At 39.7% G+C, this 57,671-nt stretch carries 58 protein-coding genes and 2 pseudogenes (2 of these 60 cut by a window edge); 51 read left to right on the top strand and 9 right to left on the bottom strand.

Translation table 11 applies throughout. From position 1 onward, the window contains the following. A protein-coding gene (locus tag PH210_RS14210; RefSeq protein ID WP_289986338.1) for an acyl-CoA thioesterase crosses the window boundary here: on the bottom strand, nt 1–340 show its 5' portion. Its footprint begins 179 nt before the window's first position; the window shows 340 of its 519 coding nt (coding positions 1–340); its start codon is at nt 338–340; its stop codon lies off the left edge, out of view. Nucleotides 341–555: 215 nt separating this feature from the next. Continuing rightward, nucleotides 556–1,452 carry a cidABC operon transcriptional activator CidR gene (gene cidR / locus PH210_RS14205; RefSeq protein WP_289986337.1) on the bottom strand — a complete coding sequence of 299 codons (897 nt, stop codon included), beginning with the start codon at nt 1,450–1,452 and terminating at the stop codon, nt 556–558. Nucleotides 1,453–1,631: 179 nt separating this feature from the next. Between cidR and PH210_RS14200 the strand changes: the two genes are divergently transcribed. The 9 genes from PH210_RS14200 (at nt 1,632) to PH210_RS14160 (ending at nt 9,531) form a co-directional block, all read left to right on the top strand. After that, nucleotides 1,632–2,318, top strand: coding sequence for a helix-turn-helix transcriptional regulator (locus PH210_RS14200; RefSeq protein WP_289986336.1), 687 nt, complete (start codon nt 1,632–1,634; stop codon nt 2,316–2,318). A gap of 93 nt (nt 2,319–2,411) precedes the next feature. Beyond that, a complete protein-coding gene (gene folE / locus PH210_RS14195) occupies nt 2,412–2,981 on the top strand; it encodes a GTP cyclohydrolase I FolE (RefSeq protein ID WP_289986438.1) in 570 nt (189 codons plus the stop codon). Between the two features lie 13 nt (nt 2,982–2,994). Further along, nucleotides 2,995–3,201: a CDGSH iron-sulfur domain-containing protein gene (locus tag PH210_RS14190; RefSeq protein WP_289986335.1), complete on the top strand. Its 207-nt coding sequence runs from the start codon at nt 2,995–2,997 to the stop codon at nt 3,199–3,201. Between the two features lie 410 nt (nt 3,202–3,611). Then, nucleotides 3,612–4,991 carry a 23S rRNA (uracil(1939)-C(5))-methyltransferase RlmD gene (gene rlmD / locus PH210_RS14185; protein ID WP_289986334.1) on the top strand — a complete coding sequence of 460 codons (1,380 nt, stop codon included), beginning with the start codon at nt 3,612–3,614 and terminating at the stop codon, nt 4,989–4,991. A gap of 397 nt (nt 4,992–5,388) precedes the next feature. Beyond that, nucleotides 5,389–5,853 carry an FMN-binding protein gene (locus PH210_RS14180; RefSeq protein ID WP_289986333.1) on the top strand — a complete coding sequence of 155 codons (465 nt, stop codon included), beginning with the start codon at nt 5,389–5,391 and terminating at the stop codon, nt 5,851–5,853. 156 nt (nt 5,854–6,009) lie between these two features. Continuing rightward, nucleotides 6,010–6,726: an FAD:protein FMN transferase gene (locus PH210_RS14175; RefSeq protein WP_289986331.1), complete on the top strand. Its 717-nt coding sequence runs from the start codon at nt 6,010–6,012 to the stop codon at nt 6,724–6,726. Beyond that, on the top strand, nt 6,727–7,557 hold the full coding sequence (locus PH210_RS14170; protein WP_289986330.1) for an RnfABCDGE type electron transport complex subunit D: 831 nt from the start codon (nt 6,727–6,729) through the stop codon (nt 7,555–7,557). A gap of 40 nt (nt 7,558–7,597) precedes the next feature. Beyond that, nucleotides 7,598–8,269: a response regulator transcription factor gene (locus tag PH210_RS14165; protein ID WP_289986328.1), complete on the top strand. Its 672-nt coding sequence runs from the start codon at nt 7,598–7,600 to the stop codon at nt 8,267–8,269. 8 nt (nt 8,270–8,277) lie between these two features. Then, on the top strand, nt 8,278–9,531 hold the full coding sequence (locus PH210_RS14160) for a sensor histidine kinase (RefSeq protein ID WP_289986326.1): 1,254 nt from the start codon (nt 8,278–8,280) through the stop codon (nt 9,529–9,531). A gap of 403 nt (nt 9,532–9,934) precedes the next feature. On the opposite strand, the gene PH210_RS14155 is transcribed toward PH210_RS14160, so the two are convergent. Next, on the bottom strand, nt 9,935–10,711 hold the full coding sequence (locus tag PH210_RS14155; protein ID WP_289986324.1) for a HipA family kinase: 777 nt from the start codon (nt 10,709–10,711) through the stop codon (nt 9,935–9,937). A gap of 273 nt (nt 10,712–10,984) precedes the next feature. On the opposite strand from PH210_RS14155, the pseudogene PH210_RS29925 reads away from it, so the two are divergent. From PH210_RS29925 to PH210_RS14125, 6 genes and pseudogenes are all read left to right on the top strand, one after another. Further along, nucleotides 10,985–11,239, top strand: a pseudogene (locus PH210_RS29925) (ATP-binding cassette domain-containing protein); the annotation flags it as partial. A 1-nt stretch (nt 11,240) separates the two neighbouring features. After that, nucleotides 11,241–11,552, top strand: a pseudogene (locus tag PH210_RS14145) (hypothetical protein); the annotation flags it as partial. A 110-nt stretch (nt 11,553–11,662) separates the two neighbouring features. Further along, the gene (locus PH210_RS14140) at nt 11,663–13,732 is read left to right on the top strand and encodes a sigma-70 family RNA polymerase sigma factor (protein ID WP_289986321.1); all 2,070 of its coding nucleotides are present in this window, start codon (nt 11,663–11,665) and stop codon (nt 13,730–13,732) included. Nucleotides 13,733–13,899: 167 nt separating this feature from the next. Next, on the top strand, nt 13,900–14,295 hold the full coding sequence (locus PH210_RS14135) for a VOC family protein (RefSeq protein ID WP_289986320.1): 396 nt from the start codon (nt 13,900–13,902) through the stop codon (nt 14,293–14,295). Nucleotides 14,296–14,406: 111 nt separating this feature from the next. After that, nucleotides 14,407–14,904 carry a YehS family protein gene (locus PH210_RS14130; RefSeq protein ID WP_289986318.1) on the top strand — a complete coding sequence of 166 codons (498 nt, stop codon included), beginning with the start codon at nt 14,407–14,409 and terminating at the stop codon, nt 14,902–14,904. Between the two features lie 12 nt (nt 14,905–14,916). After that, nucleotides 14,917–15,624 carry a M48 family metallopeptidase gene (locus PH210_RS14125; protein WP_289986316.1) on the top strand — a complete coding sequence of 236 codons (708 nt, stop codon included), beginning with the start codon at nt 14,917–14,919 and terminating at the stop codon, nt 15,622–15,624. A gap of 26 nt (nt 15,625–15,650) precedes the next feature. Here PH210_RS14125 and PH210_RS14120 read toward each other — a convergent pair whose 3' ends face one another. Beyond that, on the bottom strand, nt 15,651–16,151 hold the full coding sequence (locus PH210_RS14120; protein ID WP_289986313.1) for a hypothetical protein: 501 nt from the start codon (nt 16,149–16,151) through the stop codon (nt 15,651–15,653). Between the two features lie 94 nt (nt 16,152–16,245). Between PH210_RS14120 and PH210_RS14115 the strand changes: the two genes are divergently transcribed. The 10 genes from PH210_RS14115 (at nt 16,246) to PH210_RS14070 (ending at nt 26,169) form a co-directional block, all read left to right on the top strand. Beyond that, complete coding sequence (locus PH210_RS14115; protein WP_289986311.1) at nt 16,246–16,827, top strand: vWA domain-containing protein; 582 nt, start codon at nt 16,246–16,248, stop codon at nt 16,825–16,827. Between the two features lie 279 nt (nt 16,828–17,106). Beyond that, nucleotides 17,107–17,883: a transporter substrate-binding domain-containing protein gene (locus PH210_RS14110; RefSeq protein WP_289986308.1), complete on the top strand. Its 777-nt coding sequence runs from the start codon at nt 17,107–17,109 to the stop codon at nt 17,881–17,883. Between the two features lie 62 nt (nt 17,884–17,945). Further along, nucleotides 17,946–18,590 carry an amino acid ABC transporter permease gene (locus PH210_RS14105; protein ID WP_289986307.1) on the top strand — a complete coding sequence of 215 codons (645 nt, stop codon included), beginning with the start codon at nt 17,946–17,948 and terminating at the stop codon, nt 18,588–18,590. Then, nucleotides 18,587–19,315, top strand: coding sequence for an amino acid ABC transporter ATP-binding protein (locus tag PH210_RS14100; protein ID WP_289986302.1), 729 nt, complete (start codon nt 18,587–18,589; stop codon nt 19,313–19,315). The genes PH210_RS14105 and PH210_RS14100 overlap by 4 nt, the downstream gene beginning before the upstream one ends. 112 nt (nt 19,316–19,427) lie before the next feature. Further along, a complete protein-coding gene (locus PH210_RS14095) occupies nt 19,428–20,873 on the top strand; it encodes an HD-GYP domain-containing protein (protein ID WP_289986301.1) in 1,446 nt (481 codons plus the stop codon). A 143-nt stretch (nt 20,874–21,016) separates the two neighbouring features. Next, entirely contained in the window at nt 21,017–22,228 is a 1,212-nt protein-coding gene (locus PH210_RS14090) for an MFS transporter (RefSeq protein ID WP_289986300.1), read from the top strand. Nucleotides 22,229–22,278: 50 nt separating this feature from the next. Next, complete coding sequence (locus PH210_RS14085; RefSeq protein ID WP_289986299.1) at nt 22,279–22,884, top strand: class I SAM-dependent methyltransferase; 606 nt, start codon at nt 22,279–22,281, stop codon at nt 22,882–22,884. 32 nt (nt 22,885–22,916) lie between these two features. Then, entirely contained in the window at nt 22,917–23,471 is a 555-nt protein-coding gene (locus tag PH210_RS14080) for a histidine phosphatase family protein (RefSeq protein ID WP_289986298.1), read from the top strand. Then, a complete protein-coding gene (locus PH210_RS14075) occupies nt 23,450–24,475 on the top strand; it encodes a DUF418 domain-containing protein (RefSeq protein WP_483312115.1) in 1,026 nt (341 codons plus the stop codon). The genes PH210_RS14080 and PH210_RS14075 overlap by 22 nt, the downstream gene beginning before the upstream one ends. Before the next feature lie 233 nt (nt 24,476–24,708). Beyond that, nucleotides 24,709–26,169, top strand: a complete 1,461-nt coding sequence (locus PH210_RS14070) for a PAS domain-containing sensor histidine kinase (protein WP_289986294.1) — start codon at nt 24,709–24,711, stop codon at nt 26,167–26,169. 55 nt (nt 26,170–26,224) lie between these two features. Here the strand turns inward: PH210_RS14070 and PH210_RS14065 are convergent, their stop codons facing one another. Both PH210_RS14065 and PH210_RS14060 read right to left on the bottom strand, forming a co-directional pair. Continuing rightward, nucleotides 26,225–26,761: a ribonuclease H-like YkuK family protein gene (locus tag PH210_RS14065; protein WP_289986291.1), complete on the bottom strand. Its 537-nt coding sequence runs from the start codon at nt 26,759–26,761 to the stop codon at nt 26,225–26,227. Nucleotides 26,762–26,864: 103 nt separating this feature from the next. Beyond that, nucleotides 26,865–27,368: a DinB family protein gene (locus PH210_RS14060; RefSeq protein ID WP_289986288.1), complete on the bottom strand. Its 504-nt coding sequence runs from the start codon at nt 27,366–27,368 to the stop codon at nt 26,865–26,867. A 309-nt stretch (nt 27,369–27,677) separates the two neighbouring features. Between PH210_RS14060 and PH210_RS14055 the strand changes: the two genes are divergently transcribed. Then, the gene (locus PH210_RS14055; RefSeq protein WP_289986285.1) at nt 27,678–30,068 is read left to right on the top strand and encodes a M14 family zinc carboxypeptidase; all 2,391 of its coding nucleotides are present in this window, start codon (nt 27,678–27,680) and stop codon (nt 30,066–30,068) included. Nucleotides 30,069–30,173: 105 nt separating this feature from the next. Here PH210_RS14055 and PH210_RS14050 read toward each other — a convergent pair whose 3' ends face one another. Next, the gene (locus tag PH210_RS14050) at nt 30,174–30,506 is read right to left on the bottom strand and encodes a chitobiase/beta-hexosaminidase C-terminal domain-containing protein (RefSeq protein ID WP_289986281.1); all 333 of its coding nucleotides are present in this window, start codon (nt 30,504–30,506) and stop codon (nt 30,174–30,176) included. A gap of 205 nt (nt 30,507–30,711) precedes the next feature. Here PH210_RS14050 and PH210_RS29965 point away from each other — a divergent pair, with 205 nt between their 5' ends. The 5 genes from PH210_RS29965 (at nt 30,712) to PH210_RS14030 (ending at nt 33,331) form a co-directional block, all read left to right on the top strand. Continuing rightward, nucleotides 30,712–30,882 (top strand): hypothetical protein, encoded by a 171-nt coding sequence (locus tag PH210_RS29965; RefSeq protein ID WP_502306726.1) that lies wholly within the window; start codon nt 30,712–30,714, stop codon nt 30,880–30,882. Between the two features lie 180 nt (nt 30,883–31,062). Continuing rightward, complete coding sequence (locus tag PH210_RS14045) at nt 31,063–31,989, top strand: phosphotransferase family protein (RefSeq protein WP_289986278.1); 927 nt, start codon at nt 31,063–31,065, stop codon at nt 31,987–31,989. Between the two features lie 352 nt (nt 31,990–32,341). Continuing rightward, the gene (locus tag PH210_RS14040) at nt 32,342–32,551 is read left to right on the top strand and encodes a hypothetical protein (protein ID WP_289986277.1); all 210 of its coding nucleotides are present in this window, start codon (nt 32,342–32,344) and stop codon (nt 32,549–32,551) included. 3 nt (nt 32,552–32,554) lie between these two features. Next, complete coding sequence (locus PH210_RS14035; RefSeq protein WP_289986276.1) at nt 32,555–32,707, top strand: hypothetical protein; 153 nt, start codon at nt 32,555–32,557, stop codon at nt 32,705–32,707. Between the two features lie 153 nt (nt 32,708–32,860). Then, complete coding sequence (locus PH210_RS14030; RefSeq protein WP_289986275.1) at nt 32,861–33,331, top strand: nucleoside deaminase; 471 nt, start codon at nt 32,861–32,863, stop codon at nt 33,329–33,331. A gap of 69 nt (nt 33,332–33,400) precedes the next feature. Here PH210_RS14030 and PH210_RS14025 read toward each other — a convergent pair whose 3' ends face one another. Then, entirely contained in the window at nt 33,401–34,618 is a 1,218-nt protein-coding gene (locus PH210_RS14025) for an MFS transporter (RefSeq protein ID WP_289986274.1), read from the bottom strand. A gap of 350 nt (nt 34,619–34,968) precedes the next feature. On the opposite strand from PH210_RS14025, the gene PH210_RS14020 reads away from it, so the two are divergent. Continuing rightward, nucleotides 34,969–36,318, top strand: a complete 1,350-nt coding sequence (locus PH210_RS14020) for an alkaline phosphatase (RefSeq protein ID WP_483312116.1) — start codon at nt 34,969–34,971, stop codon at nt 36,316–36,318. Nucleotides 36,319–36,404: 86 nt separating this feature from the next. Beyond that, entirely contained in the window at nt 36,405–37,070 is a 666-nt protein-coding gene (locus tag PH210_RS14015; protein WP_289986271.1) for a DUF4352 domain-containing protein, read from the top strand. Nucleotides 37,071–37,080: 10 nt separating this feature from the next. Here PH210_RS14015 and PH210_RS14010 read toward each other — a convergent pair whose 3' ends face one another. Continuing rightward, complete coding sequence (locus PH210_RS14010; RefSeq protein ID WP_289986270.1) at nt 37,081–37,824, bottom strand: IclR family transcriptional regulator; 744 nt, start codon at nt 37,822–37,824, stop codon at nt 37,081–37,083. A gap of 148 nt (nt 37,825–37,972) precedes the next feature. On the opposite strand from PH210_RS14010, the gene PH210_RS14005 reads away from it, so the two are divergent. The 18 genes from PH210_RS14005 to PH210_RS13920 all read left to right on the top strand — a co-directional run. Then, entirely contained in the window at nt 37,973–38,839 is an 867-nt protein-coding gene (locus PH210_RS14005; RefSeq protein ID WP_289986268.1) for a dimethylarginine dimethylaminohydrolase family protein, read from the top strand. A gap of 18 nt (nt 38,840–38,857) precedes the next feature. Continuing rightward, nucleotides 38,858–39,619: a dimethylarginine dimethylaminohydrolase family protein gene (locus PH210_RS14000; RefSeq protein WP_289986267.1), complete on the top strand. Its 762-nt coding sequence runs from the start codon at nt 38,858–38,860 to the stop codon at nt 39,617–39,619. A 42-nt stretch (nt 39,620–39,661) separates the two neighbouring features. Then, nucleotides 39,662–41,062 (top strand): amino acid permease, encoded by a 1,401-nt coding sequence (locus PH210_RS13995; RefSeq protein WP_289986266.1) that lies wholly within the window; start codon nt 39,662–39,664, stop codon nt 41,060–41,062. A 37-nt stretch (nt 41,063–41,099) separates the two neighbouring features. Next, the gene (locus PH210_RS13990) at nt 41,100–42,719 is read left to right on the top strand and encodes a M20/M25/M40 family metallo-hydrolase (protein WP_289986265.1); all 1,620 of its coding nucleotides are present in this window, start codon (nt 41,100–41,102) and stop codon (nt 42,717–42,719) included. Nucleotides 42,720–43,461: 742 nt separating this feature from the next. Beyond that, nucleotides 43,462–44,844 (top strand): L-cystine transporter, encoded by a 1,383-nt coding sequence (locus PH210_RS13985; RefSeq protein WP_289986264.1) that lies wholly within the window; start codon nt 43,462–43,464, stop codon nt 44,842–44,844. A 197-nt stretch (nt 44,845–45,041) separates the two neighbouring features. Further along, on the top strand, nt 45,042–45,668 hold the full coding sequence (locus PH210_RS13980; RefSeq protein ID WP_289986263.1) for a histidine phosphatase family protein: 627 nt from the start codon (nt 45,042–45,044) through the stop codon (nt 45,666–45,668). A gap of 77 nt (nt 45,669–45,745) precedes the next feature. After that, nucleotides 45,746–47,038: an AAA family ATPase gene (locus PH210_RS13975; RefSeq protein WP_289986262.1), complete on the top strand. Its 1,293-nt coding sequence runs from the start codon at nt 45,746–45,748 to the stop codon at nt 47,036–47,038. 266 nt (nt 47,039–47,304) lie between these two features. Then, the gene (locus tag PH210_RS13970) at nt 47,305–48,537 is read left to right on the top strand and encodes a Zn-dependent hydrolase (RefSeq protein ID WP_289986261.1); all 1,233 of its coding nucleotides are present in this window, start codon (nt 47,305–47,307) and stop codon (nt 48,535–48,537) included. A 161-nt stretch (nt 48,538–48,698) separates the two neighbouring features. After that, nucleotides 48,699–49,478, top strand: a complete 780-nt coding sequence (locus PH210_RS13965) for an IclR family transcriptional regulator (protein ID WP_289986259.1) — start codon at nt 48,699–48,701, stop codon at nt 49,476–49,478. A gap of 47 nt (nt 49,479–49,525) precedes the next feature. Next, a complete protein-coding gene (locus PH210_RS13960) occupies nt 49,526–50,410 on the top strand; it encodes an acetaldehyde dehydrogenase (acetylating) (protein WP_289986256.1) in 885 nt (294 codons plus the stop codon). A gap of 21 nt (nt 50,411–50,431) precedes the next feature. Continuing rightward, nucleotides 50,432–51,460, top strand: a complete 1,029-nt coding sequence (dmpG, locus tag PH210_RS13955) for a 4-hydroxy-2-oxovalerate aldolase (protein WP_289986255.1) — start codon at nt 50,432–50,434, stop codon at nt 51,458–51,460. A gap of 414 nt (nt 51,461–51,874) precedes the next feature. After that, nucleotides 51,875–52,276, top strand: a complete 402-nt coding sequence (locus PH210_RS13950) for a hypothetical protein (protein ID WP_289986252.1) — start codon at nt 51,875–51,877, stop codon at nt 52,274–52,276. A gap of 1 nt (nt 52,277) precedes the next feature. Continuing rightward, nucleotides 52,278–52,946, top strand: coding sequence for a PspA/IM30 family protein (locus PH210_RS13945; RefSeq protein ID WP_289986251.1), 669 nt, complete (start codon nt 52,278–52,280; stop codon nt 52,944–52,946). Nucleotides 52,947–53,221: 275 nt separating this feature from the next. Next, nucleotides 53,222–53,896, top strand: coding sequence for a response regulator transcription factor (locus tag PH210_RS13940; protein ID WP_289986250.1), 675 nt, complete (start codon nt 53,222–53,224; stop codon nt 53,894–53,896). Then, the gene (locus PH210_RS13935) at nt 53,886–55,265 is read left to right on the top strand and encodes a sensor histidine kinase (protein ID WP_289986249.1); all 1,380 of its coding nucleotides are present in this window, start codon (nt 53,886–53,888) and stop codon (nt 55,263–55,265) included. Before PH210_RS13940 ends, PH210_RS13935 begins: the two co-directional genes overlap by 11 nt. A gap of 261 nt (nt 55,266–55,526) precedes the next feature. Next, entirely contained in the window at nt 55,527–55,889 is a 363-nt protein-coding gene (locus tag PH210_RS13930) for a VOC family protein (protein ID WP_289986247.1), read from the top strand. A gap of 225 nt (nt 55,890–56,114) precedes the next feature. Next, nucleotides 56,115–57,383, top strand: coding sequence for an ABC transporter substrate-binding protein (locus PH210_RS13925; protein ID WP_289986246.1), 1,269 nt, complete (start codon nt 56,115–56,117; stop codon nt 57,381–57,383). A 98-nt stretch (nt 57,384–57,481) separates the two neighbouring features. Further along, nucleotides 57,482–57,671, top strand: the beginning of a protein-coding gene (locus PH210_RS13920) for a carbohydrate ABC transporter permease (protein ID WP_289986244.1). 701 nt of this gene lie beyond the right edge of the window; the window shows 190 of its 891 coding nt (coding positions 1–190); its start codon is at nt 57,482–57,484; its stop codon lies beyond the right edge, outside the window.

Below are 57,671 nucleotides of genomic sequence, written 5' to 3'. Positions count from 1 at the left end.
AAGTCAAAAATGCAGTAGCAGCAATGCGGCGTTCGCCAGTCATGATATCCTCAGCAATAACCTTACAAAAAATTTCCATCGAGGTTTTTCCTGTATAAGTTACAAACGATTCAACACAAACAGAATCTGTTTGATGAATAGGGCATAAAAAATCGATTGAGTCTGTTGAGGCCGTCACGCATTCTTTCACTCTCGAATGACGGCGAGCTGATAATGTCGCGGCATCGTCTAGTTTTTTCATCAAAACGCCGCCAAACAATGTATTGTAATTATTTAAATCGCAGGATAATACTTGAGCTGTATTAACAATGCGGCTTTCTTTTACTTTTTTTGCTTTCATTGGTTGCATCCTTTCATGCTTGGATTTTAGTTAGTAAAAACTATATCCACGTTATTAAAAGGTTTTTCTTGTCTGAAACAAGTGTAAGCCGCATTGAAACATTAGTAAAATGGTTATATTTCATCAATCGTATAGCTTTTATCTATGTAAATGCTTTCAACTATGCAATGTATATATAGATAGAAAGAAAAAACAGTTCACAAAAATGAACTGTTTTAATCGTTTTGATAACAAATTGAAAGCTGGTCTTTCATAAATTCAAGCCATTCTTTTGCTGCATAGGAGAAGTATTGATTTTTCCCCCAGATTATCCCGAGGTTCCAACCAATAGTCGGGTTTACAATTCTGACCGAACGTACATGTTTATTTAAATGATGGCAAATACTTTCAGGTAAGAGCGAAACTCCAAATTTACTTGCGACCATTTCCTCAATAAAAGAGCGCTGTGAACTTTCCGAAATAATGTGTGGATTAAAGCCAGCACTATTACAAGCAAAAATGATTCGATCGTTAAGGACAAAATCTTTATTAAACAAAATTAACGACTCATTTGCCAATTCCGCTAAATTGATTTCCTCTTTCTTTGCTAAAGGGTGTGAAGCGTGCACAATAAGATTAAGGTTTTCTTCCATAAAAGAAAAATGCTCAAATATCTCATTCTTAGTTGGAAGAACCACTACACCGACATCCAGAAGATTCTTTTCAACATTTTCCTCTATTTTTTTTGAGCCTTCCTCAACCAATTGGAAGGTAATCCCTGGGTATCTTTCGTGAAAACTCCCCACAATCTTAAGGAAATGGTGGGCATCAAATATAGGCGGCAGGCCGATGCGAATATGCCCTTTTTTCAGTCCTGTAAGGTTATCCAATTCCATTTCTAAATTCTTAAATGCTTTGTCAATAAGTTTTGCTTGCTCTAAAATGATTCGCCCTGCATCAGTTAAGGTTAATTGCTTTCGAGAACGATCGAAAAGGGCGACTCCAAGTTCCGTTTCTAAGTTTTTGATCATCTTACTAATGGTAGGCTGTGTAATAAATAAATGATTTGCGGCACGTGAGAAGCTATTATAATTTGAAACTTCTATAAAGTATTGTAAGTGTTTAATATCCAATTTTACGGCACACCTTCTTGTGTATAATGTTAAACGCAGATTTAAAAAATGGTACTATTGAGCCTAATCATTAGATTGGGCTATTTTAATTCGATTAATCAACTTTATCAATAAAAAACTTGAACTATTATTTAAATTCATGAATATATTTGTAAAAAGAACAGCGGGGAGGGGAATTCTTGAGTTTCCAAGCTGAACATTTATCAGAACCGAGGCAGAGGATTATTCATGTCATAAAAAGTAATGGAGCAGCCTCCATGAGTGAAATAGCGTCGGTGCTGGACATAACTGGTGAGGGTGTTCGTCAGCACCTGCTGCAATTAGAAAGGGATGGCTGGGTCAGCCGTTTCGCTGAAAAAAATAATGGCATTGGCCGTCCGCATATCCGCTATCGTCTAACCACAGCAGGAGAGCATTTGTTTGAAAAAAATTACGACCATTTAACAATCGAGGTTCTTGATACAATGGTCAATCACCTTGGGAAGCCGGCACTTAAACAAGTGCTTTCTGCAATGATTGATGAAAGAGTTCGTGAATGGGAACCGAAATTGGCGGGCTTAACTACCATCGAAAGGTTAAATGCACTAAAGGATTTTTACATGAAAAATGACTTTTATATGGAAGTTGTTCAAAAGGGTAACGATTATTATCTGATTGAGAGGAATTGCCCTTTTCACAATGTGGCCTTAAAGCGGCCTATTCTTTGCAGTGTTACCGTATCAGTTCTCACCCATTTGCTTGGATGCAGCGTAAATAGAGTGCAGCGCCTTCAGAATGGGGATGGCTGTTGCGCATTTCATGTGCAAATAAATGAACCTGTTGATAGTAATATTCCCTGTATCATCATGGAGGATGAAGAGTCCTAATCATAACAAAGGAATGGTGTGGTAATGACTCGAGAGCAATTGCTTAAATTAAGTGAGAAATTCCCAAAATTATTTACTCCTATAGTGGAAGATATGAATGAAAATATCATGGAGGTTCATAGAATTACTAATGCCATAAGAGAATTAATCAAACTTTGCGGCGATGACCCTGATCGGGATGGATTGCAGGAAACACCATTCAGAGTACTTAAAGCATTCCTGGAATACACAGAAGGGTATCAGGAGGACCCAAGGCTTCACCTGGAAAAGACATTTGACATTCATCAAAAGGGCTTGATTTTAATTAAGGATATCGAGTTTTATTCGATGTGTGAACATCACTTTGCACCGTTTTATGGTGTTGCCCATGTAGGCTACATCCCGAGAGAAAAAATTACAGGTTTATCTAAGATTGCTCGCGTGGTGGATGGGTATGCAAAACGATTCCAGGTGCAAGAGAGACTGACAACCCAAATTGCCGCAGCTATGGATGAAATTTTGGAGCCGAAAGGGACGTTTGTCATCATTGAAGCTAAACACATGTGTATGTGCAGCAGGGGAGCAAAAAAATCAGATGCCTTGACAACGACTACCAGCATTTCTGGAGTCTTTGAAGAACGAGCTGAACTAAGGGCTGAATTTCTTTCATTAATAAAAAGTTAGGAGACTGATAGAAATGGAAAATCAAATTAAGATCTCTGACAATGGTCCACTTGCCGTAACCGGTGACTTCCAATTAATCGATGCGGAAGGAAATGAGTTTCCGAAAAAAGCAAAAGTGTATTTGTGCCGCTGCGGTCTTTCGGGTAAAAAGCCGTTTTGTGACGGCTCTCATAAGAAAGGCGGATTTGAAAGCAGTCCAAGGGCTGGGGATGGAAAGTAAATTGGTTAAGGTGGCCGAAGGGTTTCGCGAGTAAAGTGGAAAAAATTGCGAGTAAACAGAGATAAATAGCGAGTAAAATGAAAGTTTGGCGAATAAACACTAATTTTCTGTGAGTAAATATAAAATGCTCTTCAAATTTATTGTGAGATTTTCATATAAATCATAAAAATAAAGGCAGTGTGAGGAAATATTTATGATCCCTGCCTTTATTTTTTTATTTGGGCGAAAATAATTGATTAATCGGCGGTATTATTGTGAAATCCCGCGAAATTAAATTGGTTTTTCGAGAAATAAAGTAAAAAGTTCGCGGAATGAATGCTGAATTCAGCGGAATACGGGGACTCATTTCGTATTCTTCGCCATTGTGTGATACAATTCATCTAGTCAAAACGGAGCAAAGGAAGAAACGAATGAGCAGAACATTGCCAGTAAATAAGAATGATTACATAGATGTGATTTTTGAAGATTTAACCCATGACGGAGCTGGGGTAGCCAAGGTGGAAGGCTATCCGATTTTTGTTCCGAACGGGCTGCCAGGTGAAAAAGCAAAAGTAAAGGTGATCAAGGCCAATAAAGGCTACGGTTTTGGGCGTTTAATCGAGCTCTATGAAAAGAGCCCGTATAGGGTTGATATTCAAAACGATGAAAAGCATAAATATGGCGGCTGCCAGCTTGAGCATATCAGCTATGATGGTCAGCTTCAATATAAGGAAAATCAAGTTCGTCAGGTATTGACGCGTATTGGTAAACTCGAAGATGTTATCGTCCACCCGATTCTTGGGATGGATAACCCTTTGCAGTACCGGAACAAAGCACAGGTGCCAGTGGGGGAAAAAGACGGCAAGCTTATTGCCGGATTTTTTAAGCCAAGAAGCCATGAAATTGTTGATACGGATGAAAGTGTGATCCAGCTTCCAGAAGTGAACGAAGCGGTACAGGCCGTGAAGGAAATCTGCAGCAGGCTTGGTATTCCCGCTTACCAGGAGGAATCGCATAAAGGTGTGCTAAGGCACATTATGGCGAGGTACGGAAAACAAACTGGTGAACTGATGGTTGTGATTATTACAAAGACTTCAGAAATACCACATCAGAAAAAGCTAGTTGAGGAAATTGCCGCCCGCCTGCCAAAAGTAAAGTCGATTGTCCATAACGTCAATGCCAAACGGACAAACGTTATTTTAGGGGAAAAGACGACTTTATTATGGGGGAATGAAGTTATCTATGACTATATTGGCGATGTGAAATTTGCGATTTCTGCGCTATCCTTTTACCAAGTGAACCCAGTGCAGACAAAGGTTCTATACGATAAAGCACTTGAATACGCAAACTTAACTGGGGAAGAAAATGTTATTGATGCGTATTGTGGAATCGGAACGATTTCATTATTTATAGCACAAAAAGCAAAGAAGGTTTTCGGTGTAGAAGTTGTTCCGGAGGCGATTGAGGACGCCAAACGGAATGCGGAATTGAATGGGATTAAGAATGCGGAGTTTGCGGCCGGGGAAGCAGAGATTGTAATTCCTAAGTGGTATAAGGAAGGCAATGTTGCAGATGTACTTGTTGTCGATCCGCCGCGTAAAGGCTGTGATGAGGCATTGTTGCAAACCATCATTGAAATGAAACCCAAAAAGGTTGTTTATGTATCCTGTAACCCGGCCACCTTGGCACGGGATTTACGTATTCTTGAAGATGGAGGCTATAAAACGGTAGAAGTACAGCCGGTGGACATGTTCCCGATGACTACACATGTGGAAGCCGTTACGAAATTGGTAATAAAAGAAGTTAACTAATAAAAGTAAAAATGTACCCTAGAGACAGACCTTTTAAGTGTCAGCCTTAAGGGTACATTTTTTATATATAGGGAGTTCTTTATAAAAGCAAACTAGAGACCAAAGCTTTCATGACTTGAAGGTTCAACAAGATGTGGAAATTGCTTTGCGTGACGGAGTGATTCAGAAGGGTACGTTTATTACTATTGCTGGGAACAAGCGGGTCGAATAAAAGCCACTACTTAATAAATTTAGGTATGGTTTTTTGTCATGTTTAAATTTGGTTTTTATCAGTCTTACAAGATATATGTGCTGTACTTATGCTATTTATCTTTTATTAGCTTTTCTAAGAAAATTCTAAGATTGCCTGGATATACTGTTTTCTGTAACAAAATAGTGTTGTCAGGAGGGTTATTATATGAAAAAAAAGGACAAAAAGTGGGTACTTCTTTGTTCTACTGCAGTTGCAGCAGTATACGCAGCAGGTTATTTTACAACGGAAACACAGGTTGCCCAAGGTCAATCACTTCATATTGAGAAAAATATTCAAGCACATAAAACGAATAGCGATAACGCGAACATTGTTCAGAAGGCTGTTCAATCGGACAAGATATATAAAGAAGGCACATTTACAGGATCTGGCTGGAACAGGCGCGGTTCGATCGGTGTTCAAGTAACGATTCAAAACGACAAGATTACAGATGTAGAGATAACCGACTTTGCCATGCACTATTCAGAAAGAGACGTGGTAGGTCTCCCTGATGAAGTACTTCAGACTCAAAATGCTCAAGTGACGAATGTATCGGGGGCAACCTATAGCACACAAGCATTTGAAGATGCGGTACAGCAGGCACTGGACCTGGCCAAAAACAATCAAGGTTAAAGTGATGAAGAAAACAAAATTGTATATGGACACTGTCGTAGAGATTGAAGTGATTTCTAGTAAAAACAGGGAAGAAATAGAAAAAAAGATAAACCGTGCATTCACAGCTTTTCAAAAAGTAGAGCAAGTTTGTAGATTACCAGTTCGAGTGAATTAATGCAGGCATGCCAAAAGCTAAGAACACCAGTGGAAATTAGTCCGTTTTTATACGAGCCTCTTTTTTTTGCGATGGAAATGGCGAAATTAACTGATGGATTATTTGATCCTGCAATAGGAAAAGTAATCGAGAAGGCAGGTTTTAATCGCCATTATTTGACCGGTGAGAAAATGCAAAGTAAGGCAGATGAATCTGCTAATTATCAGGACGTCGGCCTCAATCCGGAAACTCGGACATTAACAATAAATAAACCAATGGTCATTGATTTAGGAGCTGTAGCCAAAGGATTTGCAATCGACTTGGCCGCTAATGAATTGGAGGACTTTGAGAGGTTTATTGTCAATGCGGGCGGTGATTTATTTGCAGGAGGAATGGATGAAAAGCATAACAAGTGGAAAATTGGCATTCAGCATCCGTACCTAAAAGGTAAAATCATTGAAACAATACAAATTTGCAATGAAGCAATCTGTACCTCCGGCAGTTATGAGCGGAGAAGTCCTTTGAATAAGGAGGGACATCATATTGTGAATCCCAAAACGAAAAACTCCCCGAACGAATGGGTGAGCTGCAGTGTTATTGCCCCATACGCGATGATGGCAGATGCGTTTTCTACCGTCGCCTTTTTACCTGAAGGGCAGATAGTCATGGAAAACCTTGAACTAAAGGGATTATTTATCACACCAGAATTACAGTTCAAAAGAATAGGAGGGATATAATTGGAAGCAAAGAAATGGATGAAAACACCTAAGGGATATGTAGCGATTGCGATGACTCTCTATTTGGTCATTGCATCTATAGGTTCACTGACATGGATGGGAATTAAAAATAGTTTCATTTCGGTTAGTGCAGCACTGATCACAGACTACATTTATTGCGCCATCTTTAAACGAAAAATCGGCCGAGACAGTACCGTTATTACTGGCTTAATTATTTCTTTGATTCTAAATTTTACAACCTCTTCACTAGTTGTAGCGGCCACTGCCATTATTGCTATTTTATCTAAGCATCTCTTAGTTTATAAGAAAAAGCCCATTTTTAATCCAGCAGCATTTGGATTATTCATAAACATCTTTATCTTTCAAACTGGACAAAGCTGGTGGGGAGCTTTTGGTGACCTTCCCGTATGGACGATGATTTTCGTTTTGGTTGGCGGTTATCTAGTGACCGATAGGGTAATGAAATACCCTCAACTCCTTTCCTATTTGGGTACCTCTTTTGTCCTGTTGTTTTTTATGGGGCTTCTTAATATAGGTGATGCATCAGATGCACTTCGTCCGCCCTTTATCAATGCTGCTCTGTTTTTTGCCTTTTTTATGCTGACGGATCCGCCAACATCTCCAGCAAAAAACAAAAACCAGGTTATTTTTGGTATTCTTGTAGCGGTGTCAGGCACCATTGTTTATGGGCTCTTTGGAGGGCTTACCTATCTGTATGTCGGAGCCTTTATAGGAAATCTCTATAATTATTTAAATAAAAGAATATCTTACGCAAAGTCTGCTGCCAAAATACAAAGAGTTAATTCTGGACATAGAGCTCTTGGAAAATGAACAAAATACTAATGCTAAAGATAGGGGATGATGGGTAGTCATGCGTGTGTTGGTTGTAGAAGATGATTTGCCCTTAAGAAGAATCATTTCAAAAATATTAGAAGAAGAAAAGTACCAGGTGGACCAGGCGGAAAATGGGGAAGAAGGTTATCTTCTGGCGACATTAAATGAGTATGACCTAATTACACTTGATATCATGCTGCCAATCATGGATGGCTATACGGTCATGAAAAAATTGCGAGATAAAGGCTGTCAAACCCCAACCTTATTTCTTACAGCTAAGGACCGGATTGAGGATAAAGTCCATGGTCTGGATTTAGGTGCAGATGATTATATTGTAAAGCCTTTTGCGACTGAGGAGTTCTTAGCAAGGGTTCGCTCCTTACTGCGTCGTGCCGGTAAGATTGGAAAAGAAGGTAAGATAACATATGGCCCAATTCTATTGGATACTAACCAGCATGAGGGTTTTATCAACGGGGATGCATTAAAATTAACGATTAAAGAGTACGAATTACTTTATTATCTGATTCAAAATAAAGAACAAATCTTAACGAAGGATCAGTTTTTTCAGCGAGTTTGGGGACTTGAATCTGAGACAACGGATGCAATCGTAGAGCTCTACATCCATTATCTTAGGAAAAAATTAGCTCCCTTCAACTTTGATGGTGTAATTCGAACCGTTCGTGGTGTGGGATACATGTTGAAGGAGTAACTAGAGCTATGTTTAAAAAAACAAAACTCAGGCTGGTCATCCTAAATGCTCTTGTCTTTTTTATTCTCCAAAATGCCTTTGGAGCCATGATTTATTTTTACATGCACTATAGTTTGTATCATCAAGTGGACCAAACAATTGTAGAAAAGAAGTCACATCTTCTACGCGAAAGAGAGATACTAAGCAAAGAATTAAATCCAGAGAGAGAAGAGAACCATAGATTGGTTTATTTGCTCTGGGATAAGAAAAATCAACTTAATCAAATAATTCCTCAGCAATCTCTATCTAAAGCGGATGCAGAAAGCTTTTCCTCTTTCGTGAATAAGGAAGGAATACAGACCCTTTCGTTGGATGGAAACTCATATAAATATTTAAATATGTCTGTTGACAGGAATAATGTAAAAAAGATACAAATTATCTATAATTTAAAACGTGAAAAAGAAATGTTATCCCATTTGCTTATGGTGATTAGTTTCGGTTCCCTGTTAAGTGTGTTTATTGCCCTTCTTGGCGGAACCTATCTTGCCAACAAGGCATTAATTCCCATTCGAAATTCATGGGATAAGCAGCAGCAGTTTGTTGCGGATGCCTCCCATGAATTGCGTACACCTCTTTCCGTAATGAAACTCAATTTAGAGCATTTATTCCGCCATCCGGAACGTAGTATTGAACAGGAAAGTGAGACCATCCATCAAGCGATACAAGAACTAAACTATCTGACTAAAATGTCCTCTGATTTGCTGACATTGGCACGTTCAGATTCTGATCAATTACAGGTAATTCAGGAGCCTATCCAGTTAGATGAAATCCTTCATCATGTGGTAAGAGACTTTAAAGCGCTGGCCCATCTAAAACATATTCAATTAACTGCGGACATTCAGCCAATTAGAATCATAGGTGATAAAGAGAGAGTAAAACAGCTATTTGTTATTTTATTAGACAATGCGCTTAAATACACCAAAGCTTATGGGGAGATTTCCATAAGCGGGGAATCTAAAGGTTCACGTACCATTGTTAAGATAGTGGATACAGGAATTGGTATTTCAAAACATGACCTTCCCTATATTTTTGATCGTTACTATCGAGGAAATAAATCAAGAACTAGACATATAGAGGGTTCTGGTTTAGGTCTATCTATTGCAAAATGGATCGCACAATCCCATTCAGGGGAAATTCGAGTGACAAGTAAAGAAGGGGAAGGAACGCAGGTTATGGTTCAATTTTTGATTAAGAAATCTGATTTCAAACCACATTATGCTTAAGAACAGTTCAAAACATAAAGTTACAAAGTATCAACGCTGGGGAAACTGTGATTCCTAAAAGGCTGGATATTAGAGGATATAATACAATGAAAAATTTGGATGTTAGTGTGAAGGTTACATTGGAATAAGATTTAGCACAAACAATCTAAGCCCCAGAAATTCTTTTAAGTTTAATTGGCTTAGCAAACTCACCAGCCCCTCATGTGTTGCCATATGCACTCTAGACATGTTGAGTGAGACGCGCAACTCATTTTAAAGAAAGGCAACTAACCCTTGTGGTTGTTGCCTATTCTTGTTCATCGAAAGGATTTAAAAAGTTGTAATGTATACGTTAACGTTATGACCATTAATGCTACCCGTTACTTTATACAACAATGAATGTAAGACTTGAGAAAATATATTTTCAGACATTCCCAAATTTCCTTATAAATTTATATACCGAATCAGCAATTGTTTTTTTCTGTTCTATGAGATAGGTAATAAGCGCTTTTCGGTCTTGAAGTGATACGTCCCAGTCCTCGGGAATTTCTCTGATCACTTCTTTGATTGACTCTTCCGGCAAAGCCAGGATTTGTTCAATATACGAAGTGACGATCTTTAAATCTTCCAGCATCCCCACTGCCCAAATATGAACGATTGAATCTTTCTTAAATCCTTTTTGTTTTTGCAGCGTTGCCGCATTCCATTTATACCCTCCCGAAAAACATTTTCCGTGATCTATCATATGAATATTATATTTGCCTCCCTGAAGCTGCTCTAAAAGAATGTTTCTTTTTGTGCGATCACGGTTATGCACCCAATGGTCGAAGACGAAAATTCCGGCTAATACCTCGTGATCGTTGATTTCATCTTTAGTCGGATGAGGAGGATTACTAGATAGGCCGATGCAATTATCTATAAATAGACTGGCAAACTGGCTGCCTGGTTTGTAATCGGAAGAATACTTTTTCGGTATAGACTTAATCTGCTCCTGTGACATTTGGACAATTTCAAATGGTACGACAGGTAAAGAAAGCAGCTGCCCTAATCTGGCGACAACGAATTCGTTGACAAGCTCCCTGGTTCCGTGGAAATTGTTTTTACATTTTACTACATAACGATTTCCGTCATTAAATAAAAATAAATGTGCAGCGCCTCCAGATAGAGTCTCCAAATATTTTACAGGTTTTAAGGACGTCATGGTTACATCATCCTCCTATTACTAGAATGTTACTTTACTATATTCAAAAGAAATGAAAGAGTATTGGACAAAAAGGATTTTTAGGCCTTTTTTCTTGTAAAAGGGCCATCCTCCAAAATGGGCGAAGATCTTAAAAAACTAGTGGGAGAAATATAAGAACTAACGGCACAGTAAAACTAGTCGTTTTGATTCGAAAAAAACTAGAGGCAGATTCATTTGAAATTGGCTAACATGGCAATACTAGATTTAGAGAATAGAGAGAGAGGATTCCCGATGAAAATAAATCAATTGATCGCCAACAATATTAACCGTTTAGATTGCCAATTGTCGGAGGATCAGACGCTCGGAATTGCTGGCTTGTCTGGATCTGGTAAAACTACCTTTTGTCAAACCATTGGTGAAGAATCCAAGAAACGTCTCGTTTCCATATAGCCTAAGGCTGAATATCAGTATTTGTTTCCAAATATAATGGAAACGAATTTTAGCGCTATCAAGATGGGGGACATGCCTTTAGTACTTTTTCTAGGGGATTAAAGCAATCCATCCGTGCCCATTCTGTAAAAGGAAGAAGGTCATTTCAGAAGATAATCTCCATGATGGTGTGTATAAATTATCGGTACCATGCGTCAGCTGTTATGCAAGCGGCATCAATGAGGAAGGGCGTAAGGAAATCGTCGATGGCGCAGAAGTACAAACATGGCTCACTGGGAAAGTAAGTGATGTTGTGGCCGAAAGCTTACTATCGGAGGATGTTGCAGATATTCCCATTTTTAATCGTATTGGTGAGTTGAATAAACGAGATATGATGGCGGTTTATCAATGCCTTGAGAGATATAAATAAGGTCAGTTAGTGAAAGAAAACTCATTTGCAATAATGAATTGCAGATGAGTTTTTATGCTATTATGAAGGTAAAGTTTGGAAGAAATGAGTCATAAGGGGGGAACATATTTATGATTCCAGAAAAAATAGATTCCATCTCAATCACTCTGATAAGAGAAAAAGGTTTGGAATTCATCTTCGATTGGTTCGAACAGCATAAACATTCGTTCTATATCCTAGGGTGGTCCTATCTTAAAAATCAGAAGGAAATAGAAGAGCTTTTTTTTCAGTCCATTATAAAAGTGCACAAAGAGCTGCCGCGATTTAAAAGAGAAGAAACTTCATTCGAAACATGGGTTACATCCATTTTCATTCATGCTTGCAGAGAGCTTTCTAATAATAGAAGTTTACAAGCTTCAGAGGAAAGTGAATCACGACATGATTTATTAAAAGCACTTGATCAATTGAAAGGGTACGAAAAAGAAGCAATTGCGCTTACATATGTAAAAGGAATCTCTCACGAGGAAGCGGCACAACTTCTCCAAGTTTCAGTGGAAAAGCTGAAAGAGCTTTTGTTTTCCGGAATCCAGTCACTTAGAAAAGAAATGGGGGATGGAACACTCTATAATGGCTGTAAGGAGTATCATAAGAATTATATCGATTACTTAGAAAGAACGCTGGATCGGCAACAAAGGATTGATTTAGAGATACATATTTATCATTGTCAAGACTGTCAGGAGGATTTGGGTACTTTTCAGGATACCATGTTTACCATGTTAAATCTTACTGAAAAGATGGAGGATTTCCATGTTCCATCCGATTTCATGGAGAACGTTAAAGCTAGGATGGCAGAAAAGGAAAAGAACAGACAACAGAAGAACAAGAAACGTACAAAAATGGGAACCGTTTTTGCAAGTTTTTTTGCAATATTAATAGCTATAGAAGTTTTTACAGGGTATTTTACCAAAGTCTACTATACATGGACTGAAGAAAATCAAGAGTTGCGTACCTTTCTGCAACAGGACCTGGGTGAAAGGCTGAGCTTGGAAGCGGAAAGCAATGGAGTGAAAATTAAAATCAAAGGCGCGGTTGCTGATGGTGTTCAGACACTTGTTTTTTATCAAATAGAAGATACAGCTAAAGATAATCAATATGTGATAGAGCCTCAAGAGGGTTTTTCTGTGGAGAACGAACATGAAATCATGAATAATGAAACATATCCAAGGTTCTATCCTCCTGACCTTAAATCGGATGAAAATAATAAAGAAAAGAATGTATATCATGGAAAGATAGGTCTGCTGCCACTCAAATCGGATAACGGGACAATCAAACTTAAGATAAAAAAACTTCAGAAATTGAATCGTGATTCCTCTGACCGGAATGGTTTGGGGACGCACATGGAGTATAAAACAGGGGAGTGGAACTTCGAGATCCCTGTAACAAGAAGGCCTTCGATCGAATATGCATTGGATCAAGAAACAGAAGTCGAGGGGATCCCGGTTCGATTTGATAAACTAATCATTGCTCCAACAGCGACGATTCTGCAATATGCTATCAATAATGAACAGCCTGGGAAGCGGATCGAAGTTCTTAATTTTGACAATCTTGAAGTGAACAATAAAAAAGTGAAGGCAGATATGTACGGCAGCTCGTTTATGGGTTCACAGCAAGACATGAATTGGACTACTCTCCAAACAAACTTTGACCCTTTTATTGGAGAAAAACTGAAAGAGATGACTGTTCAATTTGAATCAGTTAATTTAACGTTTGAAGATCCAAAAACCATTGAACTGGATGCTTCTAAGAAATATCCTCAAACCTTTGAATATGCTGGCAGTACAATCTCCATCGATAAGGTGGAAGTAGGACAGCCTTCCATTGTTGTCATTAGCAATCATGAAATTCAGAATCGAGCGTATGAGGCGCTTAACTTCAATATTTCGAGTGAGGATGAAAATAATCTTAGTTCAATGGAGATGAATTCTGAAGGAGTGCTCGTTGATAAAAACGGGGTTGAATACGATAACGATACGCCTGTCCCATATGATGAAATCGAACTGCCCCGTCAATTCTTAACAGTTCAAAGTATGTTGTTACAGGGTAACAATACTGGAGAAAAAGTGATTCCCAAAAGGCTGGAGATTTATGGATATAATACAACGAAATATTTGGATGATGTTGTGAAAATTTCGTTGGAATAAAATGTGATGCTACTTACACTCTAGTTTTTTAGAATTATATTATTAAATTCATAATTAAGTTGTAATAGGATTGAATATTTTTACAAATTTTTCACGATAATAGAGAGGAAATTGAAAGCGGGCATTGAATGATTTAAGAGAATTTTTATAGAAAATAGGAGGTAATCATGGGGAGATTAGTTCATTTCGAAATCCATGTGGGAGACATGGAACGGGCAAAGAAGTTTTACGGTGAGGTGTTCGGCTGGACATTCCAGGATTGGAGTGAGTATGCGGGTATGCCTTACTTTGGAGCCGTGACTGGTGATGAAAATCAACTTGGAATCAATGGGGCATTGATGCAGCGTCAAAGTGCTCCACCAGAACCAAATCAATCACTAAATGGTTATGCTTGTACAATGGGTGTGGAAAACTACGATGTAACGGAATCTAAAATTCTAGAGAATGGCGGTAAGGTAGCGATGGCAAAGTACGCCTTGCCTGGAATGGCATGGCAAGGATACTATTTAGATACTGAAGGAAATATATTTGGGATTCATCAGCCGGATGCGAATGCGAAATAGAATTTTTTCATAAGCATCGACTTTTAGCTGCTGGATTGCACCAAGATAGCTTGATATAATAGTGCCTGTTGCCTTTGGTGACAGGCATTATTTTAAAATTGGAGGTCTATTGTGGATAATAACGATATTTTAATTCGCTTGAGATATGCGCTGGAAATAAAAAATAAAGAAATGGCTGAAATATTTAAGCTTGGCGGCGTGGAAATGTCCGTTCCAGAAGTGATAAAGATTCTTACAAAATCAGATGATGATGAACCGGAAAATGACGATCAAATCAAATGTAATAACAGTATGTTCGATTCCTTCTTAAATGGCTTTATTATTTCTAAAAGAGGAAAACAAGAATCCAAACCAGGACAGCCTGAAACACCCGCACCAGTATCACCCAAGAGCGTAAACGTTAATAATCTCCTGTTAAAGAAAGTAAAAATAGCTTTATCTTTAACGACTGAGGATATGCTGGATATATTCGATAAAGCCGGAATCACCGTGTCAAAAGGAGAACTCGGCGCTTTATTAAGGAAAGAAGGGCATAAAAATTATAAAGAGTGCGGCGATAAATTCGCAAGGAATTTCTTAAAAGGTCTAGCTATCAAATACAGGGGATAAGGCATTAAAGTTATGATACATACCTACTCTGGTAAGACGATACGTTTTGAGATAAAGTACAAAAACCGAACCTCTATAGGTATTATGATAGATAGTTATGGAAATATTGAAGTCCTAGCTCCAAAAGGGACGCCGGATGAAAGGGCACTTCAATTATTAGAGGATAATTGGGATCTCATTCAGCAAAAATTAAAAGAAATGAAGGATAGGCTGCAAGGGCCGCAGCAAAAGGTCTATGAGCCTGGGGAGAGCTTTCTTTATTTAGGGAACAACTATCCAATACAGATTTTTCGTGAGAACAATATAGAACATGACTATGTAGTGTTTGAAGGTGATAAGTTACATATATTTGTAACGCAGCTAGAAGATGAGAAAATAAAACACGCATTGAGGCGCTTCTATTATCAGCAGTGCAAAGCCTTAGTAGAGAAGAGTATCTCATTTTATCAAAGCCACTTCAAAACAAAACCTCGTTCTATTCGTATCACGGATAGCAAAACTACCTGGGGAACCTGTGATTCGAGGCATCAGTTAACCTTTAATTGGAGACTGGCAATGGCACCGCAGGAGGTAATTGACTATGTGGTCGTGCACGAAATGTGTCATATGATCCATCTGAATCACGACCGCTCCTTCTGGCGCCTTGTTGGAAAGATCATGCCTGATTATAAGGAACAAGAAAACTGGCTGACTTTATCAAACTGGAAAATGACAGTTTAGGGAGTCAACGATAAGGGTCAAGCTCATCACTCTGCCACCCCGGCTAACGGTTTCAAACTGAAGTAGTCCAAGGCCTGATTAACCGAAAGAATATCAAATGTTTTTTTCTCTATGCAAAATTGTATGACTAAATCAAATGTTTCACTGTCAGATAAAGAGAAACCGGCTGAACTTAACAGTTTTTCGGTTTCTTTTTTATTTAGTTCAAGAGCCAGCGCCAAAGCAATCGCGGTATTTTTTCCAGGCCGATATTCGGGGTTCGAGCGAATTTTGGAGAAATGTCTGCGGTCAATTCCTGCCTTTTTATAGACTTCAGAGTCACTAGCTCCTTTTTTATCAATAAGGGTGAACAATGTCTGATTAAAGGTTGGCTTACGCTTGATTTTAATAAAATCCTCAATCTCACTATTTTGTAGTTCCTCAGAAAAAATAATTCCTTCTATATGACTTTCTGTTTTAAAATCCACAATGTTTAAGTGGGCTTCAACATATTCCTGCAATTCTATTAAAAGCTTCTTATCAAGCATAACTTCCCCTCCAAAAATGTCGCCTATGAAGCGACCAAATAATGGATGAACTCAAATAATATTATAGTATAAACAAATTGAAAGGATGATAGAAATGAACAAGAATTTAACAGAGATTATTTTCCTGCTGGATCGAAGCGGGTCGATGAGTGGTCTTGAAAGTGATACGATTGGCGGGTTTAATGCTTTTATTGAAAAACAGAGACAATTGGCAGGCGAAACTATCGTGACAACTGTGCTTTTCGATGATCAGTATGAAATTTTATGGAATGGCATCGATGCCCAAAAAGCGAGATTAACGGATAAGGAATATTATGTTAGAGGCTGCACCGCACTGCTGGATGCAGTTGGGAAGACAATTTTGAATGTAGGTTATCGATTATCCAGCACGAGCAAGGATCAAAGACCTGGTAAAGTCATTTTTGTCATTACAACTGACGGGATGGAAAATGCCAGCCGCGAATACACCTATAAAAAGGTGAAAGAGCTAATCCAACACCAACAGGAGAAGTATAATTGGGAATTCATCTTCCTCGGCGCCAACATTGATACCGAGAAAGAGGCGGGCAGCCTTGGAATTGGTATGGAAAATGCTTATAGCTTTGAGGCTTCGGAAATAGGTGTGGAAGTAATGTACGATGTGGTATGTAAAGCAGTATCTGAAATGAGACAATGAAAAAGTAAACAAAAGCCCTATTACCTAAAAAGTAGTAGGGCTTTTGTTTTAACAATATTATTCAAAATTTATTTTGTATTCAAATTACTATTTGTAATACCTCTTAAAATATAGCAGCGACAATGGTACAGCATGCTCTTAGTATATTTATTTACTAAAAGGAATTTATATTCCAATAATTTTTACTTTTTAAAAGATTAATAACTATGCTATATTAGTAAGGGAAATTCAATATATTCTGCAAAAAAGAATTATCAAAAAAATATAGGGGTGACTTAAATGAAGAAATTGGGTTTATTAAGCTTGTTTCTGATTCTATCAATCTTTATTGCTGCTTGTGGAAGCACTGATACAAAAAGTGGAAAAGAAGAAAAAGGCGGCGGCAAAGTATATAAAGTTGGTGTCGATACGACATATCCTCCGTTTGAATTTAAAGAAGGTAACGATTATAAAGGAATTGATATTGATTTAATCAATGCGATTGCGAAAAACCAAGGCTTTAAAATTGAACTTTCCCCAATGGATTTCGGCGGAATTATCCCAGCTATGCAAGCGAATCAATTAGATGTTGCTATTGCTGGTATGAGTATTACGGATGAAAGAAAGAAAGTAGTCGATTTCTCAACACCGTATTTTGATGCAGGACTAACAGTGGTTGTAAAAAATGATAATTCAACTATTAAATCTGTTGATGACCTAAAAGGCAAAACTGTTGCAGTTAAAAAAGGAACAACTGGTGCGAAATATGCACAGGATAATGCAGCTAAGCTAGGAATCAATGTTGTTCAATTTAACGACAGCCCAGCAATGTTCCAAGAAGTATCAAACGGAAATGCTGATGCACTTATTGAAGATTACCCAGTAATCTCTTATGCTATTGCCCAAAAAGACCTTGGCTTAAAAATCGTTGGTGACCGCTTAAATGGAGACCAATATGGAATTGCCGTATTAAAAGGACAAAATCAAGATCTTTTGAAAAAAATTGACAAAGGTCTTGCTGAGCTGAAGAAAGATGGAACTTACGATAAAATCATTAAAACTTATCTTGGTGAATAATAGATAGCCAAACTTAATGCGCGCGAACCTGCGCGCTTTCTTTTTGAAAGGGGATGATTAGGATGGATATAATTTCAGCAGCACTGCCTATATTATTAAAAGGGCTTCAAGTAACCCTCTATATATTTGTAATAGCTATTATTCTAGGTTTTTTAATTGGTTTGGTTGTGGCCTTATTACGATTAGCCCCAATAAAGATTTTGAACTGGATTGCAAAGATATATGTTGACGCGATTCGCGGAACACCATTTATTGTGCAATTGTTCTTTATTTATTTTGGTGTCAATTCCCTTCATATAGTGTCATTGAATAGTACAACGGCTGGGATTATCACAGTTGCCATCAATGCAGGGGCATATTTTGCTGAGATCATTCGCGCTGGTATTCAGTCAATTGATAAAGGGCAAACGGAAGCCGCAAGATCGATTGGTTTTACAGCCTCCCAAACGATGCGCTATGTCGTGCTTCCGCAGGCTTTTAGGAGAATGCTTCCTACCATCACGAACCAGTCTATTATCAGCTTAAAGGATACGTCTCTTTTATCTGTTATCGGGATAGCCGATTTAACACAGCAAGGACAAATTCAGGCTTCAGCAACTTTTGAAGCGTTCAAAATTTGGCTGGCTGTCGGTGTGATTTATTTTATCATTATCTATTTATTAACTATTCTTGCTAATTTCATCGAAAGGAGGATTCAGCTTCGATGAGTATTATCACTGTTAAAAACTTAAGAAAATCGTTTGGAAAAGTAGAGGTTTTAAAAGATATTAATGCCGCAGTCAAAGAAAAAGAGGTAGTTTGTGTAATCGGTCCTTCCGGATCGGGAAAAAGTACCTTCCTCCGCTGTTTAAATCGCCTTGAAGAGATTTCAGGCGGCGAGGTGGTTATTAACGGACATGATATCACGGATTCAAAAATCAATATTAATAAAGTAAGGCAAGAGGTTGGGATGGTTTTTCAGCAGTTCAATCTCTTCCCGCATAAATCGGTGTTAGAAAATATTACGATGGGTCCAATTAAAATCCTCGGAACTGAGAAAGCAGAAGCGGAAAAATTAGCCATTGAGTTATTAGGTAAGGTAGGCCTGCGTGAAAAGGCCAGCAGCTATCCAGGAGAACTTTCCGGGGGGCAAAAACAGCGTGTTGCCATTGCAAGAGCACTGGCTATGAATCCGAAAATCATGCTATTTGATGAGCCAACCTCTGCACTAGACCCAGAAATGGTTGGAGATGTTTTGGAAGTCATGAAACAGCTCGCAAAAGAAGGAATGACCATGGTGGTTGTTACCCATGAGATGGGCTTTGCCAGAGAGGTTGGCGATCGAGTCATTTTCATGGATGGGGGATATATTGTAGAAGAAAATATACCAAATGAACTATTCAGTAACCCTCAGCATGAGCGTACAAAGGCATTTTTAAGTAAGGTGCTTTAAGGTTAAATTAGTTGAATATTTTCAAAAAAACCCAGTCATTTGACTGGGTTTTAGTTTTAATTGGAGTGCTGCAGCATATGATTGAATATCTGCTCGTTTTTGGAGGATGGTTATGAAGTCTTACAGCTTTTTGTGGCCGTTGATTGCTGCGTCGTTTCCCTACTTATTATTTGAGGCTTTTCATCAAGGCATATTAAAAGATGAATTTCTCCGGGTGCCGAGGGGGCATTTTTATATCGTCAGTCTCGTATCCCTTCTGGCAAGTTTTATCGCAATTGCTGTTGGGATTGCCGGTGTAAGAATCCGCAATATAAAAGTTAGTTTTCTATCACTCTCTTTCTTCTCACTTGGGATAATGTTTTCGATTCATGGATTGGGAACTCCGGATTTCTTTCTGGATGCCTACCATTTGCCTGCTATTGCAGCCCAATTAAGCGTGTTATTGGCAACGGTTTGGATGTGGTTGTCTTCGCTGCCTTCGGACAACCCTCTAGTAACTTTTTTAGCAAAACGGCAGCGATGGCTGCTTCCGTTATGGACGCCAGTGCTAGTCACTTTTTCGATCATCGGAATCCTGAATCCTCATCTTACCCATATTATTCCATTACATGTAATGCCGTTAAATGCGATTTTGACGATTGTCATACTGTTATTAAATGGCATGACAGCTTATCGCTATTATCAATCCTATTTATTTACACGATTTCCGTTACAATTATCGATTGTATATAGTTCCGGCTGGTTCATTGCGTCGCAGCTTATTATGGTAAGAGGGACGGAATGGAACCTAAGCTGGTGGATTTATCACTTCTTATTACTCGCCTCGATGATTGTTATGATTACCGGACTCATCAAACAGTATGGCGTGAAAGGGACTCTAGCGGAATCGATTCGCTCCCTTTATACAACCGACCCTTTCGAACGAGTGATGAACAGTATTGGACAAAGTGTCAAAGCTTTAGTGAATGCTACTGAAAAAAAGGATCTCTATACAGTAGGCCATACCTTCAGGGTTACCTTGTATGCGCTGCAACTTGCAGAAGAACTTGGATTGAACCCGGAACAGCTGCGCGCGATTGTTCAGGGAGGGCTTGTTCATGATGTCGGAAAAATTAGTGTCCCCGATGCGATTTTAAATAAACCAGGAAAGCTAGAGCCAGACGAAAGGGCTATTATCGAAAAGCACCCTTTAGATGGCTACGAGATTTGCAGGGAGCTTGGCTTTATGATGGAAGAGCTGGGAATTATCCGCTCCCATCATGAAAAATGGGATGGCAGCGGTTATCCGGACCGATTAAAAGGCGAAGACATACCCTTCTTTGCTAGAATTATGGCTGTTGCTGATGTTTATGATGCTCTCACGTCAGAACGTTCTTACCGTAAAGCCTGGCCCCATTCGGAAGCGATGAAACTTTTAATCGAAAACAAGGGCACCCATTTTGATCCGATTTGTGTAGATGCCTGGGAAAAGCTTTGTTTGCGAAGTCCATCTGTTTATCAGTATCCAGCGCAGGTAATCAAGGATGAATTGGCTATCCGCCAGATTTCTTCTTTATAAATAATAACGGCATGACTCCAACAGTGGAATCATGCCGTTTTTTCTTTTGTAACATTGACTCAGGGTGGTTCCTAATTCATTGAATTTTATCTCATTGAAGAGTAAAGTGATAAAGGAATAAATAAAATGAGAGAAGGATTTCTTTGGGAAAGCTTCAACAAGGGACAACCGCATTTCGTAAAGCAAATCTTGCCCTTTTTGCAGGGGGCTTTGTTACATTTTCCATTCTTTATGACGTACAGCCGCTTATGCCGATTTTCTCAAAAGAGTTTGGTGTGCGTGCTGCTACGGGGAGTCTAACGTTATCAGTCACTACGTTTACTCTCGCCATATTCATGCTGGTTACCAGTTCATTTTCTGAGGCATGGGGACGAAAAATTATCATGGCGGCTTCATTAATTTTATCCTCACTTATTGTTATTGTTACGGCTTTTAGCCCTGATTTTGGGTCATTACTGGCATTCCGTGTACTACAAGGAGTTGTTCTTGCGGGCCTTCCCGCCATTGCGATGGCCTATCTCGGAGAAGAGGTCGAACCAAATAGTTTGGGAGTGGCAATGGGACTTTATATAAGCGGCAATTCTATCGGAGGAATGGCTGGGAGAATTATTACAGGCTCAGTTACGGACTTTTTTTCGTGGCGGATTGCCATGGGCAGCATCGGTGTTATCAGCCTATTGTTAAGTATCTGGTTTTGGCTGAATTTGCCGGAATCACGAAACTTTAAACCAAAACCCTTGAATTTAAAAGGGTTATTTGTTTCTTTGTTCCGTCATTTGAGGGATCCAGCTTTACTATGTTTATTTGGAATTGCGTTTATCTTAATGGGAAGCTTTGTTACCTTATTTAATTATATTGGCTTTCAATTGCTGGAGCCGCCTTATCAGTTAAGCCAGACCATTATCGGATGGATTTTTATCGTTTATTTAACAGGTACCTTCAGTTCAACTTGGATGGGACGATTATCTGATTCGCTAGGGCGCCGAAAAGTCCTTTGGATTGGACTTTTGATTATGCTTTTTGGAGCGGTATTAACCTTAGGTGAACCGTTAGTATTAAAAATATTCGGGATTGCCGCTTTTACCTTTGGCTTTTTCGGCTCACATTCAATTGCCTCAAGCTGGGTAGGGCAAAGAGCGAAAACGGAAAAAGCTCAGGCTTCCTCGCTATATTTATTTTTTTACTACAGTGGCTCAAGTATAGCAGGGGCGGCCGGAGGATTTTTCTGGGCACAATATGGCTGGGCTGGAGTTATTGGTTTTATCATTATCCTGCTTCTTTGCGCCTTCCCATTATCCGTTAAGCTTTCTTCGGCTTCAGTTTCATCGAATGCCATACGTGTAAAAAATAAGTAACATCCATTACCACAGCAATCTGCCTAATCATGCATACACAGGAGTCAACTATGAAAGAACATTATTACGACAAATTGTTTAATATTAAAACAAAGGGATATCCAAAGGATGTCCACAAATCCTTGCATTATCATCGTTATGAACCAACTCCCTATAGTGCATTAGAGGTGCTTTTTCAACATTACAAATTAAAAAGCAGCGATTATATTGTGGACTTTGGCAGTGGAAAAGGTCGTTTGAATTTTTACATACATTATTTATTTCATGCCCATGTCCTCGGGGTGGAGTTAGACGAATCACTTTTTAAAGATGCAATTGAAAATCGAAAAAGTTATGCAAGGAAACATAACGGTATCGATCATATTCACTTTGTTTGCTGCCTAGCTGAGGAATATCAGATTAAACCACTAGAAAATCGGTTTTATTTTTTTAATCCGTTTTCGATTCAAGTTTTCCGGAATATTATCAACAATATTTTACGGTCTGTGGAAGACGCAGTGCGTGATGTGGAAATAGTATTATATTATCCTTCTGAGGATTATATATATTTTTTAGAAAACCAGACGGCTTTTGAAATGATATTGGAAATTAAATTGCCTCATGTTTATGAACATAATCCCAATGAGAGATTTTTAATCTATCGGTTGGAATATTAAAAATGGGATGACATGTTTTGGGGGGATTTGGAATGAAAAGAATTTATGTCATTAGGCATTGTGAGGCAGAGGAACAGCAGCTGGAGGCGCGGTTAACATCTAAAGGGGGGCAACAGGCTGAGACATTAGCGAGATTTCTTTCAAATAAAGATATTGAAAGAATCATATCGAGTCCATTTGTTCGGGCTATTCAATCGATACAGCCTTTGGCAGAGCAGAAAGATATGATGGTTGAGCTCGATGAACGGTTATCTGAGAGGATATTGAGTACCCAATATTTACCTGATTGGCTTGAAAAGCTAAAGGAAACCTTTGATGATCTAGAGTTGAAATTTGATGGCGGGGAGTCTAGCGGAGAAGCGATGAACCGTGTTGTAAGTGTGGTTAAGGAAGTTGTGCAAAGTGATGTGGAAAACACGCTTATCGTGACACATGGGAATTTAATGTCGTTACTCTTAAAGAACTTCCAGTCAGGCTTTGGGTTTGAGGAATGGCGAAATTTGAGTAACCCAGACGTGTTTCTTCTGCAGTTTTTAGAAAATGATGAAGTGACAGTTGAACGATTATGGGTGTCAGATACCGTTTAGGAAGGAATGCGATGGATATAAGTAATCGGATTGATACACTTGATTATTTACGAGGCTTTGCCCTTATGGGAATTATCCTCGTCAATATTATTCCTTTGCTTTCAGTAGCACCGCCGGAACCTGGTTCACTGGATGCTTCTTATTGGAGATTTCTCTATTTGTTTGTGGAGGGCCGTTTTTACACCATCTTTACTTTTTTGTTTGGTGTCGGGTTTTATCTTTTTATCAGCCGAGCCAATGCAAAAGGAAAAAAGGGCCATATTTTGTTTTTACGAAGGATATTGATTTTGTTTATTTTTGGTTTAATTCATGTCCAGTTTCAGCAGGGGGAAGCTTTATCGATTTATGCTATTTGCGGTCTTTTTATATTGCCTTTTTATAAAGCAAATAAAATCGTTAACCTTGTGTTCGGAACTGTCATGCTGATTGTATTAAGTTTTTTTTCGAACAAAATCTTTATGGTTGTACCACTTATGCTATTAGGAATTGCTGCCGGACAGTTTCAGGTGTTTGAAAGGATTTCTAATCGTTTGAAAACAATTGTTACTTTTACAAGTATTATGACTGTATTAAGTGGATTGGGATTGATCTATCAGTATCAGAATTTGCCGGTAATGGGGGCTGAGAATGACCCTGAGGTGCAAAGGTTCTTCAATATTGGAATTACAATTGGTCCAATTGTCTCAGCTTTTTATATTGGGCTATTCATTTTGTTATTGCAAATTCCAATTGTGCGAAAGGTTCTCTCTCCTTTGAAAAGCTATGGCAGGATGGCACTGACGAACTATGTTTCGCAAACAGGCCTAATTTTGCTAGCAGGGGAGGCCCTTAATTTATTTAACCGAATCACATATGTCCAGTCCTTTTTTCTATGTATGGCCATTTATATTATCCAGTTGATTTTCAGCACTTTATGGCTCCGCTTCTTTCGATTCGGCCCGTTCGAGTGGATTTGGCGGATGGTAACATACCTTCAAGTACCCCCAATACTAAAAAAAGAATGAGGCCAGTTTCCTTTCCTATAGAAACCGCCTCTTTCTCAAACAAAAATAAAATTCCCAAAAACAAAACAAAAACAACAAACTGTCCGCCTGCAGTGGACAAAATTGGATGAATGTCCTTTTGTGGTGCCTGACACCATAGATAATAATATTCAAAAATTTCTCTTTTCTTTATCGTATTATTCTGTAAAATGGATATGATGAATGAGAATAATTGATTGTTTGGGGAGATCTCTATGTCGAAGAGTTTTCAGATATTTGGTGAAGCAAATGAATCTGTCATCTATAATCCTGATGAGTTAATCGATCTTTTTCTAGATTGTACAGTCGATGGAATTTGTTTAGTCGATATGGACAATCGTTTTATTCGAATAAACCGGATGTATACTAAAATATTTGGTTATACCGAGGAAGATATCATTGGGAAGAGATTTACTGAATTCCCGAATCCTGAAATAGTGATCGAAATAATAGAGGCCGTCAAACGGGGAAAAGCTTTTCATGATATAGTAACACAGCGTTTCCATAAAGATGGAACCGTTCTTGATATCGCTGTATCCTATTCTCCTTTCCGAAACTCTAATGGAGATATTATCGCCATAATGGCCATTTACCGTGATATTACAGGGCACCTGAATACTGAAAGGGAATTAAAAAGAACACGGGAGCTATATGAACTAATTACTGAAAACACCTCTGATATGATCAAGGTTTATACGAAAGATAAAAAGATTCTATATGCTTCTCCATCTCATGAGAAAGGGATTGGGTATACTCCAGAGCAATTAGTTGGTAAAAATGTCTATGATATTATCTTTCCTGAGGATAAAGAATATTTTGACACCGTAGTTCAAAACTTAATTGATACTGGAGAACCACAGCTGTTTCAAATTAGGATTAAAACCGTTGATAACGATGTAATCTATTCTGAAACTAATATTTCACCGATTTATAACGAGCAAAAAGAAATTGATTCATTTGTGGCAGTTGGAAGGAATATAACAGACAGGGTAAAAAACGACGATGCTCTTCGCAATTTAGACCGACTATCAATCATTGGCCAGCTGGCTGCAGGCGTGGCGCATGAAATTCGCAATCCTTTAACCTCATTAAAGGGCTTTTCAAAACTATTGAAAAGTACGAGTGAGAAGGGTAAACAAGATAACTACTTATCTATTATTATGAACGAACTAGACCGAATTGATATGATTGTAAATGAGTTTATGTCCTTAGCAAAACCGCAGGCCATTCAATTTGAGAAGGAAAATTTAATAGGGATATTAGATAGTACGATTAATGTTCTACATCCGCAGGCGTTACTACATAATGTTCAAATCAAGAGGGCGTATCTATTGGGTGATATTGAGTTACTTTGCAGTCCGCACCAATTAAAGCAGGTGTTTGTCAATTTCCTTAAGAATGCTATTGAGTCGATGCCAAACGGCGGGAATGTACATATTAATATCCAAAAAATAGAGAACAAAAGGGTACTTGTTAGTTTTAGGGATGAAGGTATAGGGATCGATACAGAGCTCATGGGTTTTCTAGGAACTCCATTTTATACCACAAAGGATAAAGGAATTGGACTTGGACTAACTGTCAGCAACAAAATTATACAGGAACATAACGGTATAATGAAAATCGAAAGCCAGCCAGGTGTTGGCACTATAGTTAAAGTAGAATTAGAGTGTATATAATAAAGGGTGTCAGGCACCGCCCGTGGACAAATGTCCATCTGCGGTGCCTGACACCTTATTTAGTGTACCTATTGGCATAGCTGGAGGCGACGAAGGCGTCCGGTTTGATTTTGGGTTCAACTCCCATAGATTCGATGCGCGTGACCATTTCTTTTACAAATTCACTGGTCTTATTGCGTTTGCCGGCACCGATATCGATATGACCTTCTATTGTAAATGTAGCCCCTTGATAAAGATAGGGGAGAACAATGTTAATCAATTCAGTTTTTCTATCATCCGTGAACATGGACACAATCTCTTCTGTTAACGAAAGCTCGAGGGAAATCCTCTCATGTAAATGCGTCATTTTCCTTGGGACAATTACCTTTCTAATGCACGCCCAAACGCCATGTCCCTCATTTTGAATCACAATGCCCGTAATAAATATGGTCGTGGATCTATGAACCTGTGAATCTGTGCCGACCATTAAGCGGTAGTTCCCATTTGGATTTATCTTCATGAACTCGACAATCCGTTCAAAGACCTGTTCAAACGACATCCCATTCTCCTGAAGATTTTGAAACGAATAATGATAAGCTTGGGATTTTTTCATTTAAAGCACCACATCTTTCCCTTCCAATAAGAAAGTTTTGTTTCGATTCTTATTCCTATCATATGGGAAGGAATTTATAGTCGTGCAGCCTGACACCATTAAATCAAAGAATTTGCGATTTGATTTCGTTGATTTGTTCGATGTGCCTCTGTTCATGTAAATAGATAAGTTCAATCCATTGAATAAGGGGGAGTTCGCCAAAGAGAGGATGTTTTGCTGATTTATCACGCAAAATGGAATCGTTTTCAATCTTATTTAAAACGTTAAGCAGCATCGTTCTCGATTCCTTAAGCATATTGAGGATGTGGTGAATTTCAAAGGGTTCTTCACTAGGTATGACAAAACTTGGCGCGTCAACTTTCTTTGTACGGTCGGAGATACGATCGATTAAGTTTGGTTCAACCTTTGGGCTGTCCTTTTGTTTCAGAGCATAATTAATCCCATGTACAAATGATTTTTCCGCCAAATAAAGGTGATGGCATACTTGAGCCACACTCCACGCATCACTTCGTAAAACAGTATTCAATTCTTCAAAACTTAATGTAGTAATTTCATCTAATAATTGCTTCCTCGTCTCCCCCAAGTTTCCAAAAATGATTTGATTCATAAACAATCTCCCTTCAAATGATTAAATGTCCATATAGATTCCCTACTGTTTATATTCGCCTGCTTTGAAAATATTCCTTTTAAAGTGGTGTCAGGCACCATTTGTGGACATTTGTGTGTATACGGTGGACGTGGTATTTCTTTTCAATTGACTTGATGATTGTATATTTATATATGTCCTTGTGCCTAAAAATTTCCCTTATTTGTACAGGTGGTTAGTAGGATGCTATATTTTGGGATTATTACTATAATAATACAGGTAATTAAAATACATTCTTAGTTATAAAAATACATATATGGGGGGTTAATCATGAAGAAAAACACTAAGAAAAAAGCTGCTGCCAGTTTTTTGGCTGTTAGTTTAATTTCAATGGTTCCGTGGTCAACAGGTTTTGCTGAGGGCTCAAAATGGACAAACGTTAATACATACGAAGAACAGGATGGCAGCAAGTTTAATAGTGAGAACTATGATTTTGTGAAGTTCTCACAAATTGGTACAAAATTAAATGAAATTGCAAAACAATCTAATAGAATGAAAGTTGAAGTCCGTGGAAAGTCAGCGGATGGCCTTCCACTATATGTTGTCACGATTGCCGATCCAACTACACAGGGTAAGTTTGGCAAAATCCAAGCTCTAAGAAAGCAGATGTTTAAAAATCCAGGAAAGGCTCAGGATTGGATTGCGGCAAATCCAGACTTTAAAGTTCCTATTATGATTAATGGCTCCATTCATGGGACTGAATTTGTAGGAAGCGATGCGGTTCTGCAATTAATAGATCGTTTTGCCACACAAAATGACCAGGAAACAAAGGGAATTTTGGAAAATAACATTCTCATTTTTAATGTTGTGCAAAACCCTGATGGACGTGTTAATGCCACTCGTTTCAATGGTGAAGGAATTGACTTGAACCGTGACTTTATCACACAGTCACAGCCCGAAACGAAGGAAACGGTAGGGCTTATTAAAGAATGGAATCCGATGGTATTCCTAGATACCCATGGATATGTAAAGAATTACGCACCAAACCGTCAGGGATTAATTGAGCCTTGTACACCGCCGCATAATCCAAACTATGAGTACGATCTATATAACAAGTGGGCTTATCAGCAGGCTGAGGCAATGGAAGCCAATATCATGGCAGATAAAAAAGATTTTTCAGGGAATCTCTATAATAGCATGGAAGGTGTTTACGTTCCACAACGTGATGATGCTGCTGGCTGGGATGATTATCCGCCAATCTTTACACCAATGTATGCAATGTACCATGGTGCATATGGTCATACATTAGAAGCGCCAACAAATGACTTGGATGGTGTCCGCTGGCAGTATAATGCCATTATGGGTGCTCTAAAGTTTGCTACTGCAAATAAACAAGCAATGATAGCGGATCAAATTGAAATGTTTAAACGCGGAATCAATTTTGACCATCCTTTCCATCCAGATGGATTCTTCCCGAAAGCTTATATCCTGCCTGTTGATGAAAAGGACCCTACGGTAACAGATAAAGCTGTTAATCACTTACTAAACAACGATATCGAAGTGGTCCAAGCTGCAAAAGCGTTTAAAGCTGATGGAAAAACTTATCCTAAAGGAACGTATATTGTAAAAATGGATCAGGCAAAAGCTGGGTTGGCCAATACAATGCTGTGGGATGGGGAAGATATTACGGATGATACACCAGCTATGTATGATATCTCTGCATGGAGCCTGCCAGAACTTTGGGGCTTTGAAGCAGTACCAACGCAAAATTCAGTGGATGTGACATCAACCAAAGTAAATCAGGTGACAGAACAAGGTGCTGTTACCGGTAAAGGACCATATCTAATTCCGAATAGCTCCGTAAAAGCTGTTAATCTAGTAAATACCTTGCTTCAACAAGGTGTTGCTGTAAAACGTGACCAACACGGTAATTTCTACACAGAAGCTGCAGCAAATCAAATCTCTGCCGCGGTTAAAGCATCAGGCTTGCAGGTGGGATTAACAGCTGCTATTCCTGCGGATGCAGCCACACTTAATAATTTAAAAGTAGCCATTTTGAAAGACGGCGGGATGGGGAAACAACAATCCCACAGCGGAACAAAGCTTGCATTGAAACGGCTTGGCTTCCAGGTGACAGAGGTCACACCTGTTGAGGTTGCAGAAAATGGCTTGAATGGCTTCGATGTTTTTGTATATAGCGGCACAGAGAGCCTTATTTCCCTCCCAGGCAAATTAAATGCAGCCAACAAAGAATTTGGTTTCAAAAGTGATGATCAGTTTGCTTCATTCAAGGCTAATGTTTCCGAATTTCTAAGCAAGGGTGGAAAATATATTGCTGTAGGTGCAGGAGCCTCAAATGCAACGAAAACACTCGGCCTCACTGACGATACTATTAAAGTTGGCGGATCTAACTATAATGGTATTGTTAAAGTAAATTACGAAGGTACTGGCTTAACTGCTGGTTATGAAAAGAATGACCTTGGTTTCGTATATCGTCCAGTCTGGTATACAGGAACCGATAATGATGAAGTTGCGGCAACTCTAGACTCTGAAGATTTCTTTATGGCAGGACACTGGAAAAACAATAGTGATGCAAAAGGACAGGCAATAATGGTAAAAGAGAAAAATAAAGACGTTACCTTAATCGGATTAGAAGCAGGCTTCCGTGATCACACGGATTACCTATTCCGTCTATTATCAAATGCAATTTTTGAAAAATAAAACGTTATCGTTTATGTAAAAGCCCGGTTCAGCTGAGAACCGGGATTTTTACTTTTTTGATATGATAAAAAGGTTGACCACAAAAGGCCAACCTCCAAATTATTATTACTTAATTGTTAAAGTTACAGAGTTAAAGTTATTTCCTTTACTAAGTGGATTGTAATTTTTTTCAATGTTTCCGGCTGCATCAACCGCAAACCAATTGATAGTAGTGGTTTTATCAACCTTCAACGTTTCCGCATCTTCACGGATTCCACTTAACTTGATTTTTTCGGATTCAAAAGTTGGACGGCTGCCGTCGAGTGTATAGTAAATATTTGATGCCTCACTCGTTTCAAAGCTGACTTCAACCGGACCGGAGAATTTACCATTGCCAGGCACAGCTTTTGAAGAAGGCGGCTGGTGATCCTTCGAATTGTTGTAAGCCACTTTAATCATGCCTATTAAACCGTTGGCAAACTCCATGATTAAATAAGTGTGGCTCATTTTATGGGAGAATTTAAAAACATTAAAGGTTAGAGTACTTTTTGTATGAATGGCATCACAATATTTAGCTTTAGCTGCAAAAACAATTATTTGCCTATCAATCTTTATGCCTGTTCAACATTAGATAAAGAAACGATATTTTTTTGGATAGGGATGGATGGAAATGGCGAAGAGAAACCGTGGAAAAACAATCAGCTACCTGCCTTCAAATGGGCGGGGGACATGCCCATTATGCGGGAGAACAAGAATAAAGCTCCTGTACCCACACACAACTGAAACAAACGAAAAAATCAAAGTCTGTAAATACTGCCGTGAAAAAAAATATTAAACGGTCTTATAGTGTCAGGCACCACTCGAGGACAAATCCCTCCATTTGTCCTCTGAGGACGGACAATAGGTGCCTGACACCGATTTTCTGTTACTTTGTGGTTTGTTTGATTGTTCCATCATTGTTATATTAATTTAAAGAATAGAATTGGAAGAAGATTCATATGAGGGGGGACTGTTTGTGTTCGATGATTATGCATTCAGATTATCGGATAACCATTTAAAATGGGTTATAGATTCAGTGGATCGGAAGGCAAAAGTGCACTCTATTAGTCTGCTAAAAGGCGGAACGTCTTCTAGGGTATACGGTCTATCAATTCAGGGTGAACAAGGAGTCTCAGAGCTCGTTTTACGGTTATTCGACAATGAAGAATGGGTATTGGCAGAGCCAGATTTGGCCCTGCATGAAGCAGAGAGTCTAAAAAGAGCAGCACGAACGGGCATTCAGACACCAAAAATCGTTGCATATGATATAACTGGGACTTCCTGTAAAGTGCCAACTGTGCTGATGACGAGGCTCCCGGGCATTGTAGAACTAAGTCCGGCAAATATGAATCTATGGCTGGACGGTCTTGCTGAAACATTAGTTCAGATACACTCCGTGGACGTGAAAGACTTTCCATGGTCCTACAACCCCTACGTGGATATCAACTCCTTGGATATCCCCACTTGGACAAGCTGTCCATACTTATGGAAAAAGGCGATTAATCGAATAAGAGAACCTCGTCCCTACACTAAGCAGTGCTTCATCCATCGGGATTATCATCCGGCTAATGTTTTATGGGAAGGGCATGAAATCAGCGGGGTAGTTGATTGGGTAAATGCCTGCCGGGGTCCTGCTGGGATTGATGTTGGCCACTGCCGGTTGAATTTAGCTCTTTTATACGGCACTCACATAGCGGACGCATTCTTAGCAGCATATCAAAGGCACGCAGGTACCATAGACTTCAAATATGATCCTTATTGGGACATCCTGTCCTTAATTGAAATACTCCCGGGACCGCCACAAGTTTATTCCGGCTGGACAGCATTTGGAATCACAGGACTAACCGACGAAATGATGATCCAACGCGCGGACCAATACATACAAAGCCTGATTGCAGACTAAGTTGTGAAGTGTCCACCCCACGTGGACAAAAACGTAAAATGTCTTTTAATGGTGCCTGACACCAACAACAATAAAAAAAGTGGTCTAACTATTCTACATAGGTTAGACCACTTTTTCGTTTAGTAAGCCGTTGATGACGGATACTTTGTTTCTTCCTAGTTGTTTGGATTGGAGCATGAGTTCATCGGGGCAGATCCTATTGTGGTAGATATAGAAGGGGAATCCTCTCTTGATATAGCAAACTCATACGGTAAAGACAAGATGGTAACATTACTTTTGAAATATGGAACTAAATAGAGAATTAAAGTGATGAAAATGCGGCTTACAATATTAAATGGAAGGAGGGGGTTATATGTCATTTCCACGCCCAGATGAAGACTCAAAAGCATTTTTCTCTACTGTTATTCCTGTGGATCCCCGAATCAATATAAAGCCGATGTTCGGCAACCTAGCGAGCTTTATTAATGGCAATATGTCCGCAGGATTATTTGGCCCGCAAATTTTCGTAAGACTACAAGAGCGTCTTCGTCTTTTAGAGGAACAAGGGGCAACGGAGTTTTAACCTATGCCAGGCAGGCCGATGAAAGAGTATGTTGCGCTGCCGGAAAAATGGAGGGAAGAGCCTGATAAAATAAAGGAATGGATTCAGAGATCTATAACCTGGGTAGAAACCATGCCTGAAAAAGTACCAAAGAAAAAGAAAAGTAAAGAGAAATAAATAACGCTAATAGTAGGAAAAACTAGCTTCTCAAATTGAGAGAGCTAGTTTTTTAGTTATAAAAGTGTTTGGTGTAATCAATTTACAATTCTTTTTCCTGCCTAGTGATAATAAATTAAGTTAAGGGAAATTGAAAAGGGATGGGGGTAGTTTATGAGAGAAGAGACATATATGAAGATGGCCGTGGATATTGCTAATGAAAATGTGATTACTAACAGCGGAGGGCCATTTGGTGCAGTAGTGGTAAAAAACGGCCAAATTATCGGTGTCGGCCGTAATCAAGTAACAGCAAAGAAGGACCCCACAGCACATGCCGAGATTCAAGCAATTCGAGCGGCCTGTGAATTTTTAGATAGCTACCAATTGACAGATTGTGAGCTTTATACAAGCTGCGAGCCATGTCCGATGTGTTTTGGTGCCATTTATTGGTCCCGGCTTAAGACAATCTATTATGGCTGTACAAAAGAAGATGCAGCAAAAATTGGTTTCGACGACCAATTTATATATGATCATATAACCCTGCCTGTGGAAAAACGAAGTATCCCAATGATTCGTGTACTCCCCGAAAACACCTACTCCCCTTTCCAAGCCTGGATAAACTCAACGCAAAAAAAAGAATACTAGATGGTATATTAGGGTGTCAGGCACCACTCGTGGACATTTGTCCACGGGCGGTGCCTGACACCATTTGTTTTAATTTTCTTGTTTGATTGTGCGGGCCGGGGTTTGCAGGGTTTGCATGTGTTGGTGCCTTAAATAAAAGATAGCGGTCATGATAAGCGATAAACTTCCGAAAAGGACACACATGAGCCGAAGACCAATCAAATCTAACAGAAATCCGCTAATAAGAAGAACAATCTGGAAGCTAATTCGGTCAAGCATGTTTCGGAAAGAGAAGAATCGTCCGTGGAAATCCTTTGGTACCATTGTTTGGAAGATAGTGGCCGTTGTCGGGAAAAAACAGCCGACAGAAAATCCAAATAACACAAAGGCGGCAATGGTTACCACCGGAAGGTTTGCTAAATAGAGCATTACCTCCGATAACCCAATCAGACAGGAACAAGCAAACAGAATGAAATAGGGGGTAATTCTGTTACTGATTTGTTTGATGAAGAAAGCACCAATCATAAAGGAGATACCCTCCGCCGTGTAAATCCACCCTTTAATGGCAGAACTATCCTGAATTTCACTGATATTAATCACCATAAGATTAAATCCTCCGAGAAACAAAACGGGGACCAGTGTCATGATGAGGGTCATATAAACAATTGGCAGATTTGTAATAATCGGAAAAACATCTTTAAAACTGGTCTTTTCTAAAGTGCTTTTCTTAATTTGCTGAATTCCCTTGCTTTCATCAATATCCAAGAACCAAGTAAGGATGAATAATCCGATATATGCAACCAGAGAACTTACATAAAGCATCGAAAGCGGCATGATGACCAGCAATAATCCGGCCAATCCTGTTCCGATAATCCGGGAAAGGGTCGAGACATTCATATAAACACCATTTAAACGGAGCAGTTCCTTATCAGGAACGACCATTGGAAGGGCTGCTTGAAGGGCAGGAAAATAGAAAGCGGCTGAAATTTGAAGCAAGACTAGAAAAATGGCCATCCAATATATTGAGTTAGCTGCAATGGCAATGAGCATAAAGATTACACTGACAGCCCTCACAAAACCAGCGATAAGCATAACCCTTTTTTTACTCGAGTGATCAGTAAGTCTGCCGGCATAAGGTCCAACCGCAATTCCTGCAAGCAGTCCACCTGCTAGAAGGAGTGATTTTAAGAAGTCTGACGGGAGCATGTCCTGCATGAATTCCAAATTACCAATTATGCCAAACCACAAACCTATACCAGCAATAAATTCTCCCGTTAATAAAATCCATACATTTCTGTTTTTCCACATACGTTTCGCCTTTCGAAATTTAATTCATTCCTATCCAAGATACAACAATATTTCAAATATTAAAAGAAAAAAATGAGAACCAGCAATTGTTCGTTTTTTGTAAAGAAATGATTAAGAAAAGTGGGTAATAAGTAGGGAGAGGGGACGGTGGAAATAAGAAATTTTATCAATTTTTTTATAAGGACTGGGGTAAAATTCCTAATAATTCTCTTTTTTAATCCTCGCGCGTTTACAATTATTTACATTGTCTTAAAACTACCTCTCTATAATGAAAATCGTACGATAACTATTTTAAGGGGGAAATTAAATTGTTTAAGAAAAACCTGGTTAAAAAGATTCTTCCATTAGCTATGGTCTCAACTGTAGCATTTGCAGGTTTTGAAGGTACAATCGCTGCGAAGGCGCAAACAAATAAACCAGTAAACACCAATGCTGAAATTAAAAACGTAATTTTTCTTATTGGTGATGGAATGGGTGTTTCCTATACATCGGCCTACCGTTATTTAAAGGATAATCCTGCCACTAAATTCGTTGAACCTACTGAGTTAGATAAATACCTCGTCGGGCAGCAAACTACATATCCAGAAGATCCGAAACAGAATGTAACCGACTCGGCATCGGCCGCGACAGCGATGGCCGCGGGAGTAAAAACCTACAATGCCGCAATAGCGGTCGACAATGATCAATCAGAAGTGAAAACAGTGCTTGAAGCTGCGAAAGAACAGGGAAAAGCAACTGGGTTAGTCGCAACTTCCGAAATCACTCACGCAACTCCAGCATCCTTCGGTTCGCATGATGTAAACCGTAATAATATGAATGCGATCGCGGATGATTATTTTGATGAAAGGGTTAACGGAAAACACAAAATTGATGTCCTTCTAGGAGGCGGTTCGGATTTATTTATTCGCAAAGACCGTAACCTTGTTGAGGAATTCCAAAAGGATGGCTACAGCGCTGTTTCAAACCTTCAGGAATTGAAAAAGGACAATAATGACCAGGTGCTTGGGCTTTTTGCGAAGCGCGGCATGCCGAAAATGATTGACCGTACAGAAGAAATGCCTTCGCTTGCGGATATGACGAATGCGGCCATTGATCGGCTAAATCAAAATAAAAAAGGCTTCTTCTTGATGGTGGAGGGAAGCCAAATTGACTGGGCCGGACATGACAATGATATTGTCGGTGCCATGAGTGAAATGGAAGACTTCGAAAAAGCATTTAAAGCAGCGATTGATTTCGCTAAAAAGGATGGGCATACGCTGGTTGTAGCAACGGCTGACCATTCTACCGGCGGTTACTCCATTGGTGCCCGAGGTGAATACAACTGGTTCAGTGCTCCTATTAAGGCAGCGAAACGCACACCGGATTTTATGGCTGAGCAAATCGCAGGTGGTGCCGATGTGAAAGAAACGTTGACCAAATATCTTGATCTTCCATTAACCGATAAAGAAATTCAGTCAGTAAAAGATGTTGCTGGTTCCAAAAGAGTGGTAGATATCGATAATGCTATTGAACAAATCATTGACACCCGTTCATTCACAGGCTGGACAACTGGCGGTCACACAGGTGAGGACGTAAATGTATATGCATTTGGTCCTGCCAGCGAACGCTTTGCAGGTCAAATCGACAACACCGATAATGCCAAAATCATTTTTGGCATCCTTGAAAAAGGCAATAAAAAAACTGTAATCGAAGATAAGTAAGTTTTCTATGATAAAAAAATCCCGCTGCTCTTTGCGGCGGGATTCATTTTTCAAAAAAGTCCTTTCTCCCGATTGGAGGAGTCAATGTGAAACAGATTATGTTCATTTTTTCATTTGTTTTTCTTCTCGCAGGCTGTTCGTTATCATCGATTCAATCTAATTCGAAAGCTGAACAACCCCAAGATAAAAAGATTTCAGAAGCGGAGCATGACGCCTATTATAACAGCCCTCAGGTGACGGATGACTCCACTTTGCAAAGACCAGGCCAGTCCTTTACGGATGAAAAAGGGGAAGCAACACTAAAAGCAATGAAGCAGGTAAACAAGACTTATCATTTTGGCGATATTGAATACACAATAAGGGAAGTAAAGCTGCTTCATTACCGCCCAGATTACAGTTTAATTGACTATTTTCATCCGTTAACAGAGGCTGAAGAGTTTGACTTTATCAAAATAAGCGTCGATATTAAAAACCTATCAAAAGAAAAACGGCAATTTGCTCCTGTTGCACTATTTGAGACCAATACGGGTGTAAAGGCAGACTGGAATCAGGATATGTATCTCGAACATCTCAATGGCGTCTTAGAAGGGGATGAAGTAAAACGTGGCAGCCTTGGTTTTATTGTAAAGGATACAAAAAGCCAAAAGATTGACTGGATAAAAGTCTTAACAAGCGATGTCTATAACGATAAACAGGAAAAACTCGAAGAAGCACAAACTATCCAAATTCCTATTTATGAAAAAAGAAGTTAGTGGACAATCACTAACTTCTTTTTCTTCCCAATTTAGTAGAAATGCGCATGCCGTATTCCATCACTTTATTCCTTAAAAAGTTTTCTCTTTCTTCTGTTACATTAAAGCTGACATACCCGATGCTGATGGCACCTATTAATTCATTAGAATGGTCAAAGATTGGAGCGGCAACAGATGAAGTGCCTTTCGTTCTTTCACCATGACTTTCGGCAAATCCATCGTCACGAATCTTGTTCAATAAATTTAAAAAGTCCGCTTTGTCTACTTCGATAGGTACCAGCTTTTTTACGATTTTTACAGCATCATTTTTGGGCATATGGGCTACCATGACTTTATTGGCGGCCCCAATATTCATCGGAATTCTTATCCCCAGCTGGTCATAAATGCGGATCGGGTTATGGGGGCAGTCAATTCTTTCTACGATTAACGATTCCAGACCAATAGGTTTACTAAAATAAACACTTTCCCCGCACTCGTGCATCAATGCTTCCATTTCAGGGCGGATAAGCCCGACAAAATCAATGGTATCATACATCTGCAAGCCATATTCCAACCAGGCATTCCCCATTGAATAAAGCTTTGTTTCGGCCTCCTGTTGAATTAATCCGTGCTGCATCATCGAATGTAACAAACGATGCATCGTGCTGACTGGGAGCTCACATTCCTTAGATAAATCAGTAATGGAATACCAGCGCTTTGTGTCGTTTCCAGCAAGAACTTTAATAACCTCCATGGCTCGATCAATTGTTTGCATCACTTCATCTCCTAAAAATATTTTTTCAGTCAATTCTAAATATATTGACATGCAAAAACAGCTGCATTATTATCATAAATATAAGTTTTTCCATTAATAAGAATTATATTCCACTATGCGGAAAAAAGAAAGGGGGAAATGAAAATTCATGCTAGCATCGATGCATAAAAAGCTTAACCGGGTAATCGTCAAGCATCCAAAAGATGCTTTTCGTAATCAGGAGCATTTAAATAAGGAATGGAAAAGATTTAATTATTTCAGTGAGCCTGATTTTACCAAGGCAGTGCAGGAGTATGAACAATTTCTTGCGATTATGAACAAACATGTGGAGAATATTGAATTTTTACCTGCTTCAGAAAGTGTTGGTTTAGATTCTCTTTATGCCCATGATCCCGTTAAATTTTCGAAAAAAGGTGCGATTATTTTAAAATCAGGGAAAAAATTACGTCAGCCTGAGGCCGAAGCCTATAAAAATTACTTGCTAGAAAAAGATATCCCTATTCTTGGAGAACTCACGGGAGAGGCGACAGCAGACGGGGGAGATCTTGTTTGGCTCGATGATCACACATTATTAATTGGCCGCGGCTATCGAACGAATGATGAGGCAATTGAACAAATCAAAGAAATGACTAGGGATATAGTTGATGAGTGTATAGTAGTGCAGCTCCCTCATGATCAAGGGGAAGAAGAATGTCTTCATCTTATGTCATTTATAAGTATTGTCGACGACAATTTGGCTGTTGTTTACTCTCGGTTGATGCCGGTATTTTTACGACAGCTGCTCATCAAACGCGGCTTTCAGCTCATTGAAGTGCCTGATGAGGAATATCACCGGCTTGGCTGTAATGTTCTAGCTTTAGCACCGCGGGTATGTGTGATGGTTTCTGGAAACCCTTACACAAAGGCGAAATTAGTGGAGGCCGGGGCAACAGTTTATGAATATGAAGGCAATGAAATTTCTTATTTAGGAACGGGCGGACCGACATGTCTAACGTGTCCAGTGGTCCGTAATTAATAAAAGGGGGAAATAATCATGTTTAATAACACAATTGTCAGAGTACCTGGAGAGAACTACATTAATGGAATAACCACAGCCGATTTAGGAACACCTTTACTAGAAAAAGCTCTAGAGCAGCACGAAGCCTATATTGAAGCTTTGAAAAAATGCGGAACAGAGGTAACAGTCCTTCAGAGTCACGCGGATTTCCCGGATTCTACCTTCGTAGAGGACACAGCCGTTTTGACACCTAGATTCGCGGTCATTTCCAATCCAGGTGCACCAACAAGGAATGGAGAAATCCATGCTATGGAGCCTTCTATCAAATCCTTCTATGAAAATATTTATTATATTAAAGCGCCTGGAACACTTGAGGGCGGGGATATTCTTCAAATTGAAGACCATTTCTATATCGGAATTTCAACGCGGACAAATCAGGAAGGGGCCGAACAGTTAAAAACAATTTTAGAATTGGAAAACTACAAGGCAACGATTGTTCCGCTGGAAAAGTTCTTTCATTTAAAAACAGGAATCTCTTATTTAGGAAATCAAACCGTTGTCGTGGCAGGCGAATTCATCGACCATCCAGATTTCAATGAATATACCAAAATTATTGTCCCGCCGGAAGAGGAATACGCGGCAAACTGTATTCGAGTAAATGATTTTGTCATCATCCCGGCCGGATACCCAATCACAAAGCAAAAGATTAACGATGCGGGCTATCAAACGATCGAGCTTGATATGTCGGAATTCCGCAAGCTGGATGGCGGATTAAGCTGCTTATCGCTGCGTTTTTAAGAGGATGGTAGGTTCTGCTAAAATACAAGGGGTGAAAGAGGTATGGTCGAACATGGGGAACAGCAAAATCAATTAAATCGATCCATGAAACGCAGGCATTTGTTTATGCTTTCGTTGGGGGGAGTCATTGGAACGGGATTGTTTTTAAACGCTGGTTATACCATCAATCAGGCAGGTGCGGGCGGTGCATTAATCGGGTATTTATTTGGAGGAATCATTTTATACCTAGTCATGGTGTGCCTAGGGGAACTCGCTGTCTATATGCCGGTAACTGGGTCGTTTCAAACATATGCCAGTAAGTTCATTAGTCCATCTGCTGGATTTTCGCTTGGATGGATGTATTTCATTGGATCCGCGACTACGGCAGGTGTAGAATTTACCGCTGCGGGAATATTGATGAAACGGTGGTTTCCAGACATTTCGGTCTGGGTGTGGTGTGCCGTTTTCATTGCATTGCTATTCGTGCTCAATGCCCTGACAACGAAGGGATTTGCGGAGGCAGAATATTGGTTTGCGGGAATTAAAGTAATAGCTGTCATATTTTTTATCATTATTGGTTTTGGCGCGATTTTTGGGATTATTCCATTGGAAGACCGCCCGGCACCCTTTTTAGAGAACTTGGCTCCATCAGGATTGTTTCCGGCGGGGTTTGTCATTCTTTTTGTGACCATGATGAACGTTATTTTTTCCTATCAAGGATCGGAATTGATTGGAATTGCAGCAGGTGAAAGCGAGGATCCGCAAAAGAATATCCCACGTGCGATTCGGAACGTCCTTTATAGAATTATCATTTTTTATTTAGCTTCAATTGTCATTTTATCAGCAATTTTTCCAAATAAGGAATTAGGATTATTGGAAAGTCCATTCGTTACATTGATGGATTTAGCGGGTATCCCATTCGCTCCAGATATTATGAATTTTGTCATCCTGACAGCCATTCTTTCGGTTGGAAACTCCTGTATTTATGCATCGACCCGACTGCTGTGGGCGATGGCGCATGATGGAATGGCACCGAAAGTATTTGGAAAGCTGTCAAAGCGTAAAGTTCCTTTCACATCCCTGGTGTTTACAATGATATTTTCGCTTTTATCCTTGTTAACAAGCGTAATTGCTGCAGACACGGTGTTTGTATTATTAATGTCGATTGCAGGTATATCGGTGACCATTTCGTGGATTGGAATCGCTCTTTCCCAATTGATGTTTCGAAAGAAATATTTGCGTGCAGGCGGTAAATTAGAGGATTTACAATACAAGGTACCGTTTTATCCAGTAATCCCAATAGTTTGTATCGTATTCTGTGTGTCAATCTTACTATTCCTGGCCTTCGACCCAACACAGCTAGTCGGTTTACTGGTAGGGTTAGGATTTTTGGCGGTCTGCTTCATTTTCTACCACTTTAAGAATAAGAAAAACACCGAAGTGAACATAAACGCAGGCCTTTAACTAACACTATTACAAAATTTAAAGGGGTATTAATATAATGGAACAACTTAGATGGGGGACGCCGGATGCTCTTCGAAGGCTCCTATGTGAAGTAGTGAGTTGGAAGAGCATGACATTAACGGAGGGAGAACGAGAATTTCCTTCAAAAGTACAAGCAAAGCTCGCAGAAGTAACCTATTTTCAAGAGAACACTAATCATTTAGAGCTTCATGATGCCGACTTAGGCCGGAGGTTTTTAACGGCATTATATAAACACCCAAGTGCAAAGGAAACCATCGTCCTTATTAGTCACTTTGATACCGTGAATACAGAAGAGTATGGGGATCTTGAGGAATACGCATATCAGCCAGAAGAATTAACCCAGCTCCTTCTGACCAGAAAAAATGAGCTGCCGGAGGATGCAAGGAACGATCTTCAATCAGGAGAGTATCTATTCGGAAGAGGCACGATGGACATGAAAATGGGTCTTGTTATGCATATGGGCTTGATCGAAAAAGCCTCGGTCGAGGAATGGCCGATTAATCTTCTTCTGTTGACCGTACCGGACGAGGAGGTCAATTCGTCAGGAATGCGTGCAGCAGTGACCAAGCTTTTGGAATTAAAGGATGAGCATCAGCTGACATATAAACTATTCCTGAATGGGGAGCCGGTATTTACGCAAGAACCGGGTGATAAAAATTATTATGTTTACTCAGGTTCAATCGGCAAAATCATGCCGTCCGCCCTATTTTATGGGAAAGAGACGCATGTTGGTGAACCGCTTAGCGGCATTACGGCGCCGTATATCGCCTCTTTTTTAACGCAGCGAATGGAATGGAATCCAATGCTGCAAGAAAGGGAGATGGGTGAAACTACTCCTCTTCCTGTCACCCTTCAACAAAAGGATTTAAAACTGGAATATTCTGTGCAAACACCTTACCGGGCATCAGCTTTATATAATGTGTTTTTAATGAAGCGGAATGCCGATGAAATCATGAGGATTTTTGAAAAAGTTGCCAAAGATGCTGCTAAAGCCTGTAACGAAGCATATACGCGAGTCTGCCGAGAACTATTTGCAGAGCCGGTTGGAAGCGTGCGTGTGTTACGTTACGAAGATTTATTAAAGCATGCCACCCAAAAGTTTGGGGAAGAAAAGGTGGAAGCAATTAAGGCTGGCATTCATGCTAACCAAGAGTGGGATGACCGGGAAAAATCCTTCCGAATTGCTGATACATTGATGATCCAGTGTCAGGAACTTGCACCAGCCATCGTCCTGCTTTTTGCACCTCCTTATTATCCTGCGGTCAATTCATCGGAGGATGAACTTGTGAAACAATGTGTGGATTACGTAAAGAAGGAAGGGCACGCAAAATTTGATTTGCCGGTAAAACAAATCCATTATTTCAATGGTATTAGCGATTTAAGCTATGTGAATTATCGGGATGAAGGGGAAGGATGGACTACTTTCCAAGCAAACACCCCTGTATGGGGCAGCAGCTACAGCATCCCATTCACAGAGATGGCCCAGCTCCAAGCCCCGGTTTTAAATGTCGGCCCCCTTGGAAAAGACGCACATAAGCGTACGGAACGTCTCCATATGAAAAGCGCTTTTGAGGAGGTACCTGCACTAGTTGAAGGTATGATCCAAATGATTATGAATATGAGACAAAAAAACTGATTTACATAAGGTGGATCAGTCAGGGCTGTCCTTTTGGGGCAGTCTTTTCATTTTAAATTCGCTAATGAATTGGTGGCTCTTTGCTCGGTTCGCAAATAAAACCTTCAGATTCGCAAATAAAACTCCTAAATTCGCAAATAAAACCTTGAAATTCGCAAATAAGATCTGTTTTTTCGCAAATAAGAAGTTTTAGAAACTAATAATAAGCCGTTTATCAGCGGAAAAATACAAAATATCAGCGGATTTAAAGGATTTATCAGCGGATTTTTATATTTTATCAGCGAATCTGGAGCATTTATCAGCGAATTAATTTCTTATGCTGCTAAGAAGGCTTTCTAGTCCCGTTTTTTTCAAACTACAGAAAAACTAATCAAACGATTGATTAAATAGAGATGAACGCATACCGGGTCTAATATTTGCCTTACCTCATAAAAACTAATCAAACGATTGATTAAACGAGGCTGAAGTCATGCCGGGCTTGATATTCACCATTTGCCAGAAAAACTAATCAAGCGTTTGATTAAACGAGGCTGAAGTCATGCCGGGTCTGATATTCACCATTTGCCAGAAAAACTAATCAAGCGTTTGATTAAATGGTACTAAAGGCTTGGTATATTAAGGTTATACCCGACATATCCATTAGATATCAAACGTTTGATGAAACTCGTAATTTATAATTCCGACTTGGTTGATGGGAATGTGTTGTATTGGCGATTTCCATAAATATTAAAGGAGGAACAATATGGATACCTTTCTAATCATCGTGAATATTGCCGTTCTGGTATTACTCATGGTTGGTTTGTTCATGATGCAAAAAAAGCACGTTTCTTTTTCAAAGCGTGTTTTTACTGCGCTGGGTTTAGGTATTATTTTTGGTTATCTCATTCATTTAATCTATGGAACAACTTCCGAAGTAACCACCGGTTCAATCGATTGGTTTAACATTGTCGGCAACGGGTATGTGAAACTGTTACAAATGGTCGTGATGCCGTTAGTCTTCATATCTATCGTTGGCGCGTTTACGAAACTAAAATTAACAAAAAACATTGGAAAGATCAGCTTCCTTGTAATTGGAATTCTTCTTGGAACCACTGCCATTGCCGCTGCTATTGGGATTGGGTCAGCATTAGGATTTAACCTTGATGGTGTTCATTTAACAGAAGGGGCAGCTGAAAAAGCCAGGAATGCTCAATTAGAAGAGAGAGTGGCAGGTGTAGAAAACATGACGCTGCCGCAGCAAATTGTCGAACTCATTCCAAGCAATCCATTTCAAGACCTAACTGGGGCTCGTCCGACCTCAACCATTGCCGTTGTCATTTTCGCCACGTTTGTTGGAATTGCCTATCTTGGAGTCAAACGCAGGGAATCAGAGCATGCAGAATCGTTTGCGAGAATAATAGATACTCTTTATTCGATAACCATGAGGGTGGTTACACTCATTCTCCGGCTGACGCCATACGGAATCCTTGCGATTATTTCAAGGGTAGCGGCAACAAGTGATTACGACGCCATTGCCAAATTAGGTAAGTTTGTCATTGCTTCCTATGTGGCACTGATTATCATGTTTATTGTGCATTTGCTACTATTAACACTAGCAAAACTCAGCCCTTATAAATATGTGAAAAAAGCATTACCTACCCTAACCTTTGCCTTCACTTCACGAACTAGCGCAGGGACACTGCCGATGACGCTTAAAACGCAAACAAAGGATTTAGGAGTATCTGAAGGAATTGCCAACTTTGCAGGATCCTTCGGGCTTACCATCGGTCAAAATGGCTGTGCCGGAATTTACCCAGCAATGTTAGCTGTTATGGTCGCACCTGCAGCAGGGGTAGACCCAACAAGTTTATCCTTTATCTTAACGCTTATTTTAGTTGTGGCCATCAGCTCATTTGGCGTAGCAGGTGTTGGAGGAGGCGCCACCTTCGCAGCCCTGATTGTCCTATCTGTCATGAACCTGCCTGTAGCAATTGTCGGTCTATTAATCTCTGTTGAGCCTTTGATTGACATGGGACGCACTGCCTTAAACGTCAGCGGCGCCATGACAGCAGGGGTCTTAACAAGCAAAGCGACAGGTGAATTTGAAACCGAAGTATATCAACAGCCCGATATCGTAGAGGCATAAAAAAAGAATAATAACAAAGCTGGATAGCAATTTTAAAAGCTATCCAGTTTTTTATTGCTATTCCGGCGCCTCCTCTTTATTTTTCAAATATATAATTCAGATTATTTAGATATCTTCCTTTACCAATCATTAGGAACTTGGTAAAGTAGATTGTAAGATAATCGAGATTACCATTAAATACATAAGGGGTGGAGACTATGAATATTTATCTAATTCGCCATGGGGAAGCAGAGCATAATGTAGATAGATTCTTGATGGCACATACTCATGATTCTCAGCATAGTTTGACCGAGATCGGCCATAAGCAAGCACAAATGACAGCTGAATTTATGAAAGAGATTGTAAATGAAAAGTCAGTCCTATTTTGTTCTCCTTATTTACGGACAATGCAAACGGCGCAGGCGATTCATTCGTTACTGCCCGAGCAAATTCCATTTTTCCAGAACCCGCTGCTAAGAGAGTGGGAGTTAGGAAATTTATATGATTTTAACAATCGCACTCCGGAGGCAAAAAAGGAATTTAAAGCGGCAGGACAATTTTACTTCCGCTATCAAAATGGAGAATCATTAGCAGATGTGTACCTGCGGGCAACCATGTTTATGAACACCGTTCTAGAACGCGCGAAGCAGCAGGGGCGCTACGAAAATGTCGTGATTGTCACGCATGCAGCCTTTATTCAGATGCTCCTTACATTCCTAATGAATTGGCCTATTGAATCACTAGAGAAATTTAAACCAGTTGAAAATGCATCTGTTATTAAGATTAATGAAGCGGATTGGGATTACCAATATGAAAAGATTTTTGTTCCAATTGTAGAGGAATGAAGTGCTAAAATCATCCACTAGACTATTAGCATAGTAGAGGGATAATAAAGGTGTATATTTTTTAAAAGGAGAACTAAATGAAAAATAATAATGTTCTTTTTCAAATAGGAGAGATAGACCGAGAATCCTTGCCATATTATTATGACTTTGGCAAAATTGTTTCTACTATTCAAGAAAAGCTTGTGGTTGAAACGGGTATTGAATTTCAAATGTACTCTGATTCAGATACCTCCAATGAAATTTGGGATATCCTCGAAGAAGACTTAAAAGAGGAATCTTCGGAATTGCAGCTGATTAGCTATATTTATAAGGAAGGCGAGACGAAAACGATTTCGTCGAACCATACCGATAAAACGATGGAGTTCATTGTAAAACCGCGTGTGGAAAACGGGCTTTACTATTATCCGAACTATGAAGTGGCCTTATCGAGAGTGATGATTTTTCAAAGTGATGGAGATATGGACCGGGATCTCATTTTTGCCAAAAATGATGCTTGTTTAGTGTCGTTTCTGAAATATGTTCTAAAGAGAAAACGGGAATATATCAAAAATTACGTCACGGTTTTCACGGATACGGATGATGGCGTGGAGACCGAGATTGAAAGCATTACTAGCTTAGTAACCCGAGATGATGTCTTTTTAGAGGATTCTTTAAAAAAAGAAATCTACCGTTCGATTGACCAATTCTTCTCTGAGAGCGGTGAGTTTTTCAAAACCTACGATATTCCCTACAAGCGGGGGATTCTATTATACGGAAGGCCAGGAAATGGAAAGACGACACTCGTGAAATCCATTGCCAGCAGCATTAACGCGCCTGTCGCCTATTGGCAGATTACCGAATTCACCTCGAGCTATACGATTAAAGAGGTGTTCACCTCTGTATTAAAATTGACGCCAATGGTATTGGTGATTGAGGATATCGACTCCATGCCTGCAAGTGTTCGGTCTGTTTTCTTAAACATATTAGATGGGGCGACTTCAAAAGAGGGGATTTTCCTTATCGGGACGACGAACTACCCAGAAAAGATTGATCCGGCACTGATGAACCGCTCCGGCCGATTTGACCGAGCCTATGAGATCAAATTGCCAACGAAAGAGCTTCGTTATCAGTATTTGGTTCGTAAAAAAATCGGTCGTATCCTCTCCGAGGAAGAGATTCAGGAAGTCATTGAGGCTACAAAGGATTTCTCCTATGCCCAGCTTAATGAACTTTATGCCTCCATCGCCTTAGAATGGCATTATGATCAGAAGGTCGAAATCACCCGTCTATGCGCAGACCTAAAATCCGACCAGCGCAAACAACACAAACAAAAATGGGATGAATCATTCTCAACCGCCTCCATGGGCTTTACAGGTTTTACAAGTGATTAAAAATGGTGTCAGGCACCATTCGTGTACATTTGTACGCATCCAGTGGACACTCAGCGTTATGCTGGGTGTTTTTTTGTGGCGTGTACTGTAAATCATACAAACTATAAAACAATTGTTGTGAAGGATTTGATATTTTGTCTAGTGACAAATGAGGGTCGTCCAAGATATGATTAAAATGACTGAATTTTCCCGCTTTTGTACTCTAAGAGATTTATAAACATTAAAAGAAAATAGCTGCACTTATTTTCTAAAAGGGAGTGTTTTAAATGCAGAAACAAAAGTTGTTGATTAATGGGGAAAGACTACAAAAGGAACTAGAACGGTTCGCCGGCTTTGGCCGTACAGAAAATAACGGGGTCACACGCCTGTCATTGTCAGAGGAAGACCGCCGCGTAAGAGATTATTTCCGAACGTGCTGCGAGGAATTAGGCATGACAGTCAAGGTGGATGACATGGGCTGCATGTATGCCACACTTGAAGGCACGGAAAATAAACCGCCGATTCTCATTGGCTCCCATCTTGATTCCGTCAAAAAAGGAGGCCGATTTGATGGTGTTTTAGGTGTTGTCACCGGGCTGGAAGTGGTGAGAACATTAGTGGAAAATAACATTAAGCCCCGGATTCCGATTACGATTGTCAACTTTACAAATGAAGAAGGAGCAAGATTTGAGCCTTCGATGATGGCTTCAGGTGTGCTCTCAGGCAAATTTGACAAGTCTGTCATGTTGAAAAAGAAAGATGCTGACGGAATTACATTTGAAGAAGCACTTAAATCAATTGGCTATGAAGGAGAAGTATCCAATCGTCTAAAAGAAGCAACCGCCTTTTTAGAGCTACATATCGAGCAAGGTCCAATTCTCGAAAAGGAATCACTTACAATTGGTGTAGTCGAATGTGTTGTTGGGATGGCATGTTATGAAATTGAAGTAACAGGAGAATCCGACCATGCGGGAACGACCCCAATGGATATGAGAAAGGATGCCCTTTTTGCCACCAATAATTTAATCAATGAAATTCGCTCACGTTTAGGCTCATTAGATCCTGATTTGGTCTTTACGATTGGAAGAGTAAACGTGTATCCAAGCATCCATACCGTCATTCCAAATAAAGTCGTCTTTACTCTTGAAGCACGGCACAAGGATATGGAAATCGTCGGTACCGTCAAGGATTTCATTCAAGGATTGTCAAATTTTAAAGACAATGAGGGCTGTGGGATCAAAACAACCAAGCTATGGGACCGTGACACCGTTTGGTTTGCACCGGAAATCTGCAGTCAATTAGAACAGTCCGCAAACTCATTGGGGTATTCCAATAAACGAATGGTCAGCGGTGCCGGCCACGATGCCCAGTTTATCGCCAGCTACGTCCCTACTGCCATGCTGTTTGTTCCAAGCATAAATGGAAAAAGCCATTGCGAAGAGGAATTAACCACTTGGGAAGATTGCGAAAAAGGGGTAAATGTAATTTTAGACACAGTGTTAGCTTTATTATCAAAATAAATGAACTCGAAGACTTTTCCACCAACATTGGGGGAAGAGTCTTTTTTTTTGAAAAACAACAATTCTGAATTGACAGATATATTGTTTGTTAGTTACTATAAAGACATAAATTAAATATTTACGAACGACATTCGACAATGTCGAACAGAAAGGAATCGAAAATGGCTGAACGATACATTCAATCCATCGAAAGAGCAGCAGACGTCCTTGAATTGTTTTTAGCCTCCAATTCAGAACTCAGTGTAAAAGAAATAAGTGAAAAGCTAGGTCTTTCAAAAAGTACGATTCATGGAATCATCAAAACCCTTGAATATCGAGGGTATCTTCAACAGAATCCTGATGATTTGAAATATAAGCTTGGCTTAAAACTTTTCGAGCTTGGAAACAAAGTAAGCAATCAATTTGATATTGGAAAAATTGCCCGTCCGATTATGAAAGAATTAGTTGAATCACTTATGGAAACCGTCCACCTAGTTGTATTTGAACGCGGTGAAGTTATTTATATTGAAAAATTGGATGGTCCCCGCTCCTTAAGAATTTACTCACAAATCGGTAAAAGAGCTCCAATCCACTGTACAGGGGTAGGGAAATCCATTCTTGCCTTTCAAGAGGAAGAAGAGATTGATAGCCTCTTAGCGAACGAGGATTTGAAACCGTTTACCGAGTATACCTTGACGGATAAAGCAGAGATAAAAAAACAGCTTCAAACGATTCGGGAGCATGGCTATTCTGTCGATGATGAAGAAATTGAATTAGGTCTCAAATGTGTGGCCGCTCCTATTTTTAATCATCAAGGGAAGGTCATTGCAGCCATTAGCTGTGCCTCACCAAAAGTGAGGCTTACCGAAGACAAGCTGGCTGTAGTGATTAAAGAAATTAAACAGGCTTCATTAGAGATTTCAAAAAATATGGGATTTAAAACCCAACCTGCGCTCGCGTAGGCTCGGTTACATAAATTATTTTTAGAAATTAAAGGAGGAGAACGAACATGTCAAAAGTAAAAGTTGCCATTCTTGGTTCAGGTAATATTGGAACCGATCTCATGATTAAATTAGGGCGTTCTGAAATTTTGGAACTCACGACTGTCATTGGTATTGATCCGGAATCGGATGGATTGAGACGTGCTAAAGAATTAGGATACACAGCTATCGATACAGGATTAGAAGGATTTCTTGAGCGGCCTGAATTAGCAGATATCGTTTTTGATGCCACCTCTGCAAAAGCCCACATCCGCCATGCAAAGCTGCTAAAAGAAGCGGGAAAAAAAGTGATCGATATGACTCCGGCAGCAAGAGGACCATTTGTCGTTCCATCAGTAAATATGGGTTCGAACATCGAAGCGGAGAATATCAACCTGATTACATGTGGCGGTCAGGCAACGATTCCAATGGTTCATGCGGTTAACCGCGTAAGCCCGGTAGAGTATGCGGAAATTGTTGCAACCATCTCCAGCCGCAGTGCCGGACCAGGAACGCGTGCTAATATTGATGAATTTACGGTCACGACATCAAGAGGAATCGAAGAAGTAGGGGGAGCGAAGAAAGGAAAAGCGATCATTATCCTTAACCCTGCCGAACCGCCAATATTAATGCGTGATACCGTATATGCCCTTGTAGAAGAAGGAAAGATGGACGAAGCGAAGATCACCCAATCTATTAAAGAAATGGAAAAAGCAGTTCAGTCTTATGTGCCTGGATATCGCTTACGTACCGAACCTATTTTTGATGGCAATAAGGTGACTATTTTTATCGAAGTTGAAGGCGCGGGTGACTACCTGCCGAAATACTCCGGAAACCTGGACATTATGACAGCCGCAGGCGTAAAGGTAGCGGAAGAGTTTGCGAAAAATCTAAAAGCGAATCAGCTAGTTTAATAGAAAGGGGAGAACAACACAATGACAAATGCCCGAGATATTTTTATTACAGAGGTAGCATTAAGGGATGGCAGCCATGCCATTGCCCACCAATTTACAGTTGACCAGGTTTTAAAGGTAGCAAAAGCATTAAATGATGCAGGCGTTCCTTATATTGAAGTATCCCATGGTGACGGTTTAGCAGGTTCATCCTTACAGTATGGCCTGTCCCGAACAAATGAACTGGAATTAATTGAGGCGGCTGTTTCTGTTGCAGACAAGTCTAAAATTGCCGTCCTTCTCCTGCCAGGAATTGGGACGGTTAAAGACCTAAAGGAAGCAGCGAAATTAGGGGCAAAGATGGCACGTGTGGCCACCCATGTAACGGAAGCGGACGTTTCCCTGCAGCATATCCATGCCGCGAAGGAACTAGGGATGGAAACCGTCGGATTTTTGATGATGTCGCACATGGCACCGGTTGATAAATTAGTAGAGCAAGCTAAGTTAATGGAAAGCTATGGAGCAGACTCGATTTATGTAGTCGATTCTGCGGGCGCCTTGCTTCCTGAGGGGGTCCGTGAACGCATCCGTGCCTTGAAACAGCATGTAGGTGTTAACATTGGTTTCCATGGTCATAACAACCTTTCCCTTGCAATGGCGAACACTTTAGTGGCGATCGAAGAAGGCGCTACTAGAATCGATGGAAGTGTCCGCTGTTTAGGAGCCGGAGCAGGTAACACGCAAACGGAAGTGCTTGTTGCCGTGCTTGACCGGATGGGCATCAAAACAGGCGTAGATGTTTATAAAATGATGGATTTAGCTGAAGAGATTGTCGCACCCATTTTACAAACTCCACAAGAGATTACAAGAGACAGTCTTGTGCTTGGTTATGCGGGCGTTTATTCAAGTTTTGCGCTTCATGCGAAACGAGCGGCATCCAAGTTCGGCATCGATTCACGCGATATTTTAATAGAGTTAGGTAAACGTAAAGTGGTCGGCGGCCAGGAGGACATGATTGTAGATGTGGCCGCAGAAATTGCCAAAGCTAAGAGTGTAGAAACAGTACGTTAACGTTAACGGGGCTAGGCTCCAATCAAGGACTTTCCTGTAAATCGGGAAGGTCCTTTTTATTTGTTGAATGTGGCTTGCAAATTGTAGAATCCCTACTCAAATTTGTAGGAAGTACCTTCAAAATTGTAGAATCCCTACTCAAATTTGTAGGAAGTACCTTCAAAATTGTAGAATCCCACTTTCGAAGTAAGAGAAAATAACCGCAATTGTAGAATAAGACTTAAAGTTTGTAGAATACCCACTCAAATTTGTAGGAAGTACCCTAAAAATTGGAGAACCCCCCTACGATTTTGTTGAATCCCACTATCATACTTTTTTTACAAAAAGAATTTCATGACTAGCGTTCCTTTCACCAAGTTTTCACCATTCTCTATTAGAATTCATATCATCAAGGAACGAAAGGAGGAAAATTATATGAAAAAGAACAAAGTTGTTTTCTGGGGTATCATCATTGCCGCTTCAGTTTTGGTGATCAATGTACTCCACTTTTTTTTAGGGGGGCATAGCGCTTTTGCCAGAGGTCCACATGGACAAGGCCATGGAGGAATGAGAACTCGAGGAGAGGGCTTCGGTCATAACCAGTTCATGAATGGTCCGCATCATCATGAAGGCGAATTCCCATGGATCGCCCTTATTATTGGACTAGCTGTCCTCGCGCTACTCGTAAGATGGCTTAGAAAAAAAGCAAAGACATCTTCAATGAAACAGTTTATTGACACATCTATTGTGGGTTCACATACACCGGTCATGAATCAAAATGCAGCGATTTTGGACCAATGGGAAAAAAATATTATGACTAAAAAGGAGACTGAATAAAATGGGTATTTTTAGAAGAGTAAAAACAATTGCAATGGCAGAGGTTAACGGACTATTGGATGGCATCGAGGATCCGATCGCAATGTTAAATGAATATTCCAGAGAAATGGAGCAAGAAATTGTAAAAGGTCAAAAAGCGTTAGCACGACAAATTTTTGTAGAAAAGAAACAGGCGGCTCTCATATCTGAAACACAAAAATTAGTAGACAAGCGTACCCGCCAGGCGAAGCTGGCAATAGAAAAAGGCGAAGAGGGAATGGCAAAACTGGCCGTGCAGGAAAAGCTCACCCTAGAAAAGCAGTCGGCTCTCTATCAGGAACAATATGAGGCAGTAAAAACTCAGACGAAAATCTTAGTTGAAAAATTAGACCAGTTGAAAGAAACATACAACCAAATGCAGCAAAAGAAAATCTTATTAGCTTCTCGTGCAAATGTTGCACAATCTATGAAACAAATTCAGAAAGCAACTGTTTCCTTCCAAACTGATACGATTGCAAGAGGGGTAGCCCGTGCCGAAGAACGGATTTTGTTAATGGAAGCAGAAGTACATGCAGGCAGCCAATTCGCAGCTCCTTTAGCCCAATTTGATACAGCCTATGATAATTTCATTAACGATGAGGAATTAAATAACGAAATTGAAAAATTGAAAAAGGAAAAGGTAACGATTTAGTAGACCAAAGAGCACCTGAATATGAGGTGCTCTTTTTAAGTGAATTTTAAGCTTGCTAAGTTAGATTTTATTGGTAAGGCTATTTTCGCATAAATTGTTGTTTTTCGTATAAGTTTATCAACCAGTATAACTAGTAGCTTCGGGGCATCTTTTCGTAAGTACATTTGCGAAAATAGCCCAGAAACTTAGGTAATGAACCTTATTAAGTTTCAAAAGCAACAAAGTTTACGAAAAGAGCCATTGGTAAAGAAAAAACTCTATAAGGAGTCTTAGCAATGAATATTTTATTAGCAGAGGATGATTCACGCCTAGGTGAATTAATCGTATATATGTTAAAAAAGAAAGCCGGATACAAGGTTGATTGGGTTCAAGAAGGGGACGATGCGTTCTATTATGCCACCTCCTTACCATATGATGTCATAATCATGGACTGGATGATGCCAAACGGGAGCGGAGTAGAAATCTGCAGACGACTAAGAAAAAACGGTTATTCCGGTGCAATCCTCATGTTAACAGCAAAGGATGCGGTTCAGGACCGTATCGAAGGACTGGATTCCGGCGCTGATGATTATCTCGTCAAACCGTTTGAAATTGAAGAGCTGCAGGCTCGATTGCGGGCACTTTCCCGCCGCAACTATGCTCCTATTTTAGAAGAGGAAATCGAAATGGAAGATTTGATTCTGAATCGGATGAGTCACGTCGTAAGTTCCAGTGGAAAGGAGATTCCATTAAGTCCCCGTGAATTTCAGCTTTTGGATTTATTGGTGCAAAATAAAGGACAAGTCCTGCCGCGCGAGATCATACTAGAGCGGATTTGGGGCTTTGATGCGGATGTGGCTATGAAAACGATTGATGCGACCGTCAAATTGATCCGCAAAAAGCTCGTTCCACTTGGAAAACAAGAACGGCTGCAAAGCATTAGAGGGGTAGGATATAAATTTGAATCTTAACCCATTATCATTTATTCGTTCAGTTAGCAGGGAAAAGGATGTATTTAAGAGCGCACAAGGTAAACTTACCCGGATTTATAGCGGAATTTTGATGTTATTTCTCATCCTTTTTATCGTCATCGTGTATTTTGTGCTCCATTTTGTAATCATGCAAAATCAAGAAAAGGAGCTTCAATCTTTAGTAAATCAGGAAGCTGCCTACATTGAAGAATATTTATTGAAAAATAATCTAACGGATTTGCATGAAATGCAAAATCAAGAGGTTGTCTTCGCTGGAGTGAATCAATATTTCTATTATGTAGTAGGCACTAATGGCGAAGTGATGATGGAACAGGAAGCTAATCGCCGCATCCGTCCCGATATTCTCCGAATTTTGCAGGAAGGTCATCAAAATGAAATACAGAAGAAAACTCTCCGTATGGAGAGAAGGGGAAATAAAGGCGAATTCCATCCTTCTGAAGTGGATCAGGATATCCGATTGATCATTGCCAGCAAGCCCATCTATTATAAAGGACAATTCATTGGTCAGCTTTATGCAGGAAAAGACATATCATTTGTCTATCAATTGTTTCACTGGGTTCTCATTATTTTAGTTGCTTTAGGTGGTATCTTTTTCGGAATTGCAATCGCTATTAGTACGAAAATGTCAAAAAGAGCGATGGTTCCGATAAGCGGAGCCTTTTTAAGGCAGAGAGAATTTGTTGCAGATGCCTCTCACGAACTGAGGACTCCTTTAAGTGTGCTGCTATCATCGATTGATGCGATAGAAATGACAATTGAACCGCAAAAAGAAGATTTTTCTGGGAAAATTCTTTCGAATATGAGGCAGGAAGTTAAGCGGATGACCCATTTGGTGAGCGATCTATTGACTCTCGCCAGATCTGATTCGAATACGATCGAACTGAAAACCGAAACATTTGACTTCCGTCCATATGCAGATAAAGCCTTAGAGTCTGTAAGTCCGCTGGCTGCGGCAAAACAAATATCGCTAAACCTGGAATCACCTGCAGTACTGATGGCGGTGGGAGATCCAGAGCGGCTCTCGCAGCTTTTATATATTCTATTAGACAACGCTATTAAATACACCCCAAATGAAGGGAAAGTCAAGTTATTCCTTTCAGAAGAAGGACAGGAGTTAGGCATCGCGGTTCAGGATACTGGAATTGGAATTGAGCGAGAGGAGATCAAGCAAATTTTCGAACGCTTTTACCGTTCCGATAAGTCGCGCTCCAGACAAATGGGCGGACACGGATTGGGACTTTCCATTGCCAAATGGATTGTGGATACCCATAAAGGGACCATTAAAGTTTCGAGCGAGATAGGAAAGGGAAGCACCTTTATCGTGAGGATTCCATTTGGTCTCAAATAAGGATAATTTAAAAACTAATCAAACGTTTGATTAAATAGACTAATACCTGAAGAATGCTAATCAAACGTTTGATTAAATAGAATCCAACCCTTGATTTATGGGAATTATTACAATGAAAGAAAACTAATCAAGCGTTTGATTAGATCTGCCTGAACCCTTGGTAAATAAGAGTTTGTTGGAAACTTTGAAATCAGCAATTGAAAAACTAATTAAACGTTTGATTAAATAAGGGAGAAAGCAAAATTCTAGGAGGAAACAAAGATGATTTCAAATATTGCAACGGTCGCGATTTATGTTGACGATCAGCAAAAAGCAAAAGAATTTTGGACAGAGAAGGTTGGTTTTGAAGTTAAAGCTGAATTTCCAATGGGACCAAATGCCTTTTGGCTCGAAGTAGCCCCTGCAAATACCCAATCACACTTAGTGCTTTATCCAAAATCCATGATGCCTGGACATGATAGCATGAAGGCATCCATCGTTTTTAACTGTGAAGATGTAATGGGTACATATGAAAAAATGAAAGCAAACGGTGTTGTTTTTAAAGATGAGCCGAAGGAAATGCAATGGGGCACTTTCGTTCATTTTAGCGATGAAGATGGTAATGAGTTCCTGCTTAAAGGATAAGTTTCGAAATGAGGGTCAGCCGGATTCCGGTTGATCTTTTTATTTGGTTTTATTTATTTTAAAATTCTAAAATCAAAAAATATCTATTTGACAAAAAGCGCTTACAAGATTAAGATAATGATAGTTAGTAAATTAATTTAATTAACTAATGAGGGACGTATATTATGGAACCAATTCCTCATTCTAGAAGTAAACTTACAATTTTCACCTAAGGGGGAGAAAAAGTTGAAAAAAAAGAAATGGCTTGGAATTGCTTTGACAGCTGCTCTTGCACTCGGATCATTGGCAGGTTGTTCTAGCGCGAAGGACACAAGTAAATCTGACGGGGGAAAAGGGGAGAAAATTACTTACTGGGCTCCATTCTCTGGTGCGGATGGTCCGCGGATGAAGACAATTGTTGAAAACTACAATAAGTCACAATCAAAATATCAAGTTGATTTACAAATTGTTCCACAATCAGACTATTATAAAACAGTTGACCTTGCTTTTTCTGGTCAAAAAAATGCACCTGATGTTTTAATCATGCACACTGACCAGCTCAAGAACTATGCTGATAAGAATTTATTAAAAGACTTAAGTGATACGATTGCTAAAACAGGCGTCAAGGCGGAAGATTATTCTGAAACAGCTTGGAAGGCTGGAGACATTGGCGGTAAACACTATAATATTCCTTTAGATATCCACCCGCTAGTCATGTATTATAACAAAGATTTATTTAAAGCAGCCGGTTTAGATCCGGAGAAGCCGCCAACCAACCGTGAAGAGTTCCTGGCCGATGCTAAAAAATTAACCGTTCCTTCTAAAAACCAATATGGTTTCGTTGTACCAACCCTATGGCCAAACCAATTCATTTTCCCGACTATTTTATTCCAAAATGGCGGAGAGCTAATGAAAGATGGTAAGCCAAACTATAACAGCCCTGAAGCGGTTGAAGCTCTAACTTTCTATCGGGATTTAATCACAAAAGATAAAGTTTCTCCTGCAAATGTTCAACAGGATGGCGAAGTGACACTATTCTTACAAGGTAAAAACGCTATGCACCTGAATGGTCCTTGGATGATGGAACAATGGGATAAAGCGGGCATCAACTATGGTGTAGCTCCTGTTCCACAGCTTGGCACGAAACAACAAGCTGTTTATGCAAATGCACATAATTTCGTTATTCCAGCAACTGTGAAGGACAGCAAGAAGTTAGATGGTATTACTGATTTCTTGAAATATGTAGCCGCAAATACAATGGAGTGGGCTAAATCTGGTCAAGCTCCAGCTTCAAAAGCGATTTATGAACAAAGTGAAGAATTTAAACAAATGAAGCAGCAGCCTATCGTAGCGAAAGAATTTGATTATGCTAAATTCGCTCCTGCCGTTGCTAACTGGGGACAATTATCTGACCCATTATGGGCGGAAGTAAACCTTGCCCTTCTAGGCAAAAAAGATCCACAAAAAGCATTAGACGATGCAAATAAAAAGGCTGAACAATTATTAAATAAGTAAACATGAAAGGAGGCGGACGGGAGGATAGTAAGACCTGTTCCGTCTCTTGTTTTATTACTAGATAACGTAGAAAAAAGTATTCGAAAGGAGGAAGGTGAATGAGAAATTCAGGCTGGAAATCACAATTAACTTCTAGTTTATTTGTACTTCCTTACTTGATATTGTTTGTTGTTTTTCTATTGATTCCTATTGGGTACGGGGCTTGGATGAGTTTACACAACTGGGATTTATTGAACCCTGTCCATGAATTTGTTGGTTTTAAAAATTACGCTAAAATTTTCGATTCTT

It is taken from the genome of Paenibacillus sp. BSR1-1 (genome assembly GCF_030403775.1).
In the GTDB taxonomy this organism is placed as follows: domain Bacteria; phylum Bacillota; class Bacilli; order Bacillales; family Cytobacillaceae; genus Neobacillus.
This window is presented reverse-complemented; position numbering and strand designations above follow the sequence as displayed.

Excerpts from the sequence above, each read along its gene's own strand:
- PH210_RS14070 (WP_289986294.1), top strand. The coding sequence starts at position 24,709 with ATGTCGAAGAGTTTTCAGATATTTGGTGAAGCAAATGAATCTGTCATC.
- PH210_RS13960 (WP_289986256.1), top strand. The coding sequence starts at position 49,526 with ATGTCAAAAGTAAAAGTTGCCATTCTTGGTTCAGGTAATATTGGAACC.
- PH210_RS14160 (WP_289986326.1), top strand. The coding sequence starts at position 8,278 with ATGTTTAAAAAAACAAAACTCAGGCTGGTCATCCTAAATGCTCTTGTC.
- dmpG (WP_289986255.1), top strand. The coding sequence starts at position 50,432 with ATGACAAATGCCCGAGATATTTTTATTACAGAGGTAGCATTAAGGGAT.
- PH210_RS13975 (WP_289986262.1), top strand. The coding sequence starts at position 45,746 with ATGAAAAATAATAATGTTCTTTTTCAAATAGGAGAGATAGACCGAGAA.
- PH210_RS14105 (WP_289986307.1), top strand. The coding sequence starts at position 17,946 with ATGGATATAATTTCAGCAGCACTGCCTATATTATTAAAAGGGCTTCAA.
- PH210_RS14140 (WP_289986321.1), top strand. The coding sequence starts at position 11,663 with ATGATTCCAGAAAAAATAGATTCCATCTCAATCACTCTGATAAGAGAA.
- PH210_RS14085 (WP_289986299.1), top strand. The coding sequence starts at position 22,279 with ATGAAAGAACATTATTACGACAAATTGTTTAATATTAAAACAAAGGGA.
- PH210_RS14120 (WP_289986313.1), bottom strand. The coding sequence starts at position 16,151 with ATGCTTGATAAGAAGCTTTTAATAGAATTGCAGGAATATGTTGAAGCC.
- PH210_RS14020 (WP_483312116.1), top strand. The coding sequence starts at position 34,969 with ATGGTCTCAACTGTAGCATTTGCAGGTTTTGAAGGTACAATCGCTGCG.
- PH210_RS14005 (WP_289986268.1), top strand. The coding sequence starts at position 37,973 with ATGCTAGCATCGATGCATAAAAAGCTTAACCGGGTAATCGTCAAGCAT.
- PH210_RS14165 (WP_289986328.1), top strand. The coding sequence starts at position 7,598 with ATGCGTGTGTTGGTTGTAGAAGATGATTTGCCCTTAAGAAGAATCATT.
- PH210_RS14050 (WP_289986281.1), bottom strand. The coding sequence starts at position 30,506 with ATGATTAAAGTGGCTTACAACAATTCGAAGGATCACCAGCCGCCTTCT.
- PH210_RS14040 (WP_289986277.1), top strand. The coding sequence starts at position 32,342 with ATGTCATTTCCACGCCCAGATGAAGACTCAAAAGCATTTTTCTCTACT.
- PH210_RS14060 (WP_289986288.1), bottom strand. The coding sequence starts at position 27,368 with ATGAATCAAATCATTTTTGGAAACTTGGGGGAGACGAGGAAGCAATTA.
- PH210_RS13995 (WP_289986266.1), top strand. The coding sequence starts at position 39,662 with ATGGTCGAACATGGGGAACAGCAAAATCAATTAAATCGATCCATGAAA.
- PH210_RS13930 (WP_289986247.1), top strand. The coding sequence starts at position 55,527 with ATGATTTCAAATATTGCAACGGTCGCGATTTATGTTGACGATCAGCAA.
- PH210_RS14115 (WP_289986311.1), top strand. The coding sequence starts at position 16,246 with ATGAACAAGAATTTAACAGAGATTATTTTCCTGCTGGATCGAAGCGGG.
- PH210_RS14080 (WP_289986298.1), top strand. The coding sequence starts at position 22,917 with ATGAAAAGAATTTATGTCATTAGGCATTGTGAGGCAGAGGAACAGCAG.
- PH210_RS14075 (WP_483312115.1), top strand. The coding sequence starts at position 23,450 with ATGGGTGTCAGATACCGTTTAGGAAGGAATGCGATGGATATAAGTAAT.
- PH210_RS29965 (WP_502306726.1), top strand. The coding sequence starts at position 30,712 with ATGGAAATGGCGAAGAGAAACCGTGGAAAAACAATCAGCTACCTGCCT.
- PH210_RS13965 (WP_289986259.1), top strand. The coding sequence starts at position 48,699 with ATGGCTGAACGATACATTCAATCCATCGAAAGAGCAGCAGACGTCCTT.
- PH210_RS14000 (WP_289986267.1), top strand. The coding sequence starts at position 38,858 with ATGTTTAATAACACAATTGTCAGAGTACCTGGAGAGAACTACATTAAT.
- PH210_RS14135 (WP_289986320.1), top strand. The coding sequence starts at position 13,900 with ATGGGGAGATTAGTTCATTTCGAAATCCATGTGGGAGACATGGAACGG.
- PH210_RS13945 (WP_289986251.1), top strand. The coding sequence starts at position 52,278 with ATGGGTATTTTTAGAAGAGTAAAAACAATTGCAATGGCAGAGGTTAAC.
- PH210_RS14055 (WP_289986285.1), top strand. The coding sequence starts at position 27,678 with ATGAAGAAAAACACTAAGAAAAAAGCTGCTGCCAGTTTTTTGGCTGTT.
- PH210_RS14030 (WP_289986275.1), top strand. The coding sequence starts at position 32,861 with ATGAGAGAAGAGACATATATGAAGATGGCCGTGGATATTGCTAATGAA.
- PH210_RS14180 (WP_289986333.1), top strand. The coding sequence starts at position 5,389 with ATGAAAAAAAAGGACAAAAAGTGGGTACTTCTTTGTTCTACTGCAGTT.
- rlmD (WP_289986334.1), top strand. The coding sequence starts at position 3,612 with ATGAGCAGAACATTGCCAGTAAATAAGAATGATTACATAGATGTGATT.
- PH210_RS14100 (WP_289986302.1), top strand. The coding sequence starts at position 18,587 with ATGAGTATTATCACTGTTAAAAACTTAAGAAAATCGTTTGGAAAAGTA.
- PH210_RS14155 (WP_289986324.1), bottom strand. The coding sequence starts at position 10,711 with ATGACGTCCTTAAAACCTGTAAAATATTTGGAGACTCTATCTGGAGGC.
- PH210_RS13980 (WP_289986263.1), top strand. The coding sequence starts at position 45,042 with ATGAATATTTATCTAATTCGCCATGGGGAAGCAGAGCATAATGTAGAT.
- PH210_RS13950 (WP_289986252.1), top strand. The coding sequence starts at position 51,875 with ATGAAAAAGAACAAAGTTGTTTTCTGGGGTATCATCATTGCCGCTTCA.
- PH210_RS13985 (WP_289986264.1), top strand. The coding sequence starts at position 43,462 with ATGGATACCTTTCTAATCATCGTGAATATTGCCGTTCTGGTATTACTC.
- PH210_RS13940 (WP_289986250.1), top strand. The coding sequence starts at position 53,222 with ATGAATATTTTATTAGCAGAGGATGATTCACGCCTAGGTGAATTAATC.
- PH210_RS13990 (WP_289986265.1), top strand. The coding sequence starts at position 41,100 with ATGGAACAACTTAGATGGGGGACGCCGGATGCTCTTCGAAGGCTCCTA.
- folE (WP_289986438.1), top strand. The coding sequence starts at position 2,412 with ATGAATGAAAATATCATGGAGGTTCATAGAATTACTAATGCCATAAGA.
- PH210_RS14035 (WP_289986276.1), top strand. The coding sequence starts at position 32,555 with ATGCCAGGCAGGCCGATGAAAGAGTATGTTGCGCTGCCGGAAAAATGG.
- PH210_RS13970 (WP_289986261.1), top strand. The coding sequence starts at position 47,305 with ATGCAGAAACAAAAGTTGTTGATTAATGGGGAAAGACTACAAAAGGAA.
- PH210_RS14125 (WP_289986316.1), top strand. The coding sequence starts at position 14,917 with ATGATACATACCTACTCTGGTAAGACGATACGTTTTGAGATAAAGTAC.
- PH210_RS14010 (WP_289986270.1), bottom strand. The coding sequence starts at position 37,824 with ATGCAAACAATTGATCGAGCCATGGAGGTTATTAAAGTTCTTGCTGGA.
- PH210_RS14095 (WP_289986301.1), top strand. The coding sequence starts at position 19,428 with ATGAAGTCTTACAGCTTTTTGTGGCCGTTGATTGCTGCGTCGTTTCCC.
- PH210_RS14190 (WP_289986335.1), top strand. The coding sequence starts at position 2,995 with ATGGAAAATCAAATTAAGATCTCTGACAATGGTCCACTTGCCGTAACC.
- PH210_RS14175 (WP_289986331.1), top strand. The coding sequence starts at position 6,010 with ATGCAGGCATGCCAAAAGCTAAGAACACCAGTGGAAATTAGTCCGTTT.
- PH210_RS14025 (WP_289986274.1), bottom strand. The coding sequence starts at position 34,618 with ATGTGGAAAAACAGAAATGTATGGATTTTATTAACGGGAGAATTTATT.
- PH210_RS14065 (WP_289986291.1), bottom strand. The coding sequence starts at position 26,761 with ATGAAAAAATCCCAAGCTTATCATTATTCGTTTCAAAATCTTCAGGAG.
- PH210_RS14110 (WP_289986308.1), top strand. The coding sequence starts at position 17,107 with ATGAAGAAATTGGGTTTATTAAGCTTGTTTCTGATTCTATCAATCTTT.